The organism is Denitrificimonas halotolerans, from assembly GCF_034259425.1.
In the GTDB taxonomy this organism is placed as follows: domain Bacteria; phylum Pseudomonadota; class Gammaproteobacteria; order Pseudomonadales; family Pseudomonadaceae; genus Denitrificimonas; species Denitrificimonas halotolerans.
Map to the genome: position 1 here is coordinate 1 of NZ_JAXIVU010000006.1, position 57,671 is coordinate 57,671.

Genomic DNA, 57,671 nt, shown 5'->3' on the forward strand with positions numbered 1-57,671 from the left:
ACGTGCAGGCAGTGTGGCTGTGCGCCTGCTAGATGATTTTGAAGGCGTGCTGCAAGCCGATGGCTATTCTGGCTATAGCGCGGTCTGCACAGCCAACTCGATTACGCGCATTGGCTGCTGGGACCACGCACGACGTAAATTTGTTGAGGCCGATAAAAGCGCTGATTCTAAAGCTAAAGCCAAGAAAGGCACAGTGAGTAAAACCGATGTAGCGTTGGGCTATATCCGCAAACTCTATCGCGTAGAGAGCAGTATTGCCGATAAAACCGACGACGAGCGTTTAAAGGCGCGACAAGAAATCAGCGTGCCAGTGCTGAATGAATTTAAGCTGTGGCTTGAGAAAAACGCTGCAAAAATCATGAAAGGCGGCGCTCTGAGAACAGCCATCGACTACACCTTAAACCAGTGGCAATACCTGGTGGGCTATTGTGAGCGCGGCGATCTTAAGATCAGCAACGCCTTGGCCGAAAATGCCATCCGACCCTTCGCTATTGGCCGTAAAAACTGGTTATTTGCCGACACTCGTAAAGGCGCAGAAGCCAGCGCTGTTTGTTACTCACTGATAGAAACCGCTAAAGCAAATAGCATCGATCCACAAGGCTACATCAAGCATATCCTTGACCACATTGGCGAAGCTGACACATTAGAAAAGCTCGAAGCCCTGCTGCCATGGAATGTAGAGCTGGGTTAAACTCGGTAATTGTTTTGCAATGGTGCTGATTTAAGGGCGCTTACGAAAAAGCGTGGCTTAGGAGTCCAAGAAAAGGGGTTCACTCCACATGCCTGTCTCGTACTTGGACTTTTAATGTTTTGGTGTGCTTTATCATGCTGTATATAATTCCAGTGTACAACCTGTACTGCAAAGGCTTTAGCAGTCTGTTAAGGGGCTGCTTACGCAGCCCTCGCTATCCATCCCCGCACTAAAAGTACGAGGCTTTTCGCTATTTTGATAAATAAGTTTAGGATTGATGGTTTTAAGGATTGCAGAGTCGAGTCCGAGTCGCTGCATTACACTAGGGCGAAACTGTTCCAGTGACACATCATGTTCAGCGACTAACTGATGAATAATTTGTACTGCTTCCGCTTGTTTTAAATCGAGCGCAATGGAGCGTTTAGAGCGATTGAGGTATTGGTGAGCTGCTGATGAGTCACCGATTTTTGGTGGCAGTTCACGAACTAAATCGACTCGCTCGGGTGCTTCAATGCGTAATACTTGTGCGCCTAAATCGGCTAGCATCATTGAGGCATAAGGACCAGGAAGTAGGGTGGAAAGGTCTAATACTTTGATATCGCTCAGCATGCTTAAAAGGCCTATTATTGAGTGCGAAGAGTTGTTTTGCTGTGGTTAAGTCATGTTTTCTGTGCTTTTCTGTCTTTTTACACAGAGTAAATAACAGGGGGAAACGCAGTTTTGATAAGTACTACAGGGTTGACATGTACGTCAATACGGGGCGGTAAGGGGCTGTGTTGAGTGGGTAGGGTGCAAGAATAAAATGCGATGCTGCAGGAGGGGGACTGTGAGTGGCTCAACTCCTCACCATACAGTGGTGAGGAGTAATGAGGAGTCGCGATTACTAAGAGAAATGCAGTGGACGATCGCCTTGTTCGTCGCGAATGTTAGTTGGTAAACCCATGTGGTTAAGTAGGTTTAAGAATGGTTTGGATGGTAGCTCTTCAACGTTCACCATCTTTTCGACGTCCCACTCGCCTTGAGCAACTAAAATAGCAGCGGCAACCGGTGGTACTCCTGCTGTATAAGAAATACCTTGGGAGCCTACTTCGTTGTAGGCATCTTGGTGGTCTGCCACATTGTAAATAAATACTTCGCGTTCTTGACCGTCTTTTTGCCCTTTAACTAGATCACCAATACAGGTTTTTCCGGTGTAGTTAGGTGCTAGAGATGAAGGGTTGGGTAGAACGGCTTTCACTACTTTCAGTGGAATGACTTCTAAACCTTCGGCGGTTGTAACCGGCTGTTCAGACAGTAAGCCTAAGCTGTTCAAAACATTGAATACATTGATGTAGTGCTCGCCAAAGCCCATCCAAAAACGAATGTTAGGAACATTCAGATTTTTTGACAGTGAGTGAATTTCATCATGACCGGTCATATAACTCGTTTGCTCACCGACTACCGGTAAGTTATCGGTACGCTTGACTTCGAACATTTTGTTCTGCGTCCACTGAGCGTTTTGCCAAGACCATACACGACCGGTGAATTCACGGAAGTTGATTTCAGGGTCAAAGTTGGTGGCAAAGTAGTGGCCGTGGTGACCGGCGTTAATATCGATAATGTCGATGGAGTCGATGCTGTCGAAATAATCTTCTTGAGCCAGTGCGGCATAGGCGTTGACTACGCCGGGATCAAAACCTACGCCTAAAATAGCAGTGATCTTGTTTTCTGCGCACACGGTTTTACGTTTCCATTCGTAATTTTCGTACCAAGGTGGTGTTTCGCAGATTTTGTCTGGATCTTCGTGAATTGCTGTGTCGAGGTAAGCCGCACCGGTTTCAATACAAGCACTGAGTACGGCCATATTCAAAAAGGCTGAACCGACGTTAATCACGATCTGAGATTGCGTCTCACGAATCAAAGCAGCTGTAGCCGCTACGTCTAAAGCATCCAATGCATAGCACTGAATGGTTCCAGCACGTTTCATACTGCCTTTTTCTTCGACACTTTTGGTGATTTCTTCACACTTTGTAAGGGTGCGTGAAGCTAATGCGATTTGCCCAAGGATGTCATTGTGTTGTGCGCATTTGTGCGCTACAACTTGTGCAACACCGCCGGCACCAATAATCAGAACGTTTTTTTTCATTTAGGATTCAACTCCACATTGAATACAGCTTAAGCAAGGGCTCAGGAGAGCCCTTGCACAAAGTCGCCGTAAGTAAACTCCTTAATGAGTTCAATACGGCCGTCTAGTTGCTTAACAGCAATTGCAGGCATTTTTACACCGTTAAACCAATTTTTCTTAACCATGGTGTAGCCCGCAGTATCTTGAAAAGATAAACGGTCACCAATCTGTAAGGGTTGTTCAAATTTGAATTCACCGAAAATATCACCGGCTAAACAAGATTTTCCGCACACCATATATTCGTGCTCACCGGTATTGGGTAGCAGTTTGGCACTTTCACGATAAATCAGTAGATCCAGTAAATGCGCTTCAATGGAGCTATCGACGATGGCTATATTTTTTCCATTGAACAAGGTGTCTAAAACAGTCACTTCTAAGGTGCAGCTCTTGGTAATCGCTGCTTCACCTGGTTCAAGATATACTTGCACGCCCCAGCGCTCAGAGAAGTGTTTCAGGCGTTGGCAGAAAGCATCGAGGGGGTAGTTTTCACCGGTAAAATGAATACCACCACCTAAGCTTATCCACTCAACTTGGCTTAATAGCTCACCATAACGTGCTTCAATGCCACAGAGCATTGCATCAAAGCGCTCAAAGCTCGTGTTTTCACAGTTGTTGTGGAACATGAAACCAGAAATTTGGTCGATCACTTGTACTATTTTGCTGGGGTCCTGTTCACCAAGACGGCTGAATGGGCGGGCAGGATCAGCCAGAATGAATTCAGAGGTGCTCACCCCTGGATTGATTCGGAGGCCACGTACATGATTGCGGGATATTTGATCAAAACGCTGCAGTTGACTGATGGAGTTGAAAATAATTTTATCGCTGTTGGCTAAAACCTCAGCAATTTCATCATCAGCATAGGCCACGCTATAAGCATGGGTTTCACCGGAAAATTTTTCACGGCCCAGTTTCACTTCAAACAAAGACGACGAGGTGGTGCCATCCATGTATTGCTCCATCAGGTCAAACACTGACCAAGTGGCAAAACATTTTAAAGCCAGCAGGGCTTTAGCTCCTGAGTGCTGACGAACATAGGCGATTTTTTCCATGTTCTTAAGCAGTAGGTTTTTGTCGATTAAGTAATAGGGCGTTTTTAGCATCACAGGCCTCACACCATGCTCAGGCTGATAGATTGAGCGTGGTTTAAATTAAGCAAAGCGCGCGATTATATAGAAAAAAATTCATTAGTCATCACCTTTAATCAGCTAATTTTTAACTGCTTTTAAAAGTGCTTAAATCTCTAGATTAACTGGTTAAAATCAGGGAAAAATAAAAGAATAGAAGATTGTTTGCATTGATAATTTTATTGGGGTTTTTCGGGATGATAAAAATGGCAGCTAAAAACCTGAAGGCCCCTAAGTGATCGCGGTTGTGGCACACTGTCTAATCTCTAGCTCAAGGTGATAAAACCTAGTCTTAAGGTTAGGGGGGATGACACCAGCCCTGAAGGGTGCGGTTGTAAAGGCTGTAGTACATGCTTTGAGTGGTGTGTAGTTGCTGTGCCGAATTGTTTCATACATATCTACTATAGGAAGAATGCATTATGGAAAGCACGTTAATTATTACAGGTATTATAGCGGTTTTAATCGTCGTCACTTTGGTGAAAACAATTTGTATCGTGCCGCAAGCAGAGGTCCAAGTCATTGAGCGTCTTGGTCGGTTTCATCGTGTACTCAGTGGTGGACTTAATATCCTCGTTCCTTTTGTTGATCAGGTGAGAGCACGCTATAACACCCAAGAGCAATTGATTGATATTCCCTCGCAACAGGTGATCACTTCGGATAACGTGCAAATTACTATCGATGGTGTGGTTTTTTTGCGTGTGAATGATGCCGAAAAGGCCACCTATGAAATTAAAGATCTGCATACGTCAATCTCTCAATTGGCACAAACTACTTTGCGCTCAGAAATTGGGAAAATGGAACTCGATAGTACATTGTCCAGTCGTGATGAAATGAACCAAGCCTTGCTCAGTGCTTTAGATGCGGCTTCGGGAGGTTGGGGAGCTAAAGTGACGCGGGTTGAAATCAGTGATATTTCTGTTTCAGCGAATGTGCAGCAGGCTATGGAGCTGCAATTGCAAGCAACTCGGGAGCGTCGAGCAATTGAGACTAAAGCTGAGGCAGATAAGAACGCGACAATCTATAAAGCAGAAGGTGATCGAGCACAAGCCTTTATGCAGGCTGAGGCAATGGAGCGTATGGCTGAAGCAAAGAAAAAAGAGGCTGTACTCTTGGCTGAAGCGGCCCAGCAAGAAGAAATCTTGTTAGCTTCAGGTCAAAAGCAAGCTTTGGAGTTGATCACTGAAGGTTTGCGTGAAAACCCACAAACAGGGGAGTTTATTTTGGCTAAAGAGCGGATAGCAGCTTGGGAGGGAATTGCTGCCAGTGATAGTCAGAATAAAATTGTTGTACCTTATGAGGCAGCTCACTTAATTGGCAGCTTAACGTTGCTTAAAGATATGGTAGGGCAAGCTCAAAAAGATAAAGACGCATAGGTTAAAGGCATCGGCTGAGTGTATTATTCAGTCGAGCAAGGAGAGCAGGATGGTGGAACAATCTTTAATCTGGTGGGTGTTGGTCAGCTTAGGTATTGGGTTGATTATAGCTGAGTTGTTTGTTGGTACTTTTGTCATTTTATGGTTCGGTATAGGAGCTATTTTAGTAGGCGGGCTAACTTTTTTTGTGACTGATCTGAATATAGGGTTGCAAGCTTTGCTGGCGGTGGTTAGTGGAGGTGCGCTGATGTTTGCGTTACGCCGACGTTACACCACTACACGCAATGCAGAGCCTGAATTAATGTACACCTTTTCGGCCACTGAAGGGCGTTTGCATATCAGCCAGCAAGGGACTGTTTCGGTTTTCGCTAATGGTACGTTTTGGAGTATCCAAAATATCGACAGCATTAAGCCGGAAGCTTGTATTGAAGGTGCGACTGTTTCTATTCTTGAGTTTAGAAACAATCAAGCAGTCATTGCAACAGATGAGGGAAGGTGAGTGCTTGGAGCGGGTCTTGCTATTTAAACCTTTATCTATATTCATCAAACTGTCATGTTTAGTCTTTACTATGCATGACATCGGATGGCGCAGGCTTCCGTGCTGATGTAAAAACATCAGATCTGCTTGATGAATAAATCGGAGTAAAGGTATGACCTCGAAAATGAAAGCCCTGGTTGCATCGTTAAGTCTTTGCACGGCATTCTCAACGTTTTCTGCTACAGCAGCAGTGGATGCGAATTTGCCAAACTATGAGCGGGCCAGTGGTATCTCAGGCAACCTCACCAGCATCGGCTCGGATACGCTGGCGAACTTGATGACATTATGGTCACAAGAATTTAAAAAGAATTATCCAAATGTCAATGTGCAGATTCAGGCTGCGGGTTCTTCAACTGCGCCACCAGCCTTAGCAGAGGGTACTGCGAATATGGGGCCAATGTCACGGATGATGAAAGATAGCGAAATCCAAGCCTTTGAAGCGCGTCATGGTTATCGCCCGACACCGGTTCCTGTGGCGATTGACGCCTTGGCAGTATATGTGCACAAAGATAACCCTATTAAAGGTCTAACTATCGAGCAGGTGGATGCTATTTTTTCCTCAACCCGTCGTTGTGGTACAGGTGAAGATGTGACCCGCTGGGGCGATTTAGGTTTAACTGATGCTTGGGCAGAACGTCCCATTCAGTTGTATGGGCGTAACTCAGTTTCAGGCACCTATGGCTACTTTAAAGACAATGCACTGTGTAAAGGTGACTTTAAAAACAGTGTAAATGAGCAGCCAGGTTCTGCATCAGTGGTGCAGTCAGTGTCATCATCATTGAATGCTATCGGTTACTCAGGTATCGGTTACCGCACTTCATCTGTGCGTGCAGTACCTTTGGCTGCGAAAGAGGGGGAGGCTTACATTGATGCGACTCCAGAGCAGGCTGCAAGTGGTGATTTCCCGTTGTCTCGTTATTTGTATGTGTATGTAAATAAGCGTCCTAATCAAGCTTTAGCACCGTTAGATCGTGAGTTCGTCAAGTTGATGCTGTCGAAACAAGGGCAGGAAGTCGTGAACCGTGATGGTTATGTACCTTTACCTGCGGCGGTGGTTGAGCGTTTATATAAAGAATTGGAACTTTAAGTGCTCAATCGGCAGCGATAGTGTAATACAGAAGGGGCTTCGGCCCCTTTTTCTTTTTGTCATTTTTCTGTCACACAAAAGACTTAAAGTGGGCACACGTTAAATTCCAAGGGTCTAACCATGCAGGATGTATCGTCGCTATTAGAGCAGGAACTGAATAGCTCTCGCATTCGTAACCGTCGAAAGTTTCGTGCGTTCAAAGATGCTTTTGCTCGTCGCGCTATTGCGGTGGGGGGGTGGAGTGTAATTGTTGCCATTACACTGATTTTCTTTTACCTCATGTATGAGGTTATGCCGCTGTTTAAAAGCGCAAGTATAGAGCAGGAAAGCAGTTTTGAGCTGCCTGAGTCGGCACGTTCGAGCACCATTTTGACGATGTTTACTGAGGAGCAAAATGAAATAGTTGCATTGCTGACTGAATCGGGTCAGTTGCACTTTATTCATGCAAAAAATGGTGCACCTTTATCACAGCAGCAATTGCCGCTAGATGATGCACAGATCAGTAGTGTGAAAGTTAAAACCCCAGGTGACGATACATTATTATTAGGGTTGAGCAACGGTACAGCTATTGCAGTTGGCACAACTTTTAAAGTTAAGTTTAACGAACAGGGAGAGCGCCTGGGTGTAGAACCCCGTGTCACTCAGTTGTTTAATGGTAAAGCGCTAACATTGGATCCTCAGGGCCGTTCCATCAATTACATTGCAGAACAGAACTCACCTGAGGGTAAGTTGCTAGCTGGTTTAGTTGGTGAGGGGCAGGTAGTGATGACTCTGCTACGACAGCGGACCAACTTTATTACGGGGCAGGTGCAAGAAAGCCTTGATACTGTGGATTTTCCAAGCGCTACGGCCTATACGCGTTTACTTATTGCACCAGATCACCATTACACCTTTGCTTTGCGCAATAACGGTCGTTTAGATGTATATAACAGCCGTAACCTGAATAATATAGAGCTGATGCACACCTTGACCCTAGTTGAGCCCGGACAAGAAGTGACACAAATGGTCTTCCAGTTGGCGCAGCAGTCTTTATTGGTCGGGGATTCACAAGGCCAGATCACGCAGTATTTTATGGTACGTGATGAGCACAATCAGCAGCATCTGACTAAGATTCGGACCTTAAAACTCGGCGATGCACCGATTAAAATCTTGGAGGCAGAACAGCGGCGTAAGGGGTTTGTTGCTATTGATAGCACAGGTCGTGTAGGTATTTTTAATACCACGGCAGAAAAAACAGCCATTGATGCCCCTTTATTACAAGGGGAACCGTTGCTGGCTGCTTTAGCGCCACGCGCGTCTATGTTGTTGATACAAGATGCACAGGGTGTATTTCAGCGGTATGCCATTGACAATCCGCACCCAGAAACTTCACTTAAATCACTTTGGGGGAGGGTGTGGTATGAAGGCTATAGTGAACCGCAATATACTTGGCAGTCGTCTTCGGCATCCAATGAGTTTGAACCTAAATTCAGCTTAACACCTTTGGCTTTTGGTACGTTAAAAGCCGCTTTTTATGCCATGTTGCTCTCGGTACCTTTGGCAATTTGTGGTGCGATGTACACCGCTTACTTTATGGCGCCAGCAGTACGGACCAAAATCAAGCCAGTGATTGAGCTGATGGAAGCTTTACCGACAGTAATCCTAGGCTTCTTTGCTGGTTTATTCCTTGCCCCTTTTATGGAGAGTCATTTGCCAGGGGTCTTTGCCGTGCTAGTGATCCTCCCGCTAGGGATTATAACATTTGGTTTTTTGTGGGCGCAGTTGCCGGCTCAGCTTCGCTATTGTGTGCCTGACGGCTGGCATGTAGTGCTGTTGATTCCTTTAGTAATTTTCTTGGCATGGTTATCGTTTACTTTAAGTCAGCCTATGGAATTGCTGTTCTTTAAAGGGGATATGCGTAATTGGTTGAGTAATGATTTAGGCATCAGTTTTGACCAACGTAATGCCATGGTAGTGGGGTTTGCCATGGGCTTTGCGGTCATTCCGACTATTTACTCTATTGCTGAGGATGCTTTATTTGGTGTGCCTAAGTCGCTCAGCCATGGTTCTTTAGCTTTAGGTGCAACGCCTTGGCAGACCTTAGTGAAAGTGGTGCTACCTACTGCTAGCCCAGGTATTTTTTCTGCAGTGATGATCGGTATGGGGCGTGCTGTTGGGGAAACCATGATTGTATTAATGGCCACTGGTAACACGCCTATTATGAATGCCAATATTTTTGAAGGAATGCGTACCCTTGCGGCCAACATCGCCGTAGAAATGGGGGAGTCAGCGTTGGGCAGCAGCCACTACCGTATTTTATTCCTTGCAGCCTTGGTGCTGTTCTTATTTACCTTCGTGGTTAACACCTTGGCGGACTTGGTGCGACAGCGATTACGTAAGAAATACAGCACGCTTTAATCGGCATTGGTACAGATTTTAGGAGCTTAGGATATGCAAGTTTCACTCAGAAAATGGTTTGCAACAGGAAGCCCATGGGTGTGGCTCAACGCCGGTGCTGTGGCAATCAGTGTGGTATTGGTGTTGGGTTTGTTGGGTGTGGTAGCCACCCGTGGTTTGGTGCATTTTTGGCCAGCTAGCTTGCAGGAGTATCAGTTTACTGATCATTCTGGCGCGCAAATGTCGGTACTCGGTGAACGCGTACAACGTGAGCAGGTCACCGCGGAGCAGATTCGTAACTCGGGTATAGCAGTGCCAGAGGACGTAGAAATTCTTGATCGTCAGTTGATTAAGGTGGGGAATCGTGAGTTATATGGATCAGATTTTCGTTGGGTGTTGGAACGTCAACTCAGTAATTTAACCTATCCAGAAAATGCCGTGACCATCGAGCGCCGCGAGTGGGGTAACTTTTATGGCTTTATTGTTGGCGTAAAAGAAAATGGTGAATTAATTGCTGAACAAACTCCAGCAGATAACGATCTATGGCAAGAGGTGAAACAGCGTACCGTGCGTGCCACCCAAATCTATAAGACCATTCAAGACCTAGAAGGGGGAGCTATAGGCGCTATTAATTATCAACTAGAAAAGTTGCGTTTAAAGGAGCGCGCTTTAGAGTTGAAAGGCTTAGATACAGCGGAAAATCTAGCGCACTTGCAGGCAGAAAAGTCAGCGTTGCAGGCACAGTATGCCAGTTTAGAAAAAGAGTTGATGGATCTGTACACTCCATTTAAGCGTGATTCTTTGTTGGTAGTGACTGCCGATGGTCAGCAAAAAGAGATCAACTTCAGTGAGATTGTGCGATTGTATCAGCCAAACTCGCAAAGCCTATGGGAGAAAGTTCAGCACTACGTGATGAAGTTGCTTGAGTTTGTGTCTGATGATCCGCGCGAGGCCAACACTGAAGGTGGTATTTTTCCTGCGATTTTCGGTACGGTTTTAATGGTAATGATTATGTCGTTGATCGTGACACCTTTTGGTGTGGTAGCAGCGGTATACCTACGAGAATACGCCAATCAGGGTTTTATAACGCGCACAATTCGTATTGCCGTTAATAATTTGGCCGGTGTGCCATCTATTGTTTATGGAGTCTTTGGGCTAGGTTTCTTTGTGTATTTTATTGGTGGTAATTTGGATGAGTTGTTTTTTGCACCGGCTTTACCGTCGCCAACCTTTGGTACACCAGGCTTACTCTGGGCATCTTTAACTTTGGCCCTGTTAACGTTGCCGGTAGTGATTGTTGCTACGGAAGAAGGATTGTCTCGGATTCCACGTTCAGTGCGTGAAGGCTCGTTGGCGTTAGGTGCAACTAAGTTTGAAACCCTGATGCGCGTGGTGATTCCAATGGCTAGTCCAGCCATGATGACAGGGGTGATTTTAGCGGTAGCTCGGGCAGCTGGTGAAGTGGCACCTTTAATGCTTGTCGGGGTGGTGAAGTTGGCGCCGAATTTACCATTGGATGTGAATGCGCCATTTTTGCACTTGGAGCGCAAATTCATGCATCTAGGTTTCCATATTTATGATGTGGGCTTCCAAAGCCCGAATGTTGAAGCTGCGCGACCGCTGGTATATGCCACTGCACTCATGTTGGTGGTGGTGATTGCTGTTTTGAACTTAACAGCTATTGCAATCCGTAACCGATTACGCGAGAAGTACCGAGCACTGGATATGTAAACCTTCTTTGAGCGATCAGAGCAGTATGCTTTGAGACGATGCCTTAGGGGACACGTCAGTAGAATGCATTTATAAGTACAGCATTTAGATTTTAAAGATTGATTAAAAGGCAACCATCATGACTTCAACAACAGCAACACCAGCGATGCGACTCAATACGCTTGGCCGTGCCGGGCAGCAATTGAGTTTGGCCGATGAAACCCCCTGTATTGATGTAAAAGATATGCATCTGTACTACGGTACGACTGAGGCGCTGAAGGGAATTACCATGCAGATCCCTAAAAAGCGGATTACGGCATTTATTGGACCTTCTGGTTGCGGTAAGTCCACCTTGTTGCGGTCTTTTAATCGCATGAATGATTTGGTTGATGGTGTGCGGATTGAAGGTCAGGTGACTATCGACGGGCATGATATTTATCAGAAAGGTGTAGACGTTGCTGATCTACGTCGTCGAGTCGGTATGGTCTTCCAAAAGCCTAATCCCTTTCCAAAGTCCATATATGAAAATGTAGCCTATGGATTGCGTATTCAAGGTATTAATAATAAGCGTCTTTTGGATGAAACGGTAGAGTGGGCACTGCGCTCGGCTGCTTTATGGGATGAAACTAAGGACCGGTTGCATGAGTCAGCACTAGGTATGTCTGGAGGTCAGCAACAGCGATTGGTGATTGCTCGAACCATTGCGGTTAAGCCTGAAGTCTTGTTACTAGATGAGCCTGCTTCGGCGCTAGATCCTATTTCGACCTTAAAAATTGAAGAACTGATTAACGATCTGAAAGACCGGTTTACCATTGTCATTGTAACGCACAATATGCAACAAGCTGCTCGCGTATCAGATTACACAGCCTTTATGTATTTAGGCCAATTATTGGAATTTGATAGTACAGATCAGCTATTTACTAACCCAAGCAATAAACAAACTGAAGACTACATCACTGGCCGTTATGGGTAGTCATTGAGCAAGGGGGCTGGGTTGGGCGCCGGCGTCCCTTTAAAGCAGCCTTTGGTGAGGCAATATATGCACAGGTTCCAGCTTTAAAAGGACGACGTGCAGAGGTTGCCGTTTGTCAAAATCTGACAGAGCAAACTTCTTAGCCGGCTCACATACCAATCAACAGGCAGCAGTAACCATTGCTGTGGACATGAATAACTGCGGGCAAGCCCCGTTCTTACATAACCAGAGATGGGCAGGTTCTATGAAAATTAATCCAGAAAGCCATAGCACGCATATTTCACAAAAATTTAATGATGAATTAGAAGAAATTCGCAGTCAATTGTTAGAAATGGGCGGTATGGTTGAACAGCAAGTGAGAGATGCTGTGCAGTCCTTACTGGATGGTGATACTCAATTAGCTAGCGAAGTGCGGACTAAAGATCAGCAAGTGAATCTTTTACAATTAGAAATTGATGAGTTTTGCACACAGATTTTAGCTCGCCGCCAACCAGCAGCTTCAGATTTACGCTTGGTTTTAGCGGTCATTCGTGCAACGGCGGATTTGGAACGTATTGGTGATGAAGCTAGCAAAGTGGCACGTGCAACGCTAAAGCTCGCTGAAGAAGGTACCTCACCGCGTGGCTATATTGAGGTGCGTCATTTAGGGCAGCATGTGCGTCAGATGGTGCAAGATGCGCTCAATGCTTTTGCTCGTTTTGACAGTGCTAAAGCTTTAGAAGTGTTGCGAGAAGATGAAAATGTTGACCTAGAATACCGTTCAGCAACCCGTGCCTTGATCACTTTTATGATGGAAGATCCACGAGCGATCTCTCAAGTCATGAGTATTATGTGGGTTCTGCGTTCGTTGGAACGGGTTGGTGATCATGCCAGTAACATCGCAGAGTATGTGATCTATTTAGTGGAGGGGCAAGATGTGCGCTATGCCGAATTAGAGGAAGTTGAGGCTGCTTTAGCTATACGTAAGTCTAAGGCTAAAGTGCAAGAGTAGGTGATAGGATAAAAAATAAAAAGCTTAAAAAATGCCGCTCAAGACCTTTCTTAAGCGGCATTTTTTGTGGGTCTTGTTACTGTTGTTTTATATTGCCTTGATCTTAAAACAGGTAGAGGGTGTTTTAAATAAAGTCAGGGGTATAAATAAGTGATGCTGGAAAGTGGCAAGTGAAGCAACTGCCTTGTCCAATACAGCTGCTGATGTCTAAATGGCCTTGGTGTCGTAACATCACATGCTTCACGATGGCTAAGCCTAAGCCTGTACCACCGGTTTGACTTGAACGACTGTCATCCACACGATAAAAACGTTGGGTCAGGAATCTGAGGTGTTTATTGTCGATGCCAGGGCCGTTGTCTTGTACGGAGAGTTGAGCACCTTGGTTGTCCAGTTGCCAGCTAAGCGTGATGGTGCTGCCATCTGGTGTGTATTTCACAGCATTAAAAACGAGGTTGGAAAATGCACTACGAAGCTCATTGATGCTGCCGCGCAATTGTAGTTGCTCATCCACATTGAGCACGATATTGTGTTTATGACCTGATAAAGCTAAAGCATCAGTCCGAATGGTTGCTAGTAAAGGCCCCATGTCGATGGGGGTGGCTTCGGCTTTAAATTCGCTAGTTTCTAGGCGTGAGAGGGTCAACAGCTCTGTCACTAAGTGCTCCATGCGTGCAGATTGTTGGCTCATCAATGCTAGTCCCCGTTGCCAGCGTGGTGGCAGCTCATCGGCATAATCACTGAATGTTTCTAAATAACCGGCCAGTACTGTGAGTGGAGTGCGTAGCTCGTGGGACACATTAGCGACGAAGTCTTGGCGCATCCGCTCGAGGCGTTGCATTTTTGTGCAGTCCCGTACTAGCAGTAAGCGTTCGTTTTTACCAAATAAAGTTATGTGGTACTCCAGCATGCGCTCTTCGCTAATGTGTGAGGACATGATGAGTGGGTCAAGGTAATTTTGTTGTTCATAGTAATCAATGAACTTAGGGTTGCGTATTAGGTAGGTAATGGGCTGTCCGCGATCACTGGTAGGTGATAACCCTAATATATGTTCAGCGGCATGATTCCACCATTCGAGATCACCGTTGTGATCAATCATCACAATGCCATCGCGTAGAGCTTGGCTTGAGTCCTGAATGCGCTCAAGAAGCTGTGATAATTGCTGCTTTGCAGTTTTTTGACGGCGTTGATAGTGGTAAATCCCATCAAAAATTTCCCCCCAGAGTTTGCGTGCTTCTGGAGGTGTTTGCTCAGGGTTTTTTAACCAGTGTGCTAAGCGTAATAACTGTCTAATATGTGAGGCCAATATGATAAGCAGTACGGCAGCAGCGCCGAGCGCAGGTTGGCCCCAAAAGGCACCAATTAGAGCGCCTAGCAAGGTGAAAGTGATGAGGCGTATTACCTCTGTTTGCAGTAATCGCTTCATAAAGAACGACAGAACATTGAGCTTAAACCTTGGTAGAAAATCGGTAGCCCGTACCACGTACCGTTTGTACTAGGTGACGGTGCGCTTCTCCTAGTGTGAGACGTAAGCGGCGAATGTGTACATCGACAGTGCGCTCTTCAACATAGACATTTCCGCCCCAAACTTGGTCAAGCAGTTGACCACGTGTATAGGCCCGTTCAGGGTGGGTCATAAAAAACTGTAGTAATCGAAACTCCGTGGGTCCGATATCCAAAGGGGTGCCATTGGATGTGACGCGTTGGCTGCTTGGATCTAAACATAAGCCTTCGACTTCAATGCTGTCATCATTACCTGCCACCGCTGTACGACGCAGAACTGCTTTAATGCGTGCCACTAATTCACGGGGTGAAAAAGGTTTAGTGATGTAATCATCAGCGCCAGCTTCCAATCCTTGAATTTTATTATCTTCCTCGCCGCGCGCAGTAAGCATAATGATTGGGATTTCTGCGCTTAGCGTTTCACGTTTGAGGCGTCGAGCCAGTTCCAATCCGCTAACTTCAGGCATCATCCAGTCGAGTAAAATGATGTCAGGTTGATGATCAATTACGAGCGCATGTGCATTTTTAGCATTTTCTGCTTCTAAACAGTCGTAGCCAGCCATTTCTAATGCTACTGCAAGCATTTCTCGTATTGGGGCTTCATCGTCAACAATGAGCACAGTTTTACTTGTCATGAGTGCATCCTTATGAAATATGTCATGCATATTACAACCTTTAAAAATGACAATATGATGACAAACAAACTGTGCTGAATTTTTAGTGCTGGGGTTGAGCACTAAAAGTAAGTGGTGAGTTGAATGTTAGCTTAGCGCAAGATGTTTTCAATGGCATCCACAACAATGTGAGTGGCGAGATTGATCAATAATATATCGTTATCTACACGTACATAGCGATACCCATCATCGAGGCGGGACAGTTGGTAACGTAGCTCGCGAGGAAGCTCATAATAACGTACTTGCCTCGATAAAGGTTTGCCTTTTTGCCATTTTTTATATTGGCCTGGTGGCAAACAACCGTTGTTTTTCTTAGCTAATCCAGGAGGGCATTTGCCTAAGTGTTGTTGCTTACCAAAATAGCTGTAGATAAGTTGGCGATCTTTCAGGGGGAAGTGATAGCTGTAATCACTAGAGTCATGTTTATCATGTTTTTTATGTGCATGTTTGTTGTGATTTTTCTTGTATGCTTTTTCGAGTTTTTTGTCGTGCTTTTCTTGTTGTGACGTGTATTTTCTATGTTCCTTGTGACCTTCTGCCCATTGAGGTTTATCTGCTAAAGCGTTACCAGTTAGCATGAACAGGGTAAGTCCTATAACAGTGGCAGTGGGAGAGTTTTTTACCAAGTTCCGCATCATGACTCCTATGACTCAACAGCTATATGGGTATGGGTTAGTGAGGAAAATTTGATTAAAGTTCCTTGCTGCCTTCTGTCTTATTGGTTGTAGTCAAAATATAGGTAAGGGAACTATTCAAACGAATGTTTATCGGACTTGTACCTATGAATTTTCAGAGCATCCGTAATGTCTGTCACAGCATCTTTATTAGCGCGTATTAAAATCAACAAAAAAGTCTTAACTCTAGTGGTTGCGACAGCAGTGTTAGCTCTTTCTGCTCAGCATATATGGGAGGAGCCGGCACCAGAAGATTTATCAAAAAGTCCTTTTACTTTGACTGGGAAAATGTTGCAAGAGTGGGAAGAGGGAGACTTGATTGTTTTTGTCCGTCACCTTGAGCGCTGTAGTAGGGTGGATGCGGCCTGTTTGGATGGTGAGGATGCTGGTATTACTGAGCGTGCAACCGCTGTGGGTTTAGAGATGCGTGAGTCCTTCAGCAAACTAGGCTTACATAAGACTGATATGTACAGCAGTCCTTTAACGCGAACAGCTCAAACTAGCGCACTGTTGTTTGCTAAACCTGTGGCTTACCAAGACTTCTTGTACCAGTGTGAAGATGATTTTATGCAACATGCTGTGGCAAAAAAAACACCAGGCCGCAACTTGGTCTTGGTCACCCATAGCAGTTGCTTGGATGAGATAAATGAAAACCTCCAGCAAGCGGAGGTAGATTATAACTATGGTGCTGCAGTCTTTTTAAATGTGGAAAGCCCAAGTCAGCATCGTATCTTAGGCTTTCTCGATTCAGATGACTGGACGCATATATTAACGCCGCGCACGTAGTTCTGGATATGGGTAGTGCGGATCAAAAATCGTGGAGGAAATGTTGCTACTCAAGCCTGATTGCTGAGGTCGGGCTTGAGCAGGCTGGTTAAGGTTTCATGATGCGTACTGCGGGAGTGGCTTGGCGCTCACCTTCTACAGCGATCAGTTCATGGCCTACACTGCGCATAATAAAACCTTCTGCGCGGGTGTTGTTGTGTTGACTTACGACTAACTCAATGAGGTCACCTTTGATTAAGGCAGTTTTGAGCACGGCCTCTGTACCATTAATCCATGCTTTACCGGATAGTTGTTGGTATTTTTGCTTCAGTTCAACGCGGTAAGTGTCGTTATCGTTGGTCGTCCACTCCCAAGTACCGGCAACTTTGGCGGGTATAATCCATTTGTAGATATTGATACTGCCGCAGCTTTGACGCTGCTCAGGCTTCCAGTCGCCCATGTCAAAAGCATGCGAGACAACGCGGGTACCTGGGCGTAACTCGTCTAATAAGCGTGGGCGCAGTTGGATATTGACGAGATCGAGCAAATATAGAGTTACCACGGTGGCATCACTAAAGTCGGCTTCCATTAAGTCACCTTCCATGAAGGTGGCCAGGTACTCGACACCGGTATGGGCGGCATACTCAATGGCTTCAGTGATACGCATGGGATCGACATCAATGCCTACACCTCGGGTGTTACGCTCTAGAGCAGCAGCTACTACGATGCGACCATCGCCACAGCCCAGATCATAGAGCACATCTTCACTGGTTACTTCAGCTAGGTCGAGCATCGCATTGACGATTTTTTCATCAGTGGGCACATAAGGAACATCTAAAATGATATCTGCACCATCACTAATATAACCCTCAAAATCAAGGTCTCTAAACTCTGGGTCAGTGAGGGAATAGTCATCAATGTTGTAACCGAGGTCACGTAATTCATCGATGAGCTCGTCATCATCAAAATCTAAATCTCTGTACAAGGCGTGCACCTAAAATTAAAGGAGCTGTATCATTGGGTGATGCGTAGGGTTACGGATTTGATACTGTTACGGCAGACGCAACGTTGATACGACTCATAATAAGTGAAGTATAGTTGTTTAGTTTAGACTATAACATGTGGTGCGTAAGGCAAGGGCGTGGTCGAACAAGTGCAAGGTAACGGTGTGTGCTGACTGTACCTAGAGTTGCTGAGCAAGCTACCTGCAGCATGCTAACCTAACTCATTAGAAAGCAAACCTTGGAATAATATACTTCGCTGCAGGGGTGTGTGAATTAAACAGGGTATTCATGCTGCAACTAGTACCTGTGTATAGCGCACAATACCGGTGGTATAAGTGGTTTCGTGACTGGCACGCTCCAGCATCATATGGCAGACACCCTCTTGCTGATGTGAATCGATAAACTGATACTCTTTAGGGAAATCACAATAGACTGATTGCTGATTGAAGTTGCTATTGATTTGTGTGGTTAAAAGTGTTTTAGAAAGTGGTTAAAACACAGTTTGTTACCATCAGCATCGCGCACATATGCACCATAAAAAATGCCGGGCATACGCTCTCCAGGTTTGCCTTCACAGCGGGCACCTAGTGCAAGGGCTTTTTTGTATAAAGCATCAACAGCTGCTGTACTACCAGGGGAGAAAGCTACCATATTGCCATTGCCTGGTGTGGCTGGCTCTTGATTGAAGGGTACGCAAATAGCGAGCATGGGGTCGGTCATGCTTTTACCAATAAAAACAATGCGCTGACCATCAATTAAAAGTTTGGCGCCTATTTCTGCTAAAAGATCGCAGTAAAAACGTTTTGCGGCGGCGATATCCCTGACACCTAAAGTCACGTAATTGATCATCTTTATGCCCTCATTAAGAGTTGAGTGAATGCTCACCAACACTATGCCGTATTCTGCACAAAACTAATATAGTTAGATTTTAGAAAGGGGGCGTTGCAAGCCACGGCGGTAACTACCCGGTGTGCTGCCTGTCCATTTGCGAAATGCGCGATTAAAGCTAGCTAAGTCCTCAAAGCCTAATTGACCTGCTAATACACTTAATAATACCGAGCTGCCAGTCAGTTGTTGAATTGCAAAATCGCGGCGCACCTCATCTTTAATGGCTTGAAAGCTTGTTCCTTCTGTAGCTAAGTGTCGTGATAAGGTCCTTACTGACATATGAAAAGCTTCAGCGACTTGTTGCGTTACAGCCCCGATTCGATCTAGGTCACTTAAGTAATCTCGCACTCGGTGAGCTAATAACCGTTCTCCAAAAGAAACATAAATCCAGTCAGCGGGGGCTTTTCGTAAAAAATCACCAAGGTTTTGTTTAGTTTGTCGAATCGGTTTTTTGAGCAGTTTGCGATCAAAGTGAATGGCGGTACAAGGTTGTTCAAATACCACCTCGCAGGGATAGAGGTAGAGGTACTCATGACTGTGTTGCGGTTGTGGGTAGGCACAGCTGATTTTTCTTGGTGGGATTTTTTCTGTAGTGAGCCAAGAGGCGATACCGTGTACTAACTTCAACATTAGCTCATGAGCGAGGATGCGGTTGCTGGGCAAAGGAGCTCTTTCAAGAAAGCACATGATAGCTTCGTTATCGTTGATTACCATTTGGTAGCCAACATCATCTAGAAGTAAGCGGAAATACTGGCTGAAACGGTGTAAGGCAACTTGTAAGTTGGGCGCATCAAGTAAGCTAAGGCATAGGAATTTTAAAGTACCACCGCGTAAAGGGCGGCTAAAAAATCCAGGTGTTTCATCATCGTACTCACTGGCTAATAAGCGATACAGCTGAGCAAACTGCTCAGCTGTTACTCTGCCATGAGGGGCATCTAATAAAAATGATGGAATATTGGCCTGCGCTAAAAAATGTTTCCGTTGCGTGGTTGTCGCAGGAATGCCTTGAAATAGACTGTGGATGAAGTGCATAGGGACAGTAGTGGAAGCTGTATGCATGTTTAACCTGTCTAATGAGTCATAATTAAGTTGGCCGAAAATGTTAAAATTTTGGCATAAAACGACAAGAATTTATTTTTAATCGGCTTAGTATGGATTATGAGACTTTGCAGTTTTCCTATAATCATCAGTAGATTAACCTGATGATTAGGGAAGTTGCGATATAAAACAAAAATAATAAGTTTAAGCCAAGAGCAGATGAATCTTTCAAGTTGGCGTATGTTTTGGCCGTTTTAGTCATTAAGTTGGCCTCCTTCGCTGGCTGTAGCATCTCAACAAGGTTCTTGAGCTGTGATTCTTAAGGGACGGGTATCAGTATGCTAAGCAATGCTCCTCAAGCGAATACTATCGGTGCAGCGCTAAGTCGTAGCGCACGAAAAAATGCTTCGTCTATAGCATTAAAATTTGAAGATCGTCAGTGGACCTATACGGAGCTAGAGCTGGCGGTTAATAAAGTGGCTCATCGGTTATTACAGCGGGGGTTGAGACAGGGAGATCGTGTTGTCGCCTATGGCAAAAATTCAGACGCTTATGTTTTAACTTGGTTGGCGACTGTGCGTGCGGGTTTAGTGCATGTGCCAGCTAATTTTAGTCTTAATGAAGATGAGTTGCGCTATATCATTGGGCAATCTGGTGCACGAGGGTTGATCAGTGATGTCAGTCTGACGGCAACAGCTGAATCAGCTACGCAAGGCATTGATTTGCAGGTGCAAGGGTATTTTCACAGCAGTAGTGGTGCAGCCTTAGATATTTTGCAGGTGGCGCAGAGTGATGCGCTTAGTACAGAGCCACAGGTTGTAGTGAATGCGGATGACCTTGCGCAGTTTTTATATACCTCAGGTACTACGGGTGCCCCTAAAGCAGCGATGATGACTCACCAAGCTTTTTTAGCTGAGTATTTTGCCTGCATAGTGGAGCTGGATATCCAATCCGATGAGCCGATGTTAGCTGCTTTACCCTTGTATCATTCGGCGCAAATGCATGTTTTTTTAATGCCAGCTTTATTAAAGGGGGCATCGATCCGTTTGATGGAAGGGCCTGTGCCCGATGTATGTTTGCAATGGATTGAGCTTGAAGGAATTGTATCTTTTTTTGCTCCGCCAACATTTTGGATCAGTTTACTTCGCCACTCTGATTTTGAGAGGCGTAATTTGAGCAGTCTGAAGAAAGCGTACTACGGTGCTTCTATCATGCCTGTGCCGGTGTTAGAAGAGTTACAGCAGCGTTTGTCAGGTGTGGGGTTATATAACTGCTATGGGCAAAGTGAAATTGCTCCATTAGCCACGGTGTTGCGTCCAGAAGATCATGCAAGGCGTCCTGCGTCTGCAGGGCGGCCAATTATCACAGTAGAAACACGAGTTGTTGATAAGGATATGAATGATGTGCCAACGGGGGAGCAGGGTGAAATCATTCATCGTTCACCTCAGTTGTGTAAAGGCTACTGGCAACAGCCAAGCATGACTGCTGAAGCCTTTAAAGGTGGTTGGTTTCATTCTGGGGATGTGGGCTATATAGATGAAGAAGGCTATTTATATGTCGTTGATCGCATTAAGGATGTTATCAACTCCGGTGGAATTATAGTGGCGAGTCGCGAAGTTGAAGAGGTGCTCTTTACCCATCCGGCTGTATCTGAAGTGGCAGTTGTGGGGATGCCGCACCCTAAATGGATTGAAGCCATTACTGCTGTGGTTATTCTTAAAGAGAATGCCACGGCCACAGCTGAAGATCTGATTAAGCATGCGCGCCAACATTTAGCCAGTTTTAAATTACCTAAACAAGTGATTTTTAGTACATCACTGCCTAAAAGCACTGCTGGAAAAATATTAAAACGAGTGTTGCGTGAGGAGCTTCAAGCATGAATGAACACCAAGATAATATGCAGCTATTTTACCCGATGATTTGTCGTTTTTTAGAGCAAGAAGCCGATCCGTATTATGACGATTGGGAGACTGTGGGCCAGGTGCCACGAGCTTTTTGGCTAAAGCTTGGCCAGGCGGGAATGTTGGCGGTTGATTTGTCGGAGGAATACGGGGGGACCGGTGCTGATTTTGGTGTAACTCAGATGGTATTGGAGGAAATGTCCCGTCGTGGTTTCGGGGGATTAGCCAGTGCTTTTAACATCCATTCTAATATTGTCATGCCTTATTTGGAGCATTTAGCTAGTGAAGAGCAAAAACAACAGTGGCTGCCAAGAATGGCATGTGGTGAGGTCTTAGGTGCTATTGCGATGACTGAGCCGAGTGCGGGTAGTGATTTGGCCGGAATGAAAACTCGAGCTGTAAAGGTGGACGCTGGCTGGCAACTCAATGGTTCCAAAATTTTCATTACCAACGGTATGGTTGCTGATATGGTTATTGTTTGTGCTAAAACTGATCCTGCAGCGGGGGCTAAGGGTGTGTCCCTTTTTTTAGTGGATACTCGTTTACCGGGGTTTTCCCGTGGTCAGCCAATTAAAAAAATAGGCCAGCATGCCAGTGATACAGCTGAGTTGTTTTTTGAAGATGTGCTACTGCCTGAAAACTCTTTGTTAGGTGAAGAGGGAAAGGGATTTGCTTATTTGATGCAAGAATTGCCCCGTGAGCGCTTAGGGGTAGGCGCACAAGCGCTTGGAGCTATGGAGGGGGCACTGGCATTAACCTTAGATTATGTGCAGGAGCGTAAAGCTTTTGGTCAATCTATTGGACAATTTCAAAACACTCGTTTTAAACTCGCTGAAGTGCGTGCAAAAATTGATATGGCACGAGCTTATTTTAATCACTGTGTGAATTTGTATCGTCAGCAACAGATGAGCGGTACTGATGCAGCAGTGCTTAAATTGCAGCTCACAGAAATGCAATGTGAAACCATTAATCAATGCCTGCAGCTTTTTGGTGGCTATGGTTATACTTTGGAATATCCCATTTCGCGTTTTTATGTGGATGCACGAGTGCAAACCGTCTATGCCGGTACTTCTGAAATTATGAAAGAAGTCATCGCACGTTCCATGCTTGGTAAATAAGTATAAATAATAAGGATAAATCTATGAAGTTTAACTCGGTTGTGATTGTTGAGGGTGTACGTACTGCCATTGGGGGGTTTGGTGGTAGTTTGTCTGGTTTAACGCCGGAGCAAATGGGTACTGCAACAGCACAGGAAGTCATTAAGCGCAGTGGCGTTGACGCAAAGAAAATTGACCATGCCGTTTACGGTCATATTATTCCAACTTCGGCGCAAGATGCTTATTTAGCGCGTCATATTGCATTGAACTCAGGTTTAGATGAGCGTTCAGCGGCCTTTAATGTGAGTCGTTTATGTGGTTCTGGCTTGCAAGCAATTATTTCTGCTGCGCAAATGATTGAAACCGGTGACAGTCGGATGGCGCTAGCTGGTGGTGCTGAGTCCATGAGTCAGGGAGGCTATTTGTTGCCTAAAGTGCGCTCAGGCTTACGTATGGGGCATAGTACTGTAGAAGACTTAACACTCGGAACGTTAAGTGATCCTTTTGATTCTGGGCATATGGGGGTGACAGCTGAAAATATTGCGGAGAAATATGGCTTTACCCGTGAGCAGTTGGATGAATTCGCTTTAGCCAGCCATCAAAAAGCAGCGGCAGCTACAGCTGAAGGACGCTTTACGGAGCAAATTGTTCCTATTGTAGTGCGTAAAGGTCGTGAGGACGTTCAGTTTGCAAATGATGAGCATGTGCGTGCACAAGTGGCTATGGCAGATTTAGCTAAACTTAAACCTGCTTTTAAAAAGGGCGGCGTGGTCACGGCAGGCAATGCTTCAGGTATTAATGATGGCGCAGCATCATTGTTATTGGCTGATGAAAAAACTGCAGCTGAGCAAGGTTTAAAAGTCCGCGGACGTATTGTTGCCAATGGTTTTGGCGGTGTTGATCCGAAGTTGATGGGGTTGGGGCCTATTGCAGCAGTACCTAAGGCTTTAGAGCAGGCAGGTTTAACGATTAATGATATTGATGTCATTGAATCCAACGAAGCATTTGCTGCTCAGGCGATGGCGGTAGCGCAAGAGCTAGGCTTCCCGAGCGAACGTGTAAACCCCAACGGTGGTGCAGTAGGTATGGGGCATCCTGTAGGTGCCACAGGAGCAATATTGACGGTTAAAGCACTTTGTGAATTAGAGCGTACCGGTGGTCGATATGGCTTAATCACACTGTGTATTGGTGGTGGCCAGGGGATTGCTTTGATCATTGAGCGCATTTAAAAGATAACTTAAAAACAATGCTGGACTATAAATGCGCTCACGCAGGCATTGTTTTTAAGGCAATTGACGAGGCATACACCACCCAAACCTGTTCGAGTTGTGACAGCTTGCCCGAGTCGAGGCCGAAAGGTATCGCAGGGCTTGGAATAAGAGAATGGACGTGCAGTGGGTGTGGTGTCACCCACGATCGCGATATCAACGCGGCACGTAACATTCTCGCAGTCGGGCATGGCCGTCTAGCAGTAGGAATCCCCGTCCTTTAGGTCGGGGAGGATGTCAACGAGGCATACACTTGTTAATCTGTGAGCTAAGCTTAAGTTAATCCGATGCTCAATTAAGTCGCTGCGAGAGGTCTATGTTTTTTCTACCGCTGTACCGTACAGTTGTCCAGAGTTTATCCTCAGGTCGGTTATCTGATTTTTTTAGTTCAGCTACTGTGCCGCAACTGGCTGCTGTCGTATTTATTCAAAATGCCCCTAAGCTGGCTAAACAGCAAGCATCGCTAGCGTCGTTGGAGCGTCAATTTGCCCAGATTATCCATGCTGGACATCAAGCTAATATGAAGCTTGATCAAGCTTTTCAAACATGCGTGAGTGAACGTTTTTCCGTAACACAGTTTGCACAAGGGGTGAACCTTTTAGGGGGTTTGCAAGTAGGGCTGTTGGCTGATGAGTATCCTGTGGCTGAGTCACGTTATCTAGATGATCAAGGGCAGTGGTTGTTTACCTTTTCGCCTGAATATCAAAAAGAAGTGATGCCCTTACAGAAGGTGCATTTTAATGAGTTTGATGCTGAAGTCTCTCTTTCTGATGCGCAGAATCGAACGTTACGGGAATTTTTGGCTGCTGCTGATGAATCATTCAATGTGCAAGGTTACGCAGGATCTGGAAAAACTCATCTCGTCAGTCGTTTTGCTGAATTCTTGAATCCTCAGCGCACCTTGTTGTTGGCACAAACTTCAGGGCAATTACAAGCGCTCAGAAAACGTGCCGGTGAACAGTTTCCAGCAATGACTTTTATGCATGCTGTAGGACAAGTACTCGATAATAATTTACTCAATGACAGTTGGCGGTTGAAAGACAAAAGCCGTGGCCAATACACTTGGCAAGTGACTCATAGGCAAGTAGCACACTGGCTTAATATTCCAGCGATTGGGCACTTTTCGCCGGCGCAAGTCGCGAGCATCTGTACTCGGGCTGTGGCTCGTTTCTGTAATAGTGTTGCAACTTATATTGACGCAATACATTTGCCTGCAGCGCTGGCAGGGCAACTGAGTATATTGGAGCAACGAGTGCTGCTTGAAATGGTGCAGCGTTATTGGGGCGAGTTGATTCAGCCGTCTGAGCCGCATATACGCTTACCGATCCGAGGTTATCATCGAATTAAGTTGATGGCGTTGACTAAAGAAGTTTTAGATCAGCAATATACGCACATCATTGTAGACGAGGGGCATGATATCCCTACGCCTATGCTACAGATCTTGGATCGCAGCCCGCAGGCGGTGATCACTTTAAGTGATGAGCTGCAAAATTTAAGTGGTTTACCACCGGAGCGCAGAGATGGTATTCGTCAGCGTTCGATTGCTCAGTCAGTGCGTTTAGGCAAACAGGTAGAGCAGGTGGTGAATCCTTTAATTCAAGCGCACCCTAGTGCCGTTAAAGAACGTTTTTCTGGGCGCGCGGATCATTGTACGCACTTACATTATTATAGTGGTTGGCATATTCCGAATCAGCCCACAACTCTTATAGTTGCTGATGAGTTCGATCTCTTTGCTTGGTTTCAGCGTTTAACCCACGCGGAGGCTTCTTTTCGTTTATTTCCTTCAACCTTTAAAGATTTTATGATCTTTGCTCAAGATTGTATTGAGTTATATAGCAGAGGAACAAGACCACGCCATGGCTTGATTTTTCGCTATGCGAGCTGGGATGCGCTGAGTGAGGCAATGGCACATAGCCCATCATTTCAGTCTATTGAACGAATGTTACAGAAAGGTTACTCGTTAATGGATTTTCAAACCGCAGTGGATCGGCACATGCGTAAAGGACAGGGGCATATCATTTTGGCGCGTGTCAGTGACACCAAAAATATGGAGTTTGCTAGTGTTTACCTTTCTAAAGATCTGCTTGTGGCACCCACGAGCCGAGATAACGTAGACAGTCGCGCACAATTGTTCTCAAGACTGTACACTGCTTGTACTCGAGCTCAGCATGAGCTGATTGTGCCAGATGGTTTTTCTGACTGGATTGCTGATGTAGTGAAGTAGTATTGAACTGCTTGAGCTCAAGCTGGAGGACGTACCATGATAGATGTAACGGCTTTAACGACGTTTCTAGGTTGGTGTGCGGTTCTCAACTTGGCTTTGATTGCTATTTCTGCCCTAGTAATTGTGATTTTTAATGCTCAAGTGCGATCGGTGCACAGTAAGCTTTTTCCTCTTGAAAGCAGAGCGCTTAATGCCTTGTATTTTAGTTTTTTAGGTCGCTATAAACTGATGATTTTAGTTTTTAATTTAGTGCCATATTGGGCGTTAAAGATTATGGCGGCATAGGTGCTGCTCTTGAGATATACGGCAATCATCGGCGAGCTGGTTATACAGGCTAGATATTGGGTGTGACCACTGGGCCGTATAGGCTTTTATTTTCAGCTGTTAGAAACTATGGCGATAGTGAGGGAGCAAGCCTGACATTTCATCAGGCTTTAGGTCACGCTTGATCTAGATGTTGAGGTCGGGATAAGGGATGTATTCTTGTTGATCCGTGGGTATGAGTGGGAACTGTTGACTAATCCATTGTTGGCGTGCTTGTTTTACTCGTTCAATTCGGCTTGAGACAAAATTCCAGTCCATATAGCGGTGACCAATATCATCACCACCTAGTATCACGATTTGACTGTCACTTTTTGCAGTGATGGAGATGTTTTGTTGGTCGTTGAGAACAGCGAAAGTATGCTCAGTTAATTGAGTGTCTCCTATCTTCACTTGACCGCTGACTATATATAGACCACGCATGGCTGCAGCAGGGATGGCGAGTGTTTGTCCAGTTTTAATTTGTGCCTCAACATATAAAGTGGGGCTGAAAGTTTTCACTGGGGATGTGACGCCGTAGGCTGTTCCCATTAGTACGCGTAGGCGTACGCCCTCAATTGTCAGCGCAGGAATCTGTTGGGATGGGTAATGATAAAAAGCTGGGTCAGTTTCTTCGGCTTCTGAAGGGAGAGCTAGCCACAATTGAAAACCATGGATACGGTGTGACTGACTTTTAGTTGCCTCAGACTGGCGTTCAGAGTGCGTAATGCCGGAGCCGGCCACCATGAGGTTAATATCTCCAGGGCGAATGCTTTGCACACTACCAACGGAGTCTTGATGGAGCATTTCGCCCTCAAGCAAATAGGTTACGGTAGCGAGGTTGATGTGAGGATGCGGTGCAATGTCTACACCATGCTTGGCTGGGAAGCGGGTTGGCCCCATGTGATCAAAAAACACCCAAGGGCCAATGCGACGTGCGCCTCGAGCAGGTAGGCTACGACGTATGTTCAAACCGCCTAGCATTTGCTCTTTGGCTTGCACCTGAAGCTGAATAGCAGAGCATACAGAATCAGTAGCAAGGGGCGATTTTGTTGTTGGGTTGTGCTTCTTCATTATCATGTCCTAACTGGTGAAGTATCAGATTAACCTAGAGCCAGATAGATCTGGAGACTTTCAATAGATTGGCGTCAGATTAACGAAGTCGCAAGTGGTTCATACTTTTATGAGCGGCATTGTTGTCATCTTTGTGAGAACATATAAAACTTTATTATTGCGCGATTACAGAGTGTTAGAAATACATCAATAACGATGAGGGCACTACTTTAAAGCACTGTTATGACAGTGCGAATACAAGTGTGTTTAGAATTGGTTTTGCTGTGAACTCAATTCAGTTACAGAAATTCAGGAGTACGAGCTTGAAGAAGCGAATTGGTTGGCTGCTAGGCATAATGCTATTAGTAGTATTAACAGGGTGTACAGATAGTGACGCAGGGGCTGTAAATCAGCAGGCTGAAAGTCCACGTCCAGTACCAATGTTATTGATTGATACTTCGAGTCAAACATCAAGTTTACGTTTTCCAGGGCGGGTGCGTTCAGCACAACGCGCTGATTTAGCTTTTAATGTATCCGGACAGCTTGTTGAATTGCACGTTGAGGAGGGCAAACTGGTTAAAAAAGGCCAGTTGGTGGCGCGCTTGGATGATGCCAACTATCGTATTCAAATGCGTTCTGCCTTAGCTAAATATAATAAAGCACAAACAGACTACAGTCGGGTTGAGAAAATCTGGCAGCGCAGCCAGGCGGTTGCGAAAGCTGAGGTGGACAGGCAGCGTACGGCAATGGATGTGGCTCATGCAGATTACGCTTTAGCTAAAAAAGACTTTGATGATACCCGTTTAGTGGCTCCTTTTTCAGGGGTAGTCACCAAGCGTTATGTTGAGAATTACAGTAATGTTCAAGATAAAGAGCCAATTGTCAGCTTGCAGGATCTCAATGAGTTAGAAATTGTTATTAACGTTCCAGAGCGTGTGGTGCGTAACACCGCTAAACACATTGCCGGTTATGCTATTTTTGCAGATCAGCCGGAGCAAATGCTCCCAGTGACCTTAAAGTCCTTTTCGGCAGAGAGTGATAAACAAACACAAAGTTATGAAGTGGTGCTGACACTGGAGCCGGGTTATGAGTTGACTATATTGCCTGGTATGTCGGTTGATATTGTGCCAAGAGGACCACTTGAAGGTTTAAGTATGAGTCAAATTAAAGTGCCATTAAAATCGATTTATTCTAATGGTGAACATGCTACTGGTGTTTGGGTGGTGGATCCTGATACTGCCCGAGTTACTTTACGTGAAGTGACTTTAGGTAAAGTTTTAGGAGCTGATGTCGTAGTGAACAGTGGTCTGACGGGGGGCGAAAAAATTGCTACCGCGGGTGTGAGTCAGTTACGTGAAGGGATGTTAGTGCGTCCGCTTAAGGACGGCATTGCTGGTCAATAGAGGCGTATAGATTGTGAATATTGCTGAACAAACATTGGCCAAGCGCACCATTGCTTGGATGGTGACTATTCTAGTGCTGCTAGGCGGTTATATCAGTTACGAAAAGCTTGGTCGTTATGAGGATCCAGAGTTTGTCATCCGTCAGGCTGTGATCAACACTGCGTACCCTGGTGCTTTACCTCAGCAGGTGGCGGAGGAGGTAACTGAGGTTATTGAACAAGCCGTTCAGCAGTTACAAGAATTGAAAGAAGTGACCTCGGTTTCCCGTATGGGAAATTCTCTGGTGAAGGTTGAAATTGATTTGAAGTTTGCGCAAAGCAAAGCAGAGCTTGAGCAAATCTGGGATAAGCTTCGACGCAAAATTAATGATGTTCAGCATCAATTGCCACCCGGCGCTGGTCCTTCTTTTGTTAATGATGATTTTGGTGATGTGTATGCTTTGTTTTTTGCTGTTACTGGCGAAGGCTATAGCTTACAAGAGATTAAAGATTACCTTGATGTGTTGGAGCGTGAGTTATTACAGGTGCCTGGTGTTGCGCGAGTTGCAACCTTGGGAGAGCCGCAAGAGGCGATCTTTGTTGAGATTGCATCAGCAAAAGCAGCGCAACTGGGTGTTTCTCAAGAAGACATCTACCGCTCCTTACGCCAGCAAAATGTGATTACCGATTCAGGTCATTTATTGGTTGGTCCACAGCGTGTGTATTTTAGTCCTAAAGGTCAAGTGGACTCGGTACAAGCACTGGGCAATATTGCTTTAGCTTCTGCTAGTGGTGAGCAGGTTATCTTCCTGAGAGATATTGCTGAAATCACCCGCTCTAGCATTGAGCCACCTCGTGCTCTAATGCATTATGACGGGCAGCCAGCCATTGGCTTGGGGGTATCTCAGGTTGCCGGTGGAAACGTAGTGGAAATGGGGGATGCTGTTCGAGCCCGGCTGCTAGAATTAGAGTCGCAGCGTCCCGTAGGAATTGATTTACACGTCGTTTCTTACCAGTCTGATGCGGTCCGTGAAGCCGTGGATGGCTTTATTGCTAATCTGGCGGCCGCAGTCGCTATTGTTGTGCTTGTGTTGATTGTCTTTATGGGCTGGCGCAGTGGTGTGATTGTTGGCATCGGTTTGTTGCTGACAGTGGCTGGTACTTTAATTGCAATGTATATGGATGACATTGCTATGCAGCGAGTTTCTCTCGGGGCTTTAATCATTGCTTTAGGGATGCTTGTGGATAATGCCATTGTGGTTACAGATGGGATTTTGGTGCGCATGGAAAAAGGAGAATCAGCGCATAGTGCTGCCAATGCAGTGGTGAAAGGTACACAGTTTCCTTTATTAGGAGGGACTATTGTTGGGATTTTGGCTTTTAGTGCAATTGGTTTATCACCAACGGATATGGGGGAGTATGCTGGCTCGCTATTTTGGGTGATCCTCTATTCGATGCTGTTTAGTTGGTTATTTGCAGTGACGTTAACACCGCTCTTATGCGTCACTTTGTTAAAGGTTAAAGCCCAACCTAGCGCGGAAGAAAAAAATAGCGGCATTTTATATCGCTATCGTGGCCTGTTAAATGTGGCATTGCGTCATTGCTTATTTACCGGAGTGGTGATGTTAAGTCTGTTGGTAAGTGCTATTTTGGGTTTTAAGTGGGTGCAGCCGGGTTTTATGCCAGATTCAGCCCGTGCGCAGTTTGTTGTAGATATGTATTTACCTCAAGGGTCGGATATTCGCGAAACTGAGCAAGAGCTGGCTGCTATGGCGGAACATGTGCGCAATAAAGTTGGGGTGACCCATATCACGCGTTTTATTGGTCAAGGTGCTTTACGCTTTATGTTGACCTATAGCCCTGAAGACCCTAATAGCAGTTACGGACAGTTGCTCATTGATGTTGAAGATGCTTCAGGCTTGGCTGAGTTGGTGGATGAATTGCAGCAGGAACTTTCTGAGCGTCATCCATTGGCTGAGGTCAAAGTTTGGAAGTTTATGCTTGGGCGTGGTGGCGGTAAAAAAATCGAGGTTGCCTTTAAAGGCCCTAATCCCGATGTATTGCGTCAATTGGCTGAAGAAGCCAAGGGCATTATGGCGGCTGACCCTGGGGCTATGGCCGTGCAAGATGACTGGCGGGATAAAACCCCAGTATTGCGGCCTGTGGTGGATGATGTGGCAGCACGTCGTGCAGGGGTTGATATTACGCAGATTAGTCAAGCGTTAAATCGCGCCTTTACGGGAGAGCGAGTGGGGGTGTATCGCGAGCAAGATAAATTGATTCCCATCATTGCTCGCGCTCCTTTGACAGAACGTTCTCAAGCACAGGATTTAGAGAATGTACAGGTGTACAGCCCAACGGCTCAGAAGTATTTGCCGGTCGGGCAGTTGGTTACGGATGTTAAGGTGGAGTGGTCTGATGCCATCTTGCGCCGAGTGGACCGTTTTCCTACGATTAAAGCACAGGCTGACCCTTTACCCGGTGAGCAGTCCAATCCTTTGTTGGCGCGTATTAAACCGAAGATTGAAGCCATCGAGCTACCACCTGGCTATAGTTTGGAGTGGCATGGTGAGTATAAGGCTTCGAATGAGTCGAATGAGGGGTTAGCTATTTCAGCGCCTTATGGTTTTACCGCTATGGTATTAGCAGTGGTTTTGATGTTTAACGCATTGCGTCAGCCATTAGTGATCTGGCTCACGGCGCCTCTGGCTATTATCGGCGTGACTTTAGGCTTAGTTATTTTTCAAGTACCTTTTGAGTTTATGGCGATTCTAGGTTGCCTAAGTTTGGTTGGGATGTTGGTAAAAAATTCCATTGTCTTGGTCGATCAAGCGGATGAGGAAATACGAGCAGGTAAGCCAGGATTCATTGCTGTGATTGATGCGGCAGTGAGTCGTGCGCGTCCTGTATTCCTTGGGGCGCTCACCACAATCTTAGGAGTGGCACCATTGTTGTGGGATCCGTTCTTTAAGAGTATGGCGGTGGTGATTATGTTTGGTTTAGCATTTGCCACAGTACTGACACTAGTAGTGGTGCCGTTATTATATGTTGTTGTATTTCGTATTCCCGCCAAGTAGCGATGTAGTCTAGCGGTGTATACCTAAGAGTGGTCATCGGTGCGGAGTGCTTGACGGATGTGAAATACAGAGTTTAGTAAAACTCACAGGTGTTGTGATGTGGGCTCGATGGATAGGGTAGGTCATGCAGGAGCGTAAACAAACGCCTGCTCAGGCGTATGCGCAAGCGGTAGACAATGGTTTCATTGATGACCCTGCCCAGCGCCAAGCGGTTGAGGCATTAAATGCTTGCTATATAAGTCTGCAGCAGGGCTCGTCTAGAGTGCGTGGTTTATATTTATACGGGCGCGTTGGGCGCGGTAAAACTTGGTTAATGGATCAGTTTTACCGGAACCTAACAGTGCCTGCACGACGACAGCATTTTCATCACTTTATGCGTGATGTACATCAGCGCTTATTTCGCTTGACTGGAACTGCTGATCCTTTGGCAGCGATTGCTGATGAGTTGGCGCAAGAAATTCAAGTGCTTTGCTTTGATGAGCTTTTTGTCAGTGATATTGCTGATGCGATGATTTTAGGCGGGCTTTTCCAAGCTTTATTTGCACGTGGTTTAGTGATTGTTGCTACGTCTAACCAGCCGCCAGCGCAGTTGTATAGTGACGGTTATAATCGTGAACGTTTTTTACCAGCGGTTGCGGCTTTAGAGCAGTATCTAAATTTGGTCAGTGTAGATGGTGAGCAGGATCATCGACTGCACGCAGGGGAGGTTTTAGAGCGTTATTGGTGCAAAGCCGTAGATCATCCTAGCATGATGCCAGCATTGTTTGCCGAGTTGAGCTTAGGAGAAACAGCGTTTCAAGGGGAGCTGTTACTTGGCTCGCGTAGCTTAATGACTGAGGGTTACAGTGATCAAGTGGTGTGGTGTGAGTATGCTGCACTGTGTGATCAGCCTTTTGCTGCGCTTGACTTTATTGAGCTCTGTGATCGTTTTAAGGTTGTTTTATTAAGTGCAGTCCCAGCATTAGGTGGTCAGCAACAAGCTGCAAAGATTGCTCGTGGTACCGAGGATGGTGCGGTACGGGTGGATGCAGGTGATCGGCATTTACCGAGCTTGGCGCTTGGGGATGATAGTGTGCGTCGCTTTATTGCGCTCATTGATGAGTGCTACGATCGTGGTGTGCCAGTTTACATTGAAGCAGATGTGGCTTTGGATAAGCTTTATACTGGAGGCTATTTAGCTTTTGCATTTCGTCGTACTTTTAGTCGCTTAAAAGCAATGCAGTTGGAAAGTTTTGCAAAGTAGTGGGTGTGCTTTGCTATAGTGCCATTCACATCTTTTTAAGGAGAAGCGCCGCATGTTTGCTAGCCTTCGCTTGTTTGGACTCGCGAGTATTATTTTTTTAACTGCATGCTCATCGCAAACTACTGTTAAGGAGCCCATGACGGTACCACGTACCACCGCTTCTTCAGCCTTGAACCCTACCGCTGATGATGTGTTATTTCGTGCGATTGGTTTGGTGGGTACACCTTATGTGTGGGGTGGGAATACACCAACATCAGGCTTTGACTGTAGTGGGTTAATTACTTACGTGTATCAGGATGCAGCGGGTATTCGTTTGCCTCGTACCACTGCACAAATGGTGCAAATGAAAGGTCAGCGTGTATCACGTAATGAGTTGCGCAGTGGAGATTTAGTGTTCTTCAGCACAGCTAGCCATGGTCGTGTCAGTCATGCAGGTATTTATGTGGGAAACGGGCGCTTTGTACATGCTCCGTCATCAGGGGGGACAGTACGATTGGACCATCTAGACAATAGATATTGGAATAAAGCTTACCTAACAGCTAAACGTGTCTTGAACGGACATACTTTGGTCGCCCATCCTTAAAACAACATAAAACAGAGCGGTGCAGTGAACAGTAAGGGAGTTGATATGGTTGAGCAGCGGCCACGTATTGGAATTATTGGTACCGGTGCAATTGGTAGTTTTTATGGCTTAATGCTCGCGCGAGCAGGTTTCGAGGTGCATTTTCTTTTGCGCACTGAGTATGCTCATGTCAAGAGAAACGGTTTGCGTCTCTATAGTGAAATCTATGGTGAGCTGGCGTTGCCACAAGTCAATGCGTGGAATGATGTAGCACAGATGCCAAAATGTGACTGGATTTTAGTCTGTGCTAAGACAACCAGTAATCAAGTTTTAGCACCTATTGTTCGTCAAGCTGCGGCGCCGGGCAGTAAGGTTATGCTATTACAAAATGGTTTTGCTGTTGAAGAACAGTTGCGACCATTACTGGATCCCGCCGTTCACTTGTTGGGCGGTCTATGTTTTATATGGGTGCATCGTAGTGCCCCAGGGGTCAGTGCGCATCAGGCACAGGGGCGCATTAATCCCGGTTATCACAGCGGACCGGCAACAGCCGAACAAGGATTTGCGATTGCCCAGCAAGCTGCAGAATTATTTAGTTTAGCAGGTTTAGAGTCTAAAGCGGTTGCGGACTTGCAGGAGGCGCGTTGGCAAAAATTGGTATGGAACGTTCCTTACAATGGTTTGTCTGTATTGCTTGATAGCGATACCAAACAATTAATGACAGATCCAAGCACACATGCTTTGGTAATGGAGTTGATGCAAGAAGTAGTGGCAGCTGCCGCCGCTTGCGGATACAAGCTACCTGAAAAAATGGTGCACGGTATGCTTAAGTTTACTGAAAGCATGCCAGCGTATTGGCCGAGTATGTATCATGACTTTAGGGCTCATCGGCCTATGGAGTTACAAGCCATTTATCAGGCACCTATTGATGCAGCACAGGCAGTGGGTTGTGTGATGCCGAAAACTCATATGTTGCTACAACTATTGAATCATGTATCAGCTAAATAGTTAAGTATGGTATTAAGTGATTGAGCGTCGGGTGAAGTAGGTTTGAATTATTGGGTTAAACCGCCAAGTTCAATACATTAATGTTTAAACCAAAAGGTGATGGAATATGTCTAAATCAATTAAAGCGTTATGTTTACTTGCAGCCTCTGTAGTGACGTCTTGGGCAATGGCAGAAGAAACGCAAACGATGCAACAAGTGCACTATCAGTGCGAGCGGGGTGTATCTGTTCCTGTGACTTACTTCAATACTGATGCTGGCGACTCTTACGCGGTGGTACAGATTGAAGGTCAACAGATTCCAATGCAGGTTGAGACCAGCGCCTCGGGAGCACGCTATGTATCGACTGATGCTGAACGCGGTTACATCTGGCACTCAAAGAGTGATTACGGTGTTTTATCTTGGCAAGCAAAGGATGCCGCTGAAAGTGCGCAAGATGTCATTATTCTACGTGATTGTACAGTTGCTAAAGAAGGTTGGTTACAGCAGCTAAAGAACTTGTAAGAGGATACTAGGGTTTATTCAGCGTAACAGGTAAAATGCTTTTTTTTACCTGTTACGGATCCTCTCATGCGTACGATGTCAGTCAATCAGAAGAAATTACAGAAACGTTTACAGCGCCAAGCGGGAGAAGCTGTAACTGATTTCAATATGATCGAAGATGGCGATAAAGTCATGGTGTGCTTGTCCGGTGGTAAAGACAGCTATGCTATGTTGGATATGTTGTTACACCTACAGAAAGTGGCGCCCATCCAGTTTTCTTTAGTCGCGGTGAATATGGATCAAAAACAGCCTGGATTTCCAGAGCATGTGCTGCCAACTTATCTGGAAGCTTTAGGTGTCGAATACCACATTATCGAAAAAGATACCTATTCGGTTGTTAAAGAAAAAGTCCCTGAAGGTAAAACAACCTGTTCTTTATGCTCACGTTTACGCCGCGGCACTTTGTATACCTTTGCTGATGAGATTGGTGCTACCAAAATGGCATTGGGTCATCACCGTGATGATATTTTAGAAACGTTTTTCTTGAATATGTTCTTTGGTGGAACGCTGAAAGCCATGCCGCCTAAGCTGTTATCAGATGACGGCCGCAATGTGGTCATTCGTCCTTTAGCGTATTGTAAAGAAAGTGACATTGCCAAGTATGCGGAGCTTCAGGAGTTTCCCATTATTCCTTGTAATCTGTGTGGTTCGCAGGAAAACTTACAGCGCCAAATTGTGAAGGGGATGCTGCAGGAGTGGGAGCAAAAAACACCGGGTCGCTTAGATATTATGTTCCGTGCTTTACAAAATGTAGCACCATCACAGTTAGCGGATCGTAATTTATTTGATTTTGAGAGTTTATCCATTGATAACCATGCCCAACCTCGATTTTTAGATGTCATGAGTTTGTAAAGTTCGATATTTAAATTCTGTTTGATAGTGCGTTGATATATGGCTTTGAGCAGTAGGAAATTGCGTATGGAGTCGATTGTACACTCAGTGCAGTGGGTTCAGCCCCTGTTCAGATGGTTTTTGGCAATATAGGTACAATATCGTGCAAAGATTAGATAGTAGGATGCTTTTGCTTGCTATCTAGTCAGCTAACCATCACTCAAAGAGGGTCATCTATGAAGGTATTAGTCGTTGAAGATGAGGCGTTGTTGCGTCACCACCTTTTAACACGGCTAGGAGAGGATGGTCATGTGGTTGATGCGGTAGCTGATGCAGAGGAAGCGCTGTATCGAGTGGCGGAATACAACCATGATTTAGCCATTGTGGACCTCGGTTTGCCAGGGATGAGTGGTCTCGAGTTAATCAGGACATTGCGTGAGCAGGGTAAACACTTTCCAATTTTAATTTTAACCGCTCGAGGCAATTGGCAAGATAAAGTTGAAGGTTTGGCTGCTGGCGCTGATGATTACGTGGTGAAGCCTTTTCAGTTTGAAGAGCTTGAGGCACGTTTAAATGCACTGTTGCGTCGTTCATCAGGCTTTGTACAGTCCACCATTGAAGCCGGTCCTTTGTCCCTGGATTTGAACCGTAAGCAAGCATTTTTAAATGATGTACCCTTAGCGTTAACAGCTTATGAGTATCGGATTTTAGAGTACTTAATGCGTCATCATCAACAGGTGGTTTCTAAGGATCGTCTCATTGAGCAGCTTTACCCTGATGATGAGGAGCGTGATCCTAATGTGATCGAGGTTTTAGTAGGGCGTTTGCGGCGCAAGTTAGAAGGTGATGCAGGATTTAAACCTATTGAAACAGTGCGTGGGCAAGGCTATTTGTTTGTTGAGGCTTGCCGTTAAATGCTTCGACTATAGGCGCGTTTATGCGTAAAAGTAATCGTTCCTCTTCCCTGCGTGTGCGCTTAATGCTCGGTGCAGCTGTCACTGTGCTCTTATTTATTCTCGCTTTATTTCCGGCTTTGCGCCAAGTTTTTACTACAGCGTTAGAAGAGTCCATAGAGCAACGTTTGGCCGCAGATGCTAGTGCGCTTATTTCTGCAGCACAGATCATTGATGGACAGTTGCATATGCCGGCCAAGCTGCCCGATGAAGAGTTTGATCTGTTACCAGCCCGACAACTTGGCTTTATTTATAATGATCAAGGTGTGCTCTTATGGCGTTCGCGTAATCTGAGTAATGTGGTCATCAACTATAAACCGAAGTATGACGGCTATGGCCATGATTTCTTAAGGACTAAGGGGGTTGATGGGCGTGAGTTCTTTGTTTATGACGTTGAGGTGGACTTACTAAGAGGGCAGAGAGCGGCTTTTAGTATCGTGACGATGCAGCCGGTTAGTGATTATAAAACGATGTATGACAGCTTGCGCCGTCAACTTTATATCTGGCTTGGTTTTGCTTTATTGCTTTTGTTGGGCTTTTTGTGGCTTGGTTTAGGTTGGGGGATTCGTAGTTTACGCAGTTTAAGCGCCGAGCTGGATGATGTAGAGGAAGGTCGACGTGATAGTTTAAGTGATGATCATCCACGAGAGCTGTTACGTTTAACTCGATCTTTAAACCGCCTGTTGGAAAGCGAGCGTCAACAAAGTGAGCGCTACAGACATTCTTTAGATGATTTAGCGCACAGTTTAAAAACACCACTGGCAGTATTGCAGGGTGTAGGTGAGGTACTTTCGACTCAGGCAGATAACGCTGAGCAAGCGCGAACTTTACAAGGGCAAGTCAATCGTATGAGTCAGCAGATCAGTTATCAGCTGCAAAGGGCTAGTTTACGTAAAAGTGGCTTGCTGCGTTATCAAGTGAAACTTAAACCGCTATTAGGGAGCTTGCTTGAAGCTTTAGATAAGGTTTATCGGGATAAGCAAGTTAAAGTTACGCAAGCTTTTGCTGCTGAATTACGTGTGCCGGTAGAGCAAGGTGCTTTGCTCGAGTTGATGGGTAATATTTTAGAAAATGCATATCGCTTATGTTTGGGTAAGGTGCGAATCAGCGCACGACTGAGTAAAACTGACTGTGAATTGATCATTGAAGATGATGGTCCTGGTGTGCCAACGCACCAACGAGATCGGATTCTAAAGCGGGGAGAACGTTTAGACACTCAGTATCCTGGGCAAGGGATTGGTACAGCAGTTGTTAAGGATATCATTGATAGTTATAACGGCCAGTTGTTCGTTGAAGAGTCTGAGCTGGGTGGTGCGCAGTTTAGGATTCTTTTTCCGCTGAATTAGGCGTTTTAGCACTGGACCTGCTGTTTACTATAGATCAAGGGTGTTTGACACTGACGACAGAGGTAATGCATGCCTTTCTTAATACGAGCGTGCCGTTGGCCGCTGAGAGCAAAGGGCTCGCGCTCAGGACAGCTACAATGGTAGAGGTAATGCGTACGTTTTGAGTGTTGTACTGGATAGTTATGGCAGCGCTGTGCGGGAAGTTGATAGACTTTTGCCATGATTGCTTGCCACTCATGACCATGGGCTCGGATATGCTTACCATACACTTGATAGGCCACCATGTGGGCGACTTCATGAGCAACGGTGTGCAGTAAAAAATGTTCCAAATTTTCTTGATATAACTGAGGGTTAAAGCGAAGGCGGTTCTCGCAAATGTGTGCAACTCCGGCTTTTTTTCCGCGCAATTGGAAGCTAATGGTGGGGCGTTTAAACGCACGTTGGAAATAGTTTTCTGCCGCTTGGTAGCATGCTTCAACACGCGCTTGAAGTAAGTCTGGCATGGCTCAATGAGTGCTAGGAGAATGAGGGATATTATAAATAATTTATCTTAACATTTTTATCTAGGCTTCTGCTGCTGAAGTTGGAGAAGTATTTTTATTGAGCAAAGTGCTTAGGTCAAACGATATCAAGTGAAAAATGAACGGTTCAAAGGTAAGATGCTGAGCTTTCTTTGTGCCTACAGACTTATAAGCGGGAAATTATGGATATTTGGTTGGCTTTACAAGCATTTATTTTAGGGGTGGTTGAAGGGTTAACGGAGTTTTTACCTGTATCAAGTACTGGGCACCAAATCATTGTTGCTGATGCAATTGATTTTGGTGGTCAGCGCGCTAAAGCCTTTAACATTATTATTCAGCTCGGTGCGATTTTAGCAGTGATGTGGGAATACCGTCGTAAAATTGCAGAAATTGTTGTGGGATTGCCTCGAGAACAGTCTGCGCAACGTTTTACGGTGAACTTATTAGTGGCATTTTTTCCAGCAGTGATCTTAGGTTTAAGCTTTGCTGATTTAATTGAGCAGTGGTTGTTTAACCCTATTACTGTTGCTACAGCTTTGGTCACTGGTGGTTTGATTATGCTTTGGGCGGAAAAACGCAAGCATAAAGTTGCCGCGCAGACGGTTGATGATGTGACTTGGAAGCAAGCGTTAAAGATTGGTTGTGCTCAATGTTTAGCTTTAATACCTGGTACTTCACGTTCAGCCTCCACCATTATTGGAGGGTTATATTTTGGCTTATCCCGTAAGGCTGCTACAGAGTTCTCTTTCTTTTTAGCCATGCCTACCATGGTAGGTGCCACAGTCTATTCTGTTTACAAACACCGTGAGTTATTTGCTGGCGGTGAAGATGTCTGGGTGTTTGTTATTGGCTTTGTAACCTCCTTTATTTTTGCGATGTTGGCTGTGCGTGCGCTATTGAAGTTTATTGCTAATAATAGTTATGCGGTGTTCGCTTGGTACCGTATTGCTTTTGGTTTATTGATTTTAGCAACATGGCAGCTGGGCTTTATTGATTGGACTTCTATTGGTGAGTAAGAGTGTGGTTGCTTGCCGTTGTGTTAGCGTAAGGCGAAGATCAAGTACGACGGCTATTGCTTTTAAGGTGTCCATTGTGCGCATTGACTTGACAGTAAATGCGTTTAAAACGTATGTTTGAACACCTTTATTTCAATGTGGAATAGATATGGCCCAGTTAGATACTGTTGAGCGTATTTTAGATGCGGCAGAGGCCCTGTTTGCCGATAAGGGCTTTGCAGAAACTTCGTTGCGACTGATCACCAGTAAAGCAGGGGTGAATTTGGCTGCGGTAAACTATCACTTTGGTTCGAAAAAATCTTTAATTCAAGCTGTTTTTTCTAGGTTTTTAGAGCCGTTGTGCTTAAGTTTAGATGCTCAGTTGGATCGTTATGAGGCAGAAGGACAAGTTGATCTTAGTGTTGAGGATCTGCTGAATTTATTGGTTGAGCAGGTGTTAACTATTGAGCCGCGCAGTGGTAATGATTTATCCATTTTTATGCGCTTGTTAGGTTTAGCTTTCAGTCAAAGCCAAGGGCACTTACGTCGTTATCTAAATGAAATGTATGGCAAAGTATTCCAGCGTTATATGCTTTTATTGCATCAGGCTGCACCTGAAATCTGCCCTGTAGAAATGTTTTGGCGTGTGCACTTTATGATGGGGGCCGCAGCTTTTACGATGTCAGGCATTAAGGCCTTGCGTGCCATTGTTGAGGATGAGTACGATGTGCACATGAGCACTGAGCAAGTGTTGCGATTAATGGTACCGGTACTAGCGGCGGGTGTGCGCACAGAGAGCGTGATCGAAAGTGTAGGTACGCAGCCAGTAATTAAAAAAACGATGGCTTAATTTATTAAGCGTGGTGAAGCAATGATTGATTATCTGCATGTCTCTATTGCAGAACAGCGCCTGTATGCCTTTTCTGAGCAGCAACTGCAAGGAATCTATACCGTTTCTACAGCGCTTAATGGACCGGGCGAAAAGAACGGTAGCGGTTGTACACCGCGTGGACGACATTATGTTCGTGCCAAAATAGGTACAGATTTGCCGGCGATGGCGGTACTGCGCGGACGTCGGTGGACTGGCGAAATTTGGACCCCAGAACTGCATCAAGCATACCCAGAGCGTGACTGGATTTTAAGTCGTATTCTGTGGCTTAGCGGCTGTGAGCTCGGGCGTAATCGGTTGGGTTCTACTGATACCTTCCGACGGTATATTTATATTCATGGCACGGCCGATGAGCACTTACTGGGTCAAGCTTGCTCACATGGCTGTATACGTATGGCTAATCAAGATTTAATTGAGCTTTATATACAGCTAGGGGATGCTTGCCCTGTGGATATCAGTGTAGATGCTACTCAAGCACAAATTATGCAGGCAGCCATTAAGGAATCATCATGCAAGGCTCGTTGATGCTAGATATTGGCGGTACTTATTTAACAGCAGAAGACCGCCAGTTGTTACGCCAACCCCAAGTCTGTGGGGTGATTTTATTTGCTAGAAATATTGAACATCCAAAACAAGTGCGTGAGTTATGTCGTACCATTCGAGCGGTGCGCAGTGATTTGTTGATTGGTGTTGATCAAGAAGGTGGGCGTGTACAGCGCTTGCGGCAAGGTTTTGTGCAACTCCCAGCTATGGGGCTGCTACAAAGTGCGCTCAACCCTGTGCAGTTAGCTGAGGATTGTGGATGGCTTATGGCTTGGGAAGTTTTAGCTATGGGCATTGATTTCAGTTTTGCTCCAGTTTTGGATGTGGATCATGGTCGCAGTAGCGTTATTGGTTTGCGTTCTTTTGGTAAAGATCCAACAATTATAGAAAGTTTAGCAGGGGCTTTTTTAAAGGGGATGCGAGCTGCAGGCATGCCAGCTGTAGGCAAGCACTTCCCTGGACATGGTTGGGTTGAGGCAGACTCGCACGTAGCAATTCCGGTGGATGAGCGCAGTTTGGCGGAGATTCGCCGTGCAGACTTGTTGCCGTTTAAGAATTTGCAACATCAATTGGCCGGTATGATGCCTGCCCATGTGATTTATTCGCAGGTTGATGCTGCGCCTGCAGGTTTTTCAAAAGTTTGGCTGCAAGATATTTTACGCAATGAATTAAACTACCAAGGTGTGCTGTTTAGCGATGATTTATCGATGGCGGGAGCACAGGTTGCTGGTAATGCTGCACAAAGGGTTCTGGCAGCACTTACCGCTGGCTGTAATGTTGGGTTATTATGCAACGATCGAGCGGCCGCAGAGCAAGGGTTAGTAGCCTTACAAAATGAATGTGTCATACCTTGTTCACAATTAAATGTTATGTATGGGCAATATATAGCGCAGCATGACTTTCAACAGCATCCGCGCTGGCAAACTGCGCGACAGGCGCTCAATGCGTTAATAACCAACAATTAAGAGGTGGTAAATTGAATAAATACGCGATCATTGGTGGTACAGGGCTAACTCGGCTAGAAGGATTGACAATTCGCGACGCCATGTTTATTGACACCCCTTACGGTTCGCCTTCAGCGGAAGTGATCCGTGGTGAGTATGCAGGACGTGATGTATTGTTTTTGGCGCGTCACGGTCAGCCACACCGTATTCCACCTCATGAGGTAAATTATCGGGCGAACCTTTGGGCATTACGTCAGGCTGGTGCAACCCATATCTTAGCCATCAATGCGGTGGGTGGTATTTCAGACACGTTTCAAACCGGTTGCTTTTCGATTCCTGATCAAATTATTGACTATACTTCGGGGCGTGATCATACCCTCTATGAAGGGGACCTTGAGCATGTGACCCATGTGGATTTCAGTTACCCCTATGATGAAATATTACGTAAGCGTTTAATCGCAGCAGTTGCTGCTTGTGGTTATAGCTGTAATAACCAAGGCGTGTATGGTTGTACACAAGGCCCTCGTTTAGAGACAGTAGCTGAAGTGGCGCGAATGGAGCGCGATGGTTGCAATATTGTTGGCATGACAGGTATGCCCGAAACCGTTTTAGCGCGTGAGCTTGGTCTGAGCTACGCCTGTTTAGCTTTAGTCGTCAACCGTGCAGCAGGTAAGTCTAATGGCGCGACAATCACAAAAGCACAAATTGATGCAGCGGTGAATGTGGGGATGTCTAAGGTGAAGATCGTTTTAGCACGTCTATTAGGTGCGGCTGATTAACTCATCTTTAAAACCATAAGCTATGTTAGGTCGCATGGCTTATGGTATCTTTAAAGTCCTTTGCAATGCCCACTAAAGTCATTGTATTGCCTTGTATAGAAGTAAATTGTCCTTCCAGTTCATGGCCTGCTTGCCAATTCCTCGATAAATTTTTATTCAGTTTTAAGCAAGCAAAGCCTTGTTCGGCCAAGTCTACTGTCGTGACTTGCGCATCATGAAATCCAAAATAGCAGTCGGTAAGTGGGTTGAGGGCCTTAAATAGACTTTCTTTAAAAGAAAATACTAAGGTTAAGTAGTGCGCAGCTTGCTCTGCTGACAAAGTGGAAAATACTTTGTGCTCACTAGTCGTCAGAATGGCTTTCGCTAGACGTTGTGAGCGCGTAATGCTGATCGGGGGCTCGATATCTAAACCGAAATTTTTCCAATGTTTTGTGCTACCAACAATAGCAGCGGCAATGGGATGGCTATGAGACATGGAACCACAGCTACCATAGGGCCAAACAGGTGCACGGCTGTTCTTTTTCTGACTAGGAAACTGAGCGTGTTTGAGTTGTAGGCGTAATGCTTCGCGCGCGCAGAGTCGCGCCGCTAAAAACTCTGCTTGACGTTTTTCTGCAGCTTGGGGCATAGGGAGGTTGTATTGGGTATAGAGTGTCGAACTCACAGCGCTTTGCTGATATTGCGTTGAAACTAGGGTGCATTCTGTGAGGTGGCGAGGGAAGGGCCAGTCTTGTTCGACATGCTCTAAAAATCCTGAAAACTGTGCTGCAAAAATCATCTGTTTGATCCATCCTGAGGCATTTAATTATAAAATATTGGTTATAAGTCTGGAATAAATACGCTAATACAGTTATAAGAACGTAATTGTTTTATATGTTGCTTATATTCTACTGCTGAGGTGCCTTATGAAGTTACAACAATTGCGTTATATCTGGGAAGTATCGAGAAATGGTTTAAATGTTTCTGCCACTGCACAGGCTCTTTATACCTCCCAGCCTGGCATAAGCAAGCAAATTCGTCTTTTGGAGGATGAGTTGGGAGTAGAGATTTTTGCGCGCAGTGGTAAGCATTTAACACGGATCACGGCTCCAGGTGAGCACATTATTCGTATGGCCGGAGAAATTTTACGTAAATGTGAAAATATTAAGCAAATCGGGCAGGAGTTCTCCGATGAGCGTGCGGGCACTTTATCTATTGCTACAACCCACACTCAGGCACGTTATGCATTACCCCCTGTGATTCGATCCTTTATGCAAGAGTATCCGGATGTGGCTTTGCATATGCATCAAGGCACGCCGGCACAAATTGCTGAAATGGCTGCTGATGGTACTGTGGATTTTGCTATTGCCACCGAAGGTCTGGATAAGTTTGGTGATTTGATCATGATGCCATGCTATCGCTGGAACCGGTCTGTAGTAGTGCCTAAAGGGCATCCTCTGACTAAACTACCTAAGTTGACACTGGAAGCTATTGCCGAATACCCAATTGTGACTTATGTTTTTGGGTTTACCGGTCGTTCAAAGTTGGATGAAGCCTTTAAACAGGTGGAGCTTGAGCCAAAAGTGATTTTTACTGCAGCAGATGCTGACGTGATTAAAACTTATGTGCGTTTGGGCTTAGGGGTTGGAATTGTGGCGGGCATGTCGGTGGATGAGCAGCAGGATCAGGATTTAATTGCGTTAGATGCGAGTCATTTATTTGAATCGAGTGTGACTAAAATAGGGTTTCGTCGTGGTACGTTTTTACGTGGTTTTATGAGTGATTTTATTGAGCGTTTTGCCCCACATCTTGATGAAGATTTGCAGTTAAAAGTCATTCAAGCACGCAGTCGCGATGAAGTGGATGAGTTGTTTAAAAATATTGAACTGCCAGTACTTTAAAGCAAGTAGTGAACATCTAAGATTGCACGTCATTTTATGGTCTGGTGAGTGCCGTATAATTGCTGCAGTTTATTTAAAAGAGTGAGGATCAGTATGAGCGATTATTACCGCGAAACTTTGCATGAAGACTATGGACAGTTTTTTAGCGTAGATAAAATGCTATACGAAGTGCGTACTGAACATCAGCACTTAGTTATTTTTGAAAACACTAGAATGGGACGTGTAATGGCTTTAGATGGTGCCATTCAAACTACTGAGGCTGATGAGTTCTTTTACCATGAGATGCTCACTCATGTTCCGATTTTAGCTCATGGGGCTGCCCGTAAGGTTTTAATCATTGGCGGTGGTGATGGTGCGATGTTGCGTGAGGTGTGTCGGCATAGCAATGTAGAGCATGTTACTATGGTGGAAATTGATCAAGCGGTGGTTGATATGTGTAAGAAGTATCTACCACGCCATTCTGACGGTGCTTACGAGGATCCTCGGGTGCGTCTAGTGATTGATAATGGCATGAGCTTTGTAGCTAACTGTACTGAACATTTTGATGTGATTATCAGTGACTGCCCAGATCCAACTGGCCCTGCAGAAGTTTTATTTTCGGAAGATTTTTATCAAGCTTGTTATCGCTGTTTAACTGACAGAGGGGTTTTTGTCGCACAAAATGGCACACCCTTTTTACAGCTTGAAGAAGTTAAAACGACCGCTAGTCGCATTAAAGACTTATTTGCCGATTGGCATTTTTATCATGCTGCAGTGCCAACCTATATAGGTGGCAGTATGACCTTTGTGTGGGCTGCTAAACAGGCACAAATGCGTCAGGTAGACTTAACAACTTTACGCCAGCGCTTCGCTGCAAGCGGCGTGCGTACTCGTTATTACAATCCAGAGATACACTGTGCAGCTTTTGCTTTGCCGCAGTATGTGCTTGAGGCGGTGGATAAGCTCAACAACGATTAAGAGCTTAGCCGGCTTGGCTGGGGTTGGCTATTGCTCGGTAAGTGATCTTTATAAGCTGATACGAGGAGTCACATCTAAACGAACAACGGTCTTGAGCTGCTCTTCTAAATGAACTTTTAATGCTTTTAAATCAGAGTATGTCACTTCACTGTTGGAGCTGACCTCTAGTTTAAGATAGGTTTCTTTTAAGCCAACTTGTACCTGCAGCGCTTCAATGTGTAGAGTTTTCCCATGAACTTCCATAAACATGGCATTAACTTTTTGTTCTACTTTCCAGACGCTGTATATACTCTGAAATGACCAAGTGAGTGGTATAGCAATAGCTAGCATCAGTGCGCTTGATAAGGCTAAACCCCGACGTGCTTTAACCAGTGGGGCATAGCCTAGCACCAAGAATGTTAAAGATGCTGATAGGGCGATCCCGACTAGGTTAGTGGTGAAAAGGAGTGCTGAACCACTGATGATTTGCCAATCCCACCAGCCAATTCCAATGCCAGCCACACAAAGCGGTGGTACCAAGGCTACTGCAATAGCCACTCCAGGCATACTTTTCATGATGCTTTCCCGTGCGTAAGCATAGGCGCCGGCAATACCGGAGAAAATGGCTACACCTAAATCCAGTAAATTGGGGTGTAATCGTCCAGCTATTTCTGGTGTGACACGGGTAATGGGAATAATGAGCGCTATGAGTGCCGCCATTGTTAAAGCTAACGCGATGCCTTTAGCAATGGTAGTAATGGCATTTTTCATCAATGAATGATCATTACGTAGGAGCCCCATTGCTAGAGATATAATTGGTGACATAAGCGGCGCGAGCACCATAGCACCAATGATCACAGCTGAACTGGATAGAAACAAGCCCAGGCTAGCAATGAGGCTGCTGAGCATCATTAAAGCGACAAAACTACTGCTACTTTGAGCGTTGCGCCGCAACTGTACAAAAAGTTCTTTGAAGTCATCTTCTAAAGCATTGGTAAATAAGGGTAAACGTTGTTGAATCATGTCTAAGCGTTGTTCATTCAACGGTAAGTTCTCAAGCTTTAAAGTATCCTTACCACCACGCTGACCGCCTTGGGTTTCGTAATAGGCTTCCGGTAAGTTGATATGTACTGCTTCAGGATACAACTCAAGTTCAATGCTTTGTGCTTCGCGTTTTTGGCTGTCAACGTAATAGGTGAGGGGGGTGTTGCTCTCTACGCGTAAGTAATTACTGCGCACATAACTCATAGAGTTGGGTAAGCGAGTGACTTTTTTATCAGAGTTAAAAGATGCTTTGAATAAGAAGCTAAGGTACTGGCTGATGGACTTTGGAGCAATGAGTAAGGTTGAGACCTTTCCATCTTGGATGGAAATGCTCGTGTTAATTAGGCGGGCAGCAGCATTGTGGACATTGTTTTCAATTGAGACCATGCCGGTAATTGCTGTTTTTACGCTGTATTCTTCGCCTACAGATAAGGTGATCGCAAAGGGGTGAATATTAAATAGATTACGTAAACCACCCCATAGGACTACAAAAAAGTAAAAAATACGATGTAGGGTTGACTCGGTACGTTTGCGGTAGGTGCGACTTCTTTGATCTAAGAAAGGTGTTTGCCCTAACATAATAGAGCCTAGCGCAACTTCATCATTGCAGCGTAAAACATCAATGGGTTTAGTGGATGTGCTAAAGGCTAGCTGAATGTGTTCATCTGTCTTGCCGTGGAACAGAAACCATTCACGCAAGCGCGTTTGATGACTGTCGGTGGGAATAATGCCTAAGCTGAAATTTAATGACTTGGCTTGATCAATGAGTGGAGCTAAGTCAGCATCGGTGCATAGAGCTATGACATGTTCGGCAAAATCGAGAGGACGGCCTGGTTGCTCTAAGAAGGCTTGGATAGAGAGTTGTTCTAGGTTAATGCAGTTGTTTTTGGCAAAGGCTATAACGGTTTGTACTTTAGGGTTCTCAGCGTCGTCATAGATAAATAAAGCTTTGCTGCATAACATAGGCCATCTCCTTAACCATTAAGCTTAAAAAAGCCGGATGAAGATCCGGCTTTTCATGACAGCATAGTACTACAAATTAAACTGGGAAAAGTTCGCTCAGTTTCATTGCTAGCATCATGTCGCCTTCAGCGCGTAGTTTGCCGCCCATAAATGCTTGCATGCCATCGGTTTCTCCGGTTGCGATACCTTTAAAGGTTTCGCTGTCCATGATCAAGGTTACATTAGCATCGTCATTATCGCCTGCTTGTACGTCGCAAGTGCCGTCTTTAACGACAACATAATAGTTTTCAGCATCTTCGATATTGAATTGGAAAATGAGGTCTAAACCGGCCGCTGCGTCAGCATTGAATTGAGCGGTTAGGGTTTGGATGATTTCTGCTGTAGAAGACATAATAGATCCTTTTTTAACGTTGTTGTGCGGTATATGCCGCGTACTTTTACTGTTCATCGATAGGTGATGAGCAATTGATTCTTTAACAGGTCTAGGTACGGGTGACTGTTAAAAGAAGTGGGAGCCACTGGGTCGTTACGAAATTTTAGGCGGTTCAATGAAGTGTTTACAATTTGCCAATTCAACTCAAATGTTTGCTGTGCTGTCCTTCCTCTGAGCAAGTGCAAGTAAGCAGTAATTGTACCGCAGGAGGTGAAAATACCGATGTGCTCATGCTCTTGAGCTGTTTCTAAAATACGCTGCATGTCTGCATGCACTGTGCCTCCCAAGGTGGACCAATGCAACTGTTTAGGTATGTTATCTTGACCTGTTGCCCAGCGTTGCATAATTATGGCAAATAAGTATTGAAATTCTTTTCGATCTTGCAGGGGGTTGCGTAAGTTTGCGATGGCATAGGGCTCGTGCTCGGTGATATGCGGCAGCATTAAACGAATCAGGGCATCTGCATTAATTTCATTAAAGGCACTATCAATACTGAGTTGCGGAGTTGGTTGTTGCATAGTTCTATAGTGGCTTAAAATAATTTGGGCTGTATTTTTCTGGCGACTCATATCACCACTGAAACACTGCGTGAACTCAACACCGATGTTAATTAAATAATCACTAAGGATTTCTGACTGTTGCACACCAAAAGGTGGCAAAACATCATAATTTTGTGCCCTAAATGGGGCTTGTCCGTGACGGATTAAATAAATAGTGCCCAAATCATTGTGCGCCTGAATGATTCAATTGTTCATGCAGGTTATTGCGAACTGGTAAGGCTGTCAATAATAAATCATACGTTTGTTTGAAAAAGAAGGGGCCAAGGAGCTGACAGTTTAGTTTACAGGTGTGTTGTCGGCATGTCGAAAGGGCTTGCCCCTAGTGGTATGCAAGGGGCAATCAGTCTTCTTGAGTTTCAATACTGTATTTGCTTTTTAGGCTGACTTTAACCACTAGAGGTTCTTCAGCAAGGCAGCAGCAAGGTAAAATTTCATCTTGTCGTAGAAAGGCTAGTGGGGTGTTGGCATAACTGACGCTGCCAGAGCGCAGGCTTACCCGGCAAGCACCACAATAACCACTGCGGCACTGGTATTCAACCTGGTGTCCTGTGCGCTCTAACCCTTCCAATAGTGTTTCTGAAGGTTCTAGCTTAAAAATCAGATCTTCAGTGATAACTTGAATAGGTGCTTTCATTTACAGCTCAAAATCGCCCAGGTCATCGGCCGATACTGTTGAGTTGATTTGCCCAACTAGGTAAGAGCTGACCTCAACTTCCTGTGGCGCAACCTGTACATTATCAGAAACTAACCAAGCGTTAATCCATGGGATGGGGTTGTGTGAAGCATTGCTGAAAATCGGCTCAAGTCCTACCGCGTGCATGCGCAGGTTGGTGATGTATTCAATATACTGATTGAGAATGCCTTCGTTTAAGCCAATCATTGAGCCATCTTTAAATAAGTAGGCAGCCCATTCCTTTTCTTGCTGAGCTGCATGTCTAAAGATTTCGATGCTTTCTGCGTGGCATGAGCGGGCTACTTCTGCCATTTCGGGGTCGTCATGACCGTCTTGCATAATATTGATGATGTGTTGAGTGCCGGTTAGGTGTAAGGCTTCATCGCGGGCAATTAAGCGAATGATCTTAGCGTTGCCTTCCATTAGGCGGCGCTCGGCAAAGGCAAAAGAGCAGGCGAAACTGACATAGAAGCGGATGGCTTCTAAAACGTTCACACTCATCATGCATAGGTAGAGCTTGCGTTTGAGTTCAAATAAATCGATCTCATAAGTTTGCCCGTTAATGGTATGGGTGCCTGGACCGCATTTATTATAGATCATGCTGTAATGAATCAAATCGTCATAATACTTGGAGATATCGCCGGCACGTTCAATGATGTGTTTGTTACCTACGATGTCATCAAAAATGACAGCAGGATCGTTCACAATATTACGAATAATGTGGGTGTAGGAGCGTGAGTGAATGGTTTCTGAAAATGACCAAGTTTCAATCCAGGTTTCCAACTCAGGGATAGACACTAAAGGCAAGAACGCAACGTTTGGACTGCGACCTTGAATAGAGTCCAACAGTGTTTGGTACTTTAAATTGCTGATAAAAATATGCTGCTCATGTTCTGGTAGGTTACGGTAATCAGTGCGGTCTTGGGAGACGTCCACTTCCTCCGGACGCCAGAAAAATGAGAGTTGTTTTTCAATCAGCTTTTCAAAAATTGGATATTTTTGCTGGTCATAACGGGCTACGTTAACCGGTTGCCCAAAAAACATAGGTTCTTTGAGCTGGTCATTATCAATTTTTGAGAAAGTGCTGTATTTCATAAACATGTACCCTTAAATCTTGCAGGCGCCACCAGCGCAATCATCTTCCATGTCGCTCTGACTGTCATCAGCGCCATCGCGGGTGTTTTGGTAGTAAAGTGTTTTTAGACCAAACTTGTATGCAGTTAGTAGGTCTTTGAGCAGTTGCTGCATTGGTACGCGCTCACCTTCGAAACGTTTAGGGTCGTAGTTGGTGTTAGCAGAAATTGCTTGGTCAACGAACTTCTGCATAATGCCTACGAGGTGTAAGTAACCTTCGTTGTTAGGCATATTCCATAGCAGCTCATAATTGTTTTTGTACTCGTCGTAGCCTGGTACCACTTGCTTCAAGATGCCGTCTTTAGACTGCTTAATGGTGACTAAGCCGCGAGGTGGCTCAATGCCGTTGGTAGCATTAGAAATTTGGCTCGATGTTTCTGACGGCATCAAAGATGATAGGGTTGAGTTGCGCAGGCCATGCTTAACAATTTCGCTGCGCAAAGTCTCCCAGTCTAAGTGCAAAGGTTCATTGCAAATGCTGTCTAAATCTTTCTTATAGGTATCAATGGGTAAGATACCTTGGGCATAAGTGGTTTCATCAAAGGCTGTGCATGGACCAAATTCTTTCGACAAGTTGTTTGAAGCTTTAAGCAAGTAGTACTGAATGGCTTCAAAGGTTTTGTGAGTGAGAGCATTGGCTGAGCCGTCAGAGTATTTTACGCCATTTTTCGCTAAGTAGTAAGCATAGTTAATAACGCCTACACCTAAAGTCCGGCGCTTCATGGTTGCGTTACGTGCGGCTGCCAATGGGTAGTCTTGATAGGTGAGCAGGGAGTCCAGAGCGCGAACTACAAGGTCGGCTAGCTCTTCCAGTTCATCAAGGCTTTCCAGGGCGCCTAAGTTAAAGGCTGATAAGGTGCATAGAGCGATTTCTTTATCAGCTTCGTTGATGTTTTCTAAAGGACTGGTTGGCAGAGCAATTTCCAGGCACAAGTTTGACTGACGAATTGGTGCAACTTTGGGATCAAAAGGGCTATGGGTGTTGCAGTGATCAACGTTCTGAATGTAAATACGGCCGGTGCTAGCACGTTCTTGCATCATGAGTGAGAAGAGCTCAACAGCAGGGATGCTGCGTTTACGGATGTTTTCATCTTGTTCGTATTGCTCGTAGAGACGCTCAAACTCAACTTGGTCTGCAAAGAAGGCTTCGTATAGGCCAGGCACATCGTGCGGCGAGAATAAAGTGATGTTGCCGCCTTTAATGAGGCGCTGATACATGAGTTTATTAAGTTGTACACCATAGTCCATATGACGCACACGGTTTTCTTCCACACCACGGTTGTTTTTCAAGACAAGTAGAGATTCAACTTCCAGGTGCCATATTGGATAGAATAGGGTTGCGGCACCACCACGAACTCCACCTTGAGAGCAGGATTTAACTGCGGCTTGGAAGAGCTTAAAGAAGGGGATACAGCCGGTGTGTTGTGCTTCACCGCCACGAATAGGGCTACCCACTGCGCGAATACGGCCGGCATTTATACCGATGCCTGCACGCAGAGATACATATTTAACAATGGCCGAAGTTGTTGCGCTTATGGAGTCGAGACTATCGCCGCACTCAATCAGTACGCAAGAACTGAACTGGCGTGAAGGCGTGCGTACACCAGCCATGATGGGGGTCGGTAATGAAATTTTAAACAGTGAGATAGCATCATAGAAGCGCTTGATGTAGTCCAAGCGTGTTTCTTTTGGATAGCCAGCAAATAGACACATACCAATGAGCATGTAGAGCATTTGTGGGCTTTCGTAAACTTCCTTTGTGACACGGTTCTGAACTAAATATTTACCTTCCAACTGCTTAACTGCGGCATAAGAAAACGTCATATCGCGACCATGATCGATATAATCGTTCAGTTCATCAAAGTCCGCCTTATCGTAATCACGTAAGATATGACTATCATAGCGCTCTTCTTGGGTCAGTTTTGTAACATGATCGAAGAGATGTGGAGGCTCAAACTCACCATATGCAATTTTACGCAGATGGAAAATCGCTAAGCGCGCCGCAAGATATTGGTAGTCAGGTGTGTCTTGCGAGATTAAGTCTGCAGCGGCTTTAATAATGGTTTCATGGATATCTTTAGTGTGGATACCATTGTAAAACTGAATGTGAGACTTGAGTTCTACTTGGGATACCGAGACATTCTTTAAACCCATAGCAGCCCAATCAAGAACGCGGTGGATCTTGTCTAAGTCGATGGCTTCTTGGCGACCATCGCGCTTGGTTACTTTAATGGTTTTAAAGTCTGTCATAATGTGGATCCTGTGGTGTGTGCTTGAAATTTTTCAACCACTCAGTTATAGCGTGCTTCGTGATAAAAACACACTATATAGTGTTTGTGTTGAGATTGGGGCGCAATATAGGGTATTGGGGCTTTTATATCAACCCATAGAAATTGTGATTTCTATGGGTATTTTTTCTTGCTCTGCGATACGCCGCACGCTGCTTGTGCTTGCAGAAAATCAAGGGCTTTTAAAAAATATTTCGCTTGCCTTTTTAGTTTTTTAAGATTCGATGTTTAGCTCTGTTAAGATGTTTAAAAAACATACAATAGCTAATCTTACTGAGTCGTTAGCAGTTCAAAGTGTATGGGTGTGATATGCAGCAGCTTGAATTTTTTGAGATCCCTAGCCCTTGTATTGGTGTGTGTGAGGCCAATAATCGAGGGTATTGTAAAGGCTGTTTACGCTCCCGTGATGAGCGTTTGTATTGGTTGCAGTTTACCGAGGTGCAAAAGCGCGATGTGATGCGCTTATGTCAGCAACGTAAAGTAAGGGTCTTAAAAGCTAAGGAAGCAGCGTTGCAAGGGATTCAGCGAGCTCCAAAAGAGTCGGATCAAAACTCGCTATTTTAGCCGCTGCCTTCGTATATGGTCGCTACGATAATGGTTAAGCGAGATGTAAGCGTTGCACATCAGGAGTATCCATTTCATGATGGCTGACTATAATAAGTATTCCTTGAGCTTGGCGTTGACGTAAGGCTTTGAGGACTTGATGGCTGCTGGCGCTATCAAGGCCGGCAAATGGCTCGTCGACTAACAAGATTGGGCGCTGAGCAAGTAGTAAACGGGCTAGGGCTATACGCCGAGCTTGGCCACCAGAGATCTGTGCACCGTATTCACCTAGCGCTGTATCTAAACCATTTTGCTGTTTTGCCCAGTCGGCTAGTGCTACATCTTCTAATACTTGCCACAGTTGCTCATCTGTGGCTTCAGGGTCAGCTAGACGCAAATTACTGGCTAAGCTGCGATCAAAAATATCAAACTGTTGTGGTAAATAACCGATGCATTCATCCAGCTGCCAATCTGTGGCAGGACGTTGGTTAATTAAATATTGCCCTTGGTTAGGAGCTAAGGTGTTGGCTAGTACTTTCAATAAGGTGGTTTTACCAATGCCTGAGGCACCGGTAATGATTAAAACCTGACCACTGTGCAGCTCGATATTAATGTGTTTTGGACCATTTAAAGCACCTGGAATACACGCACTCAGTTGCTGTGTCTGTAATTGAAATGGGGCGGATGGGCGGGGAGTGTCTGAATGTGCTTTGAGCTGTGCCGTGCTTTCTTGAGCTTGTATCAGTTGATTGATCCGGTCTCGTGCCGCTTGGCTTTGGCCTAAACCAATAAAGCTGCTAGCCAATGGTGCCAATGCTTCATGAATACCTAGTAGCGCTAAGGCCGCAGCGAGCAGCCAAGGTACACTGATAAGTGTAGCATTTACTAAAAACACGCCGACCCAGAGTAAACCACCTAGACTCAGAGCTAGAGCAAGTTGTTGCAATAAAGTGAGTAAACTGATCAGTTGTCGCTGCTGATGGTGTTGGGTTTGGTAATCTTTGTCAGCGTTTAAGGTGTCTTGTTGCTGTTGATCCCAGGTGTGCCAGAGCGTTAGCGAGGTGAGTAAAGATAAAGACTCTAGGAAGTGTTCACGGCGTACTTCTGCTGTATGAACATCATGGAATGCGAGTTTACGGCCACGGATAAAACCTAGGGTTGGAATTATAATCCAGGCCATAAGTAAGCCGAAACTGGTTGCTAGGGCAAGCTGTGGCTGTAACCAATAAGCAAACAATATATACAAGACTACAATCAACCCAGACCAAATCCAGGGTGCTAAAAACTGCAATGGAAAACGGTCAAGTCGATCAATATCGGCTACTAAACGGTGCATAGTGGCGCCGGAGCTTGTATTTTTTAGGCTGTTGTTTTTATTTAAAGTGAGGGCTTGAAATACTTGGCTGCGTAAATCTTTCAGCAGCGATAAAGTGGCATGGTGTGAAGTCAGGCGCTCACCGTAGCGACCTGCGGTGCGTACAATGGCAAAAAGGCGGATTAAGGCTGCTGGACGAAAGTAGTCAAAAGTAAAGGAGCTGCTTATGACTAAGCCTGCAATGGCCGATGCCGTAATGAACCAACCAGAAGTAGCTAACAAAGCGATAGCAGAAAAAAGAGTCAGTGCTCCTAGCAAAAGGGCTAGATTCCAACTACTTTGGCGGCTGCGTAATAAACTGCGTAAGCGAATTGGTTTAAGCATGAGAGAGCTCCTAGTGCGTATGCAGTTCATGTAAATCTAAATGACGGTCCAACCAATGCAAGCCCTGCCATTGGTGGCTCACCAAGATCAAAGTTTTATCTCGGCTTAACTTTTCCAGCAACGTATGAATCTTGGCGCTGGTATCAGGGTCGAGGTGTGCGGTGGGTTCGTCGAGTAACCATAGTTGTGTGTCACGCAACAACAGTTGGGCAATGGCTAAACGACTCAGCTGGCCACCAGAGAGGCCTAAGCCGCGTTCGCCTATAGGGGTGTCTAATCCTTGCGGCAGCTTCTTGACTAAGGATAATAGGTCTACATCTGCAAGTACTTGATAAAGCTGTGAATCAGTCGCGTTGGCATGGGCGAGGCGTAAATTATCGGCTAAACTGCCGCGCTTAAAATTGGGTTGTTGTGATAAGTAACCGATTTGGCGGTGCCAATCACTACGGCGAAGATCCAATAATGAATCTTGGTTGATAAGAATATGACCCGTGTAAGGAATAAAACCTAATAAAGCCAAGAGCAAGCTAGATTTACCGCTACCACTTTCTCCATATAAACCGATACGTTCACCGGCAGCAATGCTGAGTTTGGTTTTGGGTAAGCGAATGCGGCCATTGTGTGCGGTAATGCTGAGATTCTCTAACCTAATGGCAGGTGCTGCTTCTAACAGCAGTGGGTGTTGACCTGGGTGTTGCCAAGTGTGTTGTTCAAGTAAAGGCAAGAGTTCTTCAATGGCGCCTTCAGCTTCAGCTTTGGCATGGTAGTCGCTGCCGAGTTGGCGTAGTGGTGCATAGAACTCTGGTGCTAATAATAAAATAAAGAGTGCTCCAGCGTAAGGGACGGGTGTGATGCCTTTAGCCCAAGGTAGAATGCCGAGTAGACCCAATCCTAAATACAGTGCAACTAGGGCAATGGCTAGGGAGGAGAATAGTTCCAAAACGGCGCCAGACAGGAATGCTAAACGCAATACTTTCATAGTGGTATCGCGGTATTGGGAGGCGGATGAGTCCACATCGTGTTGGGCTAAAGCTGTTGCCTTTAAATGTTGTAGGGTGGGCATTCCGCGCACCCAATCTAAGAAGCGGCCACTGAGTTGGCTCATGGCAGCCATTTGTTGTTGGCTACTGCGACTGGCGGCGCTGCCCACTAAAATCATAAAGACTGGTACCAACGGTGCTGTCATGAGCATCAGAATGGCGGCTAAGGGGCTATAATAAAACGCTGCAACACTGATTAGTAGTGGTGTGATGAGTACTAAATAAAGCTGCACATAATAGCGGCTGATATAGCCATCTAGGGCGTCGACTTGCTCTAGCAGTTGGGTGCTTAAAACACCATCAGAACCTAAAGTTTGACGTTCAGGACCTAAGTTCGACAAAGTATTCAGTAAGCGTGTGCGTAATTGGATGCGGGCATGAAAACTGGCGGCCTGTGAAAGGCGTTCACGTATGTATTGTGCAATAGGGCGTAGGGTAAAACATAAAGTCAGCGCAATAGCGTGACGCAGATCAAAAGCAGCACTGAGTTCGCTGCCAGTGTGGATGCTATCTAACAGGCCGACAAAGAGTTGTGCTAATAACCAACTTTGGCCAATAAAAAGCAAAGTGGCTAGTACAGCAGCAATTAAGGCCCAGTGTAAGCGTTGAGCTTGCGGAGTGATGATTGATTTGAGTTGCTGGCGTAATTTTCGCTTCAGCTGTTGTTCAGTTTGTTCTAAGGTGTTGTTCACTGATGACACCATGCCTATGAATAAAGCAGTATTGTCAGCTGCTCATAAAATGAAGAATGTCTATGATTTTCGCACAGGAGCTATCTTTCTTGCTGCGACATGTTGTCCTGAGCCGTTTATCTTTAGTAGCCAACATTATAGAGCCGCGTTGACATCCTCCCCGACCTAAAGGACAGGGATTCCTACTGCTAGACGACCATGTCCGGCCGCGAGAATGTTACGTGCCGCGTTGATATCGCGATCGTGGGTGACACCACACCCATTGCACGTCCATTCTCTTATTCCAAGTCCTGCGATACCTTTCGGCCTCGACTCGGGCAAACTGCCGCAACTCGAACAGGTTTGGGTGGTGTATGCCTCGTCAACTTCCTTAAAAACAATGCCTGCGTGAGCGCATTTATAGTCCAGCATTGTTTTTAATTGACCCCATCCAGCGTCCAGCACTGACTTGGCCATCGTGGTTTTAACGAGTTTTAAACTACTGACATTACCGACATAGATTTCACCGCAGCGATTGACTAGCTTACGGCTGAACTTGTGCAATGCGTCTTTTCTACGGTTAGCGATTTTCGCATGAATGGTTTTGACTTGGGTTTTATTTCTAGCCCGTTGTGCTATGGCTAATTTTTCCTCAAGACCGCGATAGAAGCGGCCCGCTTCTAACTTTGTACCATCCGAGCAGGTGACAGTGTCGGTCAAACCAAGGTCAATACCGATACGGTCTTGGCCTTTGATTGGCTCGACCTCCACATCAACCACT

Annotated in this window: 52 protein-coding genes and 2 pseudogenes (1 of these 54 running past the window's edge); 33 read left to right on the forward strand and 21 right to left on the reverse strand. The window is 45.4% G+C overall.

The window, feature by feature from the left end; genetic code table 11:
- The coding region (gene tnpC / locus TOI97_RS05935; RefSeq protein ID WP_321553207.1) for an IS66 family transposase at positions 1-691 on the forward strand (691 nt) is incomplete at its 5' end.
- Between the two features lie 258 nt (positions 692-949).
- Here tnpC and TOI97_RS05940 read toward each other — a convergent pair.
- The 3 genes and pseudogenes from TOI97_RS05940 to TOI97_RS05950 form a co-directional block, all read right to left on the reverse strand.
- Positions 950-1,300: pseudogene (locus tag TOI97_RS05940) on the reverse strand (CoA transferase); the annotation flags it as partial.
- A gap of 274 nt (positions 1,301-1,574) precedes the next feature.
- Entirely contained in the window at positions 1,575-2,816 is a 1,242-nt protein-coding gene (locus TOI97_RS05945; protein WP_321553208.1) for a saccharopine dehydrogenase family protein, read from the reverse strand.
- Between the two features lie 41 nt (positions 2,817-2,857).
- Entirely contained in the window at positions 2,858-3,955 is a 1,098-nt protein-coding gene (locus TOI97_RS05950; RefSeq protein ID WP_321553209.1) for a carboxynorspermidine decarboxylase, read from the reverse strand.
- Positions 3,956-4,398: 443 nt separating this feature from the next.
- On the opposite strand from TOI97_RS05950, the gene TOI97_RS05955 reads away from it, so the two are divergent.
- From TOI97_RS05955 to phoU, 7 genes are all read left to right on the forward strand, one after another.
- The gene (locus TOI97_RS05955) at positions 4,399-5,352 is read left to right on the forward strand and encodes an SPFH domain-containing protein (protein WP_321553210.1); all 954 of its coding nucleotides are present in this window, start codon (positions 4,399-4,401) and stop codon (positions 5,350-5,352) included.
- 49 nt (positions 5,353-5,401) lie between these two features.
- Positions 5,402-5,851, forward strand: coding sequence for an NfeD family protein (locus TOI97_RS05960; protein ID WP_321553211.1), 450 nt, complete (start codon positions 5,402-5,404; stop codon positions 5,849-5,851).
- Between the two features lie 151 nt (positions 5,852-6,002).
- The gene (locus tag TOI97_RS05965) at positions 6,003-6,977 is read left to right on the forward strand and encodes a PstS family phosphate ABC transporter substrate-binding protein (RefSeq protein WP_407651325.1); all 975 of its coding nucleotides are present in this window, start codon (positions 6,003-6,005) and stop codon (positions 6,975-6,977) included.
- A gap of 120 nt (positions 6,978-7,097) precedes the next feature.
- Positions 7,098-9,374 (forward strand): ABC transporter permease subunit, encoded by a 2,277-nt coding sequence (locus TOI97_RS05970; protein ID WP_321553212.1) that lies wholly within the window; start codon positions 7,098-7,100, stop codon positions 9,372-9,374.
- A 33-nt stretch (positions 9,375-9,407) separates the two neighbouring features.
- Positions 9,408-11,084, forward strand: coding sequence for a phosphate ABC transporter permease PstA (gene pstA, locus TOI97_RS05975; RefSeq protein ID WP_321553213.1), 1,677 nt, complete (start codon positions 9,408-9,410; stop codon positions 11,082-11,084).
- Positions 11,085-11,202: 118 nt separating this feature from the next.
- Positions 11,203-12,036, forward strand: a complete 834-nt coding sequence (gene pstB, locus TOI97_RS05980; RefSeq protein ID WP_321553214.1) for a phosphate ABC transporter ATP-binding protein PstB — start codon at positions 11,203-11,205, stop codon at positions 12,034-12,036.
- Between the two features lie 244 nt (positions 12,037-12,280).
- The gene (phoU, locus tag TOI97_RS05985; protein ID WP_321553319.1) at positions 12,281-13,027 is read left to right on the forward strand and encodes a phosphate signaling complex protein PhoU; all 747 of its coding nucleotides are present in this window, start codon (positions 12,281-12,283) and stop codon (positions 13,025-13,027) included.
- A gap of 124 nt (positions 13,028-13,151) precedes the next feature.
- Here phoU and phoR read toward each other — a convergent pair whose 3' ends face one another.
- From phoR to TOI97_RS06000, 3 genes are all read right to left on the reverse strand, one after another.
- Positions 13,152-14,450, reverse strand: coding sequence for a phosphate regulon sensor histidine kinase PhoR (gene phoR / locus TOI97_RS05990; protein ID WP_321553215.1), 1,299 nt, complete (start codon positions 14,448-14,450; stop codon positions 13,152-13,154).
- A gap of 22 nt (positions 14,451-14,472) precedes the next feature.
- Entirely contained in the window at positions 14,473-15,162 is a 690-nt protein-coding gene (gene phoB, locus TOI97_RS05995; RefSeq protein ID WP_321553216.1) for a phosphate regulon transcriptional regulator PhoB, read from the reverse strand.
- Positions 15,163-15,293: 131 nt separating this feature from the next.
- Positions 15,294-15,779, reverse strand: a complete 486-nt coding sequence (locus tag TOI97_RS06000) for an RcnB family protein (protein WP_321553217.1) — start codon at positions 15,777-15,779, stop codon at positions 15,294-15,296.
- A gap of 225 nt (positions 15,780-16,004) precedes the next feature.
- On the opposite strand from TOI97_RS06000, the gene pmrG reads away from it, so the two are divergent.
- Positions 16,005-16,661 (forward strand): lipopolysaccharide core heptose(II)-phosphate phosphatase PmrG, encoded by a 657-nt coding sequence (pmrG, locus tag TOI97_RS06005; RefSeq protein ID WP_321553218.1) that lies wholly within the window; start codon positions 16,005-16,007, stop codon positions 16,659-16,661.
- An 88-nt stretch (positions 16,662-16,749) separates the two neighbouring features.
- Here pmrG and TOI97_RS06010 read toward each other — a convergent pair whose 3' ends face one another.
- From TOI97_RS06010 to TOI97_RS06020, 3 genes are all read right to left on the reverse strand, one after another.
- On the reverse strand, positions 16,750-17,625 hold the full coding sequence (locus TOI97_RS06010) for a class I SAM-dependent methyltransferase (protein WP_321553219.1): 876 nt from the start codon (positions 17,623-17,625) through the stop codon (positions 16,750-16,752).
- 487 nt (positions 17,626-18,112) lie between these two features.
- Entirely contained in the window at positions 18,113-18,493 is a 381-nt protein-coding gene (locus tag TOI97_RS06015) for a VOC family protein (RefSeq protein WP_321553220.1), read from the reverse strand.
- Between the two features lie 72 nt (positions 18,494-18,565).
- A complete protein-coding gene (locus TOI97_RS06020) occupies positions 18,566-19,591 on the reverse strand; it encodes an AraC family transcriptional regulator (protein ID WP_321553221.1) in 1,026 nt (341 codons plus the stop codon).
- Positions 19,592-19,908: 317 nt separating this feature from the next.
- Here TOI97_RS06020 and TOI97_RS06025 point away from each other — a divergent pair, with 317 nt between their 5' ends.
- The 6 genes from TOI97_RS06025 to TOI97_RS06050 all read left to right on the forward strand — a co-directional run bounded on the left by TOI97_RS06025 (position 19,909) and on the right by TOI97_RS06050 (position 26,345).
- Positions 19,909-21,450: a fatty acyl-CoA synthetase gene (locus tag TOI97_RS06025; RefSeq protein ID WP_321553222.1), complete on the forward strand. Its 1,542-nt coding sequence runs from the start codon at positions 19,909-19,911 to the stop codon at positions 21,448-21,450.
- Positions 21,447-22,589 (forward strand): acyl-CoA dehydrogenase family protein, encoded by a 1,143-nt coding sequence (locus TOI97_RS06030; RefSeq protein WP_321553223.1) that lies wholly within the window; start codon positions 21,447-21,449, stop codon positions 22,587-22,589. Before TOI97_RS06025 ends, TOI97_RS06030 begins: the two co-directional genes overlap by 4 nt.
- Positions 22,590-22,612: 23 nt before the next feature.
- Positions 22,613-23,797 (forward strand): beta-ketothiolase BktB, encoded by a 1,185-nt coding sequence (gene bktB / locus TOI97_RS06035; RefSeq protein ID WP_321553224.1) that lies wholly within the window; start codon positions 22,613-22,615, stop codon positions 23,795-23,797.
- Positions 23,798-23,814: 17 nt separating this feature from the next.
- Complete coding sequence (locus tag TOI97_RS06040) at positions 23,815-24,060, forward strand: transposase (RefSeq protein WP_321553225.1); 246 nt, start codon at positions 23,815-23,817, stop codon at positions 24,058-24,060.
- Positions 24,061-24,152: 92 nt separating this feature from the next.
- Positions 24,153-26,060: an AAA family ATPase gene (locus TOI97_RS06045; RefSeq protein WP_321553226.1), complete on the forward strand. Its 1,908-nt coding sequence runs from the start codon at positions 24,153-24,155 to the stop codon at positions 26,058-26,060.
- A 36-nt stretch (positions 26,061-26,096) separates the two neighbouring features.
- A complete protein-coding gene (locus TOI97_RS06050; RefSeq protein ID WP_321553227.1) occupies positions 26,097-26,345 on the forward strand; it encodes a DUF6868 family protein in 249 nt (82 codons plus the stop codon).
- A 165-nt stretch (positions 26,346-26,510) separates the two neighbouring features.
- Here TOI97_RS06050 and TOI97_RS06055 read toward each other — a convergent pair whose 3' ends face one another.
- Entirely contained in the window at positions 26,511-27,434 is a 924-nt protein-coding gene (locus TOI97_RS06055; protein ID WP_321553228.1) for a pirin family protein, read from the reverse strand.
- Between the two features lie 302 nt (positions 27,435-27,736).
- On the opposite strand from TOI97_RS06055, the gene TOI97_RS06060 reads away from it, so the two are divergent.
- The 9 genes from TOI97_RS06060 to TOI97_RS06100 all read left to right on the forward strand — a co-directional run bounded on the left by TOI97_RS06060 (position 27,737) and on the right by TOI97_RS06100 (position 38,355).
- Complete coding sequence (locus tag TOI97_RS06060) at positions 27,737-28,816, forward strand: efflux RND transporter periplasmic adaptor subunit (RefSeq protein WP_321553229.1); 1,080 nt, start codon at positions 27,737-27,739, stop codon at positions 28,814-28,816.
- Positions 28,817-28,829: 13 nt separating this feature from the next.
- Positions 28,830-31,871 (forward strand): efflux RND transporter permease subunit, encoded by a 3,042-nt coding sequence (locus TOI97_RS06065; protein WP_321553230.1) that lies wholly within the window; start codon positions 28,830-28,832, stop codon positions 31,869-31,871.
- Positions 31,872-31,995: 124 nt separating this feature from the next.
- Entirely contained in the window at positions 31,996-33,114 is a 1,119-nt protein-coding gene (zapE, locus tag TOI97_RS06070; RefSeq protein ID WP_321553231.1) for a cell division protein ZapE, read from the forward strand.
- Between the two features lie 52 nt (positions 33,115-33,166).
- On the forward strand, positions 33,167-33,697 hold the full coding sequence (locus TOI97_RS06075; RefSeq protein WP_407651326.1) for a C40 family peptidase: 531 nt from the start codon (positions 33,167-33,169) through the stop codon (positions 33,695-33,697).
- Positions 33,698-33,742: 45 nt separating this feature from the next.
- Positions 33,743-34,684 (forward strand): putative 2-dehydropantoate 2-reductase, encoded by a 942-nt coding sequence (locus TOI97_RS06080; protein WP_321553233.1) that lies wholly within the window; start codon positions 33,743-33,745, stop codon positions 34,682-34,684.
- A gap of 106 nt (positions 34,685-34,790) precedes the next feature.
- Positions 34,791-35,186, forward strand: a complete 396-nt coding sequence (locus tag TOI97_RS06085) for an MliC family protein (protein WP_321553234.1) — start codon at positions 34,791-34,793, stop codon at positions 35,184-35,186.
- A gap of 66 nt (positions 35,187-35,252) precedes the next feature.
- A complete protein-coding gene (ttcA, locus tag TOI97_RS06090) occupies positions 35,253-36,077 on the forward strand; it encodes a tRNA 2-thiocytidine(32) synthetase TtcA (RefSeq protein WP_321553235.1) in 825 nt (274 codons plus the stop codon).
- Between the two features lie 215 nt (positions 36,078-36,292).
- Entirely contained in the window at positions 36,293-36,970 is a 678-nt protein-coding gene (locus tag TOI97_RS06095) for a response regulator transcription factor (protein ID WP_321553236.1), read from the forward strand.
- Positions 36,971-36,993: 23 nt separating this feature from the next.
- Complete coding sequence (locus tag TOI97_RS06100; RefSeq protein ID WP_321553237.1) at positions 36,994-38,355, forward strand: ATP-binding protein; 1,362 nt, start codon at positions 36,994-36,996, stop codon at positions 38,353-38,355.
- Positions 38,356-38,360: 5 nt separating this feature from the next.
- Here TOI97_RS06100 and TOI97_RS06105 read toward each other — a convergent pair whose 3' ends face one another.
- Positions 38,361-38,858 carry a SprT family zinc-dependent metalloprotease gene (locus TOI97_RS06105; RefSeq protein ID WP_321553238.1) on the reverse strand — a complete coding sequence of 166 codons (498 nt, stop codon included), beginning with the start codon at positions 38,856-38,858 and terminating at the stop codon, positions 38,361-38,363.
- A 200-nt stretch (positions 38,859-39,058) separates the two neighbouring features.
- Here TOI97_RS06105 and TOI97_RS06110 point away from each other — a divergent pair, with 200 nt between their 5' ends.
- From TOI97_RS06110 to TOI97_RS06130, 5 genes and pseudogenes are all read left to right on the forward strand, one after another.
- Positions 39,059-39,892 (forward strand): undecaprenyl-diphosphate phosphatase, encoded by an 834-nt coding sequence (locus tag TOI97_RS06110; protein WP_321553239.1) that lies wholly within the window; start codon positions 39,059-39,061, stop codon positions 39,890-39,892.
- 148 nt (positions 39,893-40,040) lie between these two features.
- Positions 40,041-40,670 (forward strand): annotated as a pseudogene (locus TOI97_RS06115) (TetR family transcriptional regulator); the annotation flags it as partial.
- Positions 40,671-40,742: 72 nt separating this feature from the next.
- A complete protein-coding gene (locus TOI97_RS06120; RefSeq protein WP_321553240.1) occupies positions 40,743-41,285 on the forward strand; it encodes a L,D-transpeptidase in 543 nt (180 codons plus the stop codon).
- Positions 41,270-42,268, forward strand: a complete 999-nt coding sequence (gene nagZ, locus TOI97_RS06125) for a beta-N-acetylhexosaminidase (protein ID WP_321553241.1) — start codon at positions 41,270-41,272, stop codon at positions 42,266-42,268. The genes TOI97_RS06120 and nagZ overlap by 16 nt, the downstream gene beginning before the upstream one ends.
- An 11-nt stretch (positions 42,269-42,279) precedes the next feature.
- Positions 42,280-43,026, forward strand: a complete 747-nt coding sequence (locus tag TOI97_RS06130) for an S-methyl-5'-thioinosine phosphorylase (protein ID WP_321553242.1) — start codon at positions 42,280-42,282, stop codon at positions 43,024-43,026.
- A 25-nt stretch (positions 43,027-43,051) separates the two neighbouring features.
- On the opposite strand, the gene TOI97_RS06135 is transcribed toward TOI97_RS06130, so the two are convergent.
- Complete coding sequence (locus tag TOI97_RS06135; RefSeq protein WP_321553243.1) at positions 43,052-43,804, reverse strand: 4'-phosphopantetheinyl transferase family protein; 753 nt, start codon at positions 43,802-43,804, stop codon at positions 43,052-43,054.
- A 127-nt stretch (positions 43,805-43,931) separates the two neighbouring features.
- On the opposite strand from TOI97_RS06135, the gene cysB reads away from it, so the two are divergent.
- Positions 43,932-44,906 carry an HTH-type transcriptional regulator CysB gene (gene cysB, locus TOI97_RS06140; RefSeq protein WP_321553244.1) on the forward strand — a complete coding sequence of 325 codons (975 nt, stop codon included), beginning with the start codon at positions 43,932-43,934 and terminating at the stop codon, positions 44,904-44,906.
- 93 nt (positions 44,907-44,999) lie between these two features.
- A complete protein-coding gene (speE, locus tag TOI97_RS06145) occupies positions 45,000-45,863 on the forward strand; it encodes a polyamine aminopropyltransferase (protein WP_321553245.1) in 864 nt (287 codons plus the stop codon).
- 48 nt (positions 45,864-45,911) lie between these two features.
- On the opposite strand, the gene TOI97_RS06150 is transcribed toward speE, so the two are convergent.
- The 6 genes from TOI97_RS06150 to nrdA form a co-directional block, all read right to left on the reverse strand.
- Positions 45,912-47,849, reverse strand: a complete 1,938-nt coding sequence (locus TOI97_RS06150) for a DUF389 domain-containing protein (RefSeq protein WP_321553246.1) — start codon at positions 47,847-47,849, stop codon at positions 45,912-45,914.
- 76 nt (positions 47,850-47,925) lie between these two features.
- Positions 47,926-48,240, reverse strand: a complete 315-nt coding sequence (locus TOI97_RS06155) for an SCP2 sterol-binding domain-containing protein (RefSeq protein WP_321553247.1) — start codon at positions 48,238-48,240, stop codon at positions 47,926-47,928.
- A gap of 53 nt (positions 48,241-48,293) precedes the next feature.
- Positions 48,294-49,004, reverse strand: a complete 711-nt coding sequence (locus TOI97_RS06160) for a histidine phosphatase family protein (RefSeq protein WP_321553248.1) — start codon at positions 49,002-49,004, stop codon at positions 48,294-48,296.
- A gap of 178 nt (positions 49,005-49,182) precedes the next feature.
- Positions 49,183-49,476: a class I ribonucleotide reductase maintenance protein YfaE gene (gene yfaE / locus TOI97_RS06165; RefSeq protein WP_321553249.1), complete on the reverse strand. Its 294-nt coding sequence runs from the start codon at positions 49,474-49,476 to the stop codon at positions 49,183-49,185.
- Complete coding sequence (gene nrdB / locus TOI97_RS06170) at positions 49,477-50,610, reverse strand: class Ia ribonucleoside-diphosphate reductase subunit beta (RefSeq protein WP_456077546.1); 1,134 nt, start codon at positions 50,608-50,610, stop codon at positions 49,477-49,479. It lies immediately after the preceding gene.
- Between the two features lie 12 nt (positions 50,611-50,622).
- The gene (gene nrdA, locus TOI97_RS06175) at positions 50,623-52,899 is read right to left on the reverse strand and encodes a class 1a ribonucleoside-diphosphate reductase subunit alpha (RefSeq protein ID WP_321553251.1); all 2,277 of its coding nucleotides are present in this window, start codon (positions 52,897-52,899) and stop codon (positions 50,623-50,625) included.
- A 52-nt stretch (positions 52,900-52,951) separates the two neighbouring features.
- On the opposite strand from nrdA, the gene TOI97_RS06180 reads away from it, so the two are divergent.
- Both TOI97_RS06180 and TOI97_RS06185 read left to right on the forward strand, forming a co-directional pair.
- Positions 52,952-53,155 (forward strand): hypothetical protein, encoded by a 204-nt coding sequence (locus TOI97_RS06180; protein ID WP_321553252.1) that lies wholly within the window; start codon positions 52,952-52,954, stop codon positions 53,153-53,155.
- Between the two features lie 91 nt (positions 53,156-53,246).
- Positions 53,247-53,501: a DUF1289 domain-containing protein gene (locus TOI97_RS06185; protein WP_321553253.1), complete on the forward strand. Its 255-nt coding sequence runs from the start codon at positions 53,247-53,249 to the stop codon at positions 53,499-53,501.
- A gap of 34 nt (positions 53,502-53,535) precedes the next feature.
- Here TOI97_RS06185 and cydC read toward each other — a convergent pair whose 3' ends face one another.
- The 3 genes from cydC to TOI97_RS06200 all read right to left on the reverse strand — a co-directional run.
- Positions 53,536-55,179, reverse strand: a complete 1,644-nt coding sequence (gene cydC / locus TOI97_RS06190) for a thiol reductant ABC exporter subunit CydC (protein ID WP_321553254.1) — start codon at positions 55,177-55,179, stop codon at positions 53,536-53,538.
- Positions 55,180-55,189: 10 nt separating this feature from the next.
- Positions 55,190-56,911 carry a thiol reductant ABC exporter subunit CydD gene (gene cydD / locus TOI97_RS06195; protein ID WP_321553255.1) on the reverse strand — a complete coding sequence of 574 codons (1,722 nt, stop codon included), beginning with the start codon at positions 56,909-56,911 and terminating at the stop codon, positions 55,190-55,192.
- A 165-nt stretch (positions 56,912-57,076) separates the two neighbouring features.
- Positions 57,077-57,671, reverse strand: partial view of an RNA-guided endonuclease InsQ/TnpB family protein gene (locus TOI97_RS06200; RefSeq protein ID WP_321553256.1) — the 3' portion only. 470 nt of this gene lie beyond the right edge of the window; 595 of the gene's 1,065 nt are visible here — the last part of the coding sequence; its start codon lies beyond the right edge, outside the window; the stop codon is at positions 57,077-57,079.

Bases quoted from the DNA above. Each gene is read 5' to 3' on its own strand.
- TOI97_RS05945 (WP_321553208.1), bottom strand. From the start codon at position 2,816: ATGAAAAAAAACGTTCTGATTATTGGTGCCGGCGGTGTTGCACAAGTT.
- TOI97_RS05950 (WP_321553209.1), bottom strand. From the start codon at position 3,955: ATGCTAAAAACGCCCTATTACTTAATCGACAAAAACCTACTGCTTAAG.
- TOI97_RS05955 (WP_321553210.1), top strand. From the start codon at position 4,399: ATGGAAAGCACGTTAATTATTACAGGTATTATAGCGGTTTTAATCGTC.
- TOI97_RS05960 (WP_321553211.1), top strand. From the start codon at position 5,402: ATGGTGGAACAATCTTTAATCTGGTGGGTGTTGGTCAGCTTAGGTATT.
- TOI97_RS05965 (WP_407651325.1), top strand. From the start codon at position 6,003: ATGACCTCGAAAATGAAAGCCCTGGTTGCATCGTTAAGTCTTTGCACG.
- TOI97_RS05970 (WP_321553212.1), top strand. From the start codon at position 7,098: ATGCAGGATGTATCGTCGCTATTAGAGCAGGAACTGAATAGCTCTCGC.
- pstA (WP_321553213.1), top strand. From the start codon at position 9,408: ATGCAAGTTTCACTCAGAAAATGGTTTGCAACAGGAAGCCCATGGGTG.
- pstB (WP_321553214.1), top strand. From the start codon at position 11,203: ATGACTTCAACAACAGCAACACCAGCGATGCGACTCAATACGCTTGGC.
- phoU (WP_321553319.1), top strand. From the start codon at position 12,281: ATGAAAATTAATCCAGAAAGCCATAGCACGCATATTTCACAAAAATTT.
- phoR (WP_321553215.1), bottom strand. From the start codon at position 14,450: ATGAAGCGATTACTGCAAACAGAGGTAATACGCCTCATCACTTTCACC.
- phoB (WP_321553216.1), bottom strand. From the start codon at position 15,162: ATGACAAGTAAAACTGTGCTCATTGTTGACGATGAAGCCCCAATACGA.
- TOI97_RS06000 (WP_321553217.1), bottom strand. From the start codon at position 15,779: ATGCTAACTGGTAACGCTTTAGCAGATAAACCTCAATGGGCAGAAGGT.
- pmrG (WP_321553218.1), top strand. From the start codon at position 16,005: ATGTCTGTCACAGCATCTTTATTAGCGCGTATTAAAATCAACAAAAAA.
- TOI97_RS06015 (WP_321553220.1), bottom strand. From the start codon at position 18,493: ATGATCAATTACGTGACTTTAGGTGTCAGGGATATCGCCGCCGCAAAA.
- TOI97_RS06020 (WP_321553221.1), bottom strand. From the start codon at position 19,591: ATGCATACAGCTTCCACTACTGTCCCTATGCACTTCATCCACAGTCTA.
- TOI97_RS06025 (WP_321553222.1), top strand. From the start codon at position 19,909: ATGCTAAGCAATGCTCCTCAAGCGAATACTATCGGTGCAGCGCTAAGT.
- TOI97_RS06030 (WP_321553223.1), top strand. From the start codon at position 21,447: ATGAATGAACACCAAGATAATATGCAGCTATTTTACCCGATGATTTGT.
- bktB (WP_321553224.1), top strand. From the start codon at position 22,613: ATGAAGTTTAACTCGGTTGTGATTGTTGAGGGTGTACGTACTGCCATT.
- TOI97_RS06040 (WP_321553225.1), top strand. From the start codon at position 23,815: ATGCTGGACTATAAATGCGCTCACGCAGGCATTGTTTTTAAGGCAATT.
- TOI97_RS06045 (WP_321553226.1), top strand. From the start codon at position 24,153: ATGTTTTTTCTACCGCTGTACCGTACAGTTGTCCAGAGTTTATCCTCA.
- TOI97_RS06050 (WP_321553227.1), top strand. From the start codon at position 26,097: ATGATAGATGTAACGGCTTTAACGACGTTTCTAGGTTGGTGTGCGGTT.
- TOI97_RS06055 (WP_321553228.1), bottom strand. From the start codon at position 27,434: ATGAAGAAGCACAACCCAACAACAAAATCGCCCCTTGCTACTGATTCT.
- zapE (WP_321553231.1), top strand. From the start codon at position 31,996: ATGCAGGAGCGTAAACAAACGCCTGCTCAGGCGTATGCGCAAGCGGTA.
- TOI97_RS06075 (WP_407651326.1), top strand. From the start codon at position 33,167: ATGTTTGCTAGCCTTCGCTTGTTTGGACTCGCGAGTATTATTTTTTTA.
- TOI97_RS06080 (WP_321553233.1), top strand. From the start codon at position 33,743: ATGGTTGAGCAGCGGCCACGTATTGGAATTATTGGTACCGGTGCAATT.
- TOI97_RS06085 (WP_321553234.1), top strand. From the start codon at position 34,791: ATGTCTAAATCAATTAAAGCGTTATGTTTACTTGCAGCCTCTGTAGTG.
- ttcA (WP_321553235.1), top strand. From the start codon at position 35,253: ATGCGTACGATGTCAGTCAATCAGAAGAAATTACAGAAACGTTTACAG.
- TOI97_RS06095 (WP_321553236.1), top strand. From the start codon at position 36,293: ATGAAGGTATTAGTCGTTGAAGATGAGGCGTTGTTGCGTCACCACCTT.
- TOI97_RS06100 (WP_321553237.1), top strand. From the start codon at position 36,994: ATGCGTAAAAGTAATCGTTCCTCTTCCCTGCGTGTGCGCTTAATGCTC.
- TOI97_RS06105 (WP_321553238.1), bottom strand. From the start codon at position 38,858: ATGCCAGACTTACTTCAAGCGCGTGTTGAAGCATGCTACCAAGCGGCA.
- TOI97_RS06110 (WP_321553239.1), top strand. From the start codon at position 39,059: ATGGATATTTGGTTGGCTTTACAAGCATTTATTTTAGGGGTGGTTGAA.
- TOI97_RS06120 (WP_321553240.1), top strand. From the start codon at position 40,743: ATGATTGATTATCTGCATGTCTCTATTGCAGAACAGCGCCTGTATGCC.
- nagZ (WP_321553241.1), top strand. From the start codon at position 41,270: ATGCAAGGCTCGTTGATGCTAGATATTGGCGGTACTTATTTAACAGCA.
- TOI97_RS06135 (WP_321553243.1), bottom strand. From the start codon at position 43,804: ATGATTTTTGCAGCACAGTTTTCAGGATTTTTAGAGCATGTCGAACAA.
- cysB (WP_321553244.1), top strand. From the start codon at position 43,932: ATGAAGTTACAACAATTGCGTTATATCTGGGAAGTATCGAGAAATGGT.
- speE (WP_321553245.1), top strand. From the start codon at position 45,000: ATGAGCGATTATTACCGCGAAACTTTGCATGAAGACTATGGACAGTTT.
- TOI97_RS06150 (WP_321553246.1), bottom strand. From the start codon at position 47,849: ATGTTATGCAGCAAAGCTTTATTTATCTATGACGACGCTGAGAACCCT.
- TOI97_RS06155 (WP_321553247.1), bottom strand. From the start codon at position 48,240: ATGTCTTCTACAGCAGAAATCATCCAAACCCTAACCGCTCAATTCAAT.
- yfaE (WP_321553249.1), bottom strand. From the start codon at position 49,476: ATGAAAGCACCTATTCAAGTTATCACTGAAGATCTGATTTTTAAGCTA.
- nrdB (WP_456077546.1), bottom strand. From the start codon at position 50,610: ATGAAATACAGCACTTTCTCAAAAATTGATAATGACCAGCTCAAAGAA.
- nrdA (WP_321553251.1), bottom strand. From the start codon at position 52,899: ATGACAGACTTTAAAACCATTAAAGTAACCAAGCGCGATGGTCGCCAA.
- TOI97_RS06185 (WP_321553253.1), top strand. From the start codon at position 53,247: ATGCAGCAGCTTGAATTTTTTGAGATCCCTAGCCCTTGTATTGGTGTG.
- cydC (WP_321553254.1), bottom strand. From the start codon at position 55,179: ATGCTTAAACCAATTCGCTTACGCAGTTTATTACGCAGCCGCCAAAGT.